This is a genomic window from Algoriphagus halophilus, assembly GCF_041729275.1.
GTDB classification, from domain to species: Bacteria; Bacteroidota; Bacteroidia; order Cytophagales; family Cyclobacteriaceae; genus Algoriphagus; species Algoriphagus halophilus_A.
Window position 1 is genome coordinate 3,388,162 of sequence record NZ_CP146486.1, and the last position, 57,671, is coordinate 3,445,832.

The 57,671-nt window shown below is 38.4% G+C and carries 51 protein-coding genes and 16 pseudogenes (2 of these 67 only partly in view); 29 read left to right on the forward strand and 38 right to left on the reverse strand.

The genetic code is table 11. The annotated features are described in order from the left end of the window. The 5 genes from V8V91_RS18115 to V8V91_RS18135 all read left to right on the forward strand — a co-directional run. Positions 1 to 123: the end of a hypothetical protein gene (locus V8V91_RS18115; RefSeq protein WP_373396662.1), read on the forward strand. 609 nt of this gene lie to the left of the window's left edge; 123 of the gene's 732 nt are visible here — the last part of the coding sequence; its start codon lies beyond the left edge, outside the window; its stop codon occupies positions 121 to 123. Further along, a complete protein-coding gene (locus V8V91_RS18120; protein ID WP_373396663.1) occupies positions 120 to 518 on the forward strand; it encodes a hypothetical protein in 399 nt (132 codons plus the stop codon). Before V8V91_RS18115 ends, V8V91_RS18120 begins: the two co-directional genes overlap by 4 nt. 149 nt (positions 519 to 667) lie before the next feature. Beyond that, positions 668 to 1,039: a hypothetical protein gene (locus V8V91_RS18125; protein WP_373396664.1), complete on the forward strand. Its 372-nt coding sequence runs from the start codon at positions 668 to 670 to the stop codon at positions 1,037 to 1,039. Positions 1,040 to 1,249: 210 nt separating this feature from the next. Further along, on the forward strand, positions 1,250 to 1,543 hold the full coding sequence (locus V8V91_RS18130) for an HD domain-containing protein (protein ID WP_373396665.1): 294 nt from the start codon (positions 1,250 to 1,252) through the stop codon (positions 1,541 to 1,543). 11 nt (positions 1,544 to 1,554) lie between these two features. Further along, a complete protein-coding gene (locus tag V8V91_RS18135) occupies positions 1,555 to 1,824 on the forward strand; it encodes a hypothetical protein (RefSeq protein ID WP_373396666.1) in 270 nt (89 codons plus the stop codon). Here V8V91_RS18135 and rodA read toward each other — a convergent pair. The 5 genes and pseudogenes from rodA to V8V91_RS18160 all read right to left on the reverse strand — a co-directional run bounded on the left by rodA (position 1,821) and on the right by V8V91_RS18160 (position 7,269). After that, positions 1,821 to 3,094, reverse strand: a pseudogene (rodA, locus tag V8V91_RS18140) (rod shape-determining protein RodA). The gene V8V91_RS18135 and the pseudogene rodA sit on opposite strands and share 4 nt — an antisense overlap. After that, positions 3,095 to 4,895: pseudogene (gene mrdA / locus V8V91_RS18145) on the reverse strand (penicillin-binding protein 2). A gap of 12 nt (positions 4,896 to 4,907) precedes the next feature. After that, on the reverse strand, positions 4,908 to 5,414 hold the full coding sequence (locus tag V8V91_RS18150; protein ID WP_373396667.1) for a rod shape-determining protein MreD: 507 nt from the start codon (positions 5,412 to 5,414) through the stop codon (positions 4,908 to 4,910). Further along, the gene (gene mreC / locus V8V91_RS18155; protein WP_373396668.1) at positions 5,404 to 6,240 is read right to left on the reverse strand and encodes a rod shape-determining protein MreC; all 837 of its coding nucleotides are present in this window, start codon (positions 6,238 to 6,240) and stop codon (positions 5,404 to 5,406) included. The genes V8V91_RS18150 and mreC overlap by 11 nt, the downstream gene beginning before the upstream one ends. A 7-nt stretch (positions 6,241 to 6,247) precedes the next feature. Further along, positions 6,248 to 7,269 (reverse strand): annotated as a pseudogene (locus tag V8V91_RS18160) (rod shape-determining protein). Positions 7,270 to 7,608: 339 nt separating this feature from the next. Here V8V91_RS18160 and rimP point away from each other — a divergent pair. The 5 genes and pseudogenes from rimP (at position 7,609) to V8V91_RS18185 (ending at position 14,427) form a co-directional block, all read left to right on the forward strand. Beyond that, positions 7,609 to 8,028, forward strand: a complete 420-nt coding sequence (gene rimP / locus V8V91_RS18165; protein ID WP_373396669.1) for a ribosome maturation factor RimP — start codon at positions 7,609 to 7,611, stop codon at positions 8,026 to 8,028. Between the two features lie 58 nt (positions 8,029 to 8,086). After that, entirely contained in the window at positions 8,087 to 9,331 is a 1,245-nt protein-coding gene (gene nusA / locus V8V91_RS18170; protein ID WP_373396670.1) for a transcription termination factor NusA, read from the forward strand. A 63-nt stretch (positions 9,332 to 9,394) separates the two neighbouring features. Beyond that, a pseudogene (gene infB / locus V8V91_RS18175) lies at positions 9,395 to 12,308 on the forward strand (translation initiation factor IF-2). A 343-nt stretch (positions 12,309 to 12,651) separates the two neighbouring features. Next, positions 12,652 to 13,197, forward strand: a complete 546-nt coding sequence (locus V8V91_RS18180; RefSeq protein WP_373396671.1) for a hypothetical protein — start codon at positions 12,652 to 12,654, stop codon at positions 13,195 to 13,197. Between the two features lie 117 nt (positions 13,198 to 13,314). Next, positions 13,315 to 14,427, forward strand: a complete 1,113-nt coding sequence (locus tag V8V91_RS18185; protein ID WP_373396672.1) for a hypothetical protein — start codon at positions 13,315 to 13,317, stop codon at positions 14,425 to 14,427. A 3-nt stretch (positions 14,428 to 14,430) separates the two neighbouring features. Here V8V91_RS18185 and V8V91_RS18190 read toward each other — a convergent pair. Then, positions 14,431 to 16,070: pseudogene (locus V8V91_RS18190) on the reverse strand (carbon starvation protein A). A gap of 229 nt (positions 16,071 to 16,299) precedes the next feature. Here V8V91_RS18190 and accD point away from each other — a divergent pair. From accD to V8V91_RS18230, 8 genes and pseudogenes are all read left to right on the forward strand, one after another. Beyond that, the gene (gene accD / locus V8V91_RS18195) at positions 16,300 to 17,142 is read left to right on the forward strand and encodes an acetyl-CoA carboxylase, carboxyltransferase subunit beta (RefSeq protein ID WP_074226664.1); all 843 of its coding nucleotides are present in this window, start codon (positions 16,300 to 16,302) and stop codon (positions 17,140 to 17,142) included. Positions 17,143 to 17,276: 134 nt separating this feature from the next. Further along, positions 17,277 to 18,580 (forward strand): annotated as a pseudogene (nqrF, locus tag V8V91_RS18200) (NADH:ubiquinone reductase (Na(+)-transporting) subunit F). Between the two features lie 200 nt (positions 18,581 to 18,780). After that, positions 18,781 to 19,932, forward strand: a complete 1,152-nt coding sequence (locus tag V8V91_RS18205; RefSeq protein ID WP_373396673.1) for a formimidoylglutamase — start codon at positions 18,781 to 18,783, stop codon at positions 19,930 to 19,932. Beyond that, positions 19,932 to 20,159, forward strand: coding sequence for a cytochrome b5 domain-containing protein (locus V8V91_RS18210; RefSeq protein WP_373400750.1), 228 nt, complete (start codon positions 19,932 to 19,934; stop codon positions 20,157 to 20,159). Before V8V91_RS18205 ends, V8V91_RS18210 begins: the two co-directional genes overlap by 1 nt. Continuing rightward, complete coding sequence (locus tag V8V91_RS18215) at positions 20,156 to 20,998, forward strand: N-acetylglucosamine kinase (protein ID WP_373396674.1); 843 nt, start codon at positions 20,156 to 20,158, stop codon at positions 20,996 to 20,998. Before V8V91_RS18210 ends, V8V91_RS18215 begins: the two co-directional genes overlap by 4 nt. Further along, positions 20,995 to 21,810: an N-acetylmuramic acid 6-phosphate etherase gene (gene murQ, locus V8V91_RS18220; protein WP_373396675.1), complete on the forward strand. Its 816-nt coding sequence runs from the start codon at positions 20,995 to 20,997 to the stop codon at positions 21,808 to 21,810. Before V8V91_RS18215 ends, murQ begins: the two co-directional genes overlap by 4 nt. A gap of 133 nt (positions 21,811 to 21,943) precedes the next feature. Then, a complete protein-coding gene (locus V8V91_RS18225) occupies positions 21,944 to 22,432 on the forward strand; it encodes a hypothetical protein (protein WP_373396676.1) in 489 nt (162 codons plus the stop codon). Between the two features lie 203 nt (positions 22,433 to 22,635). Next, positions 22,636 to 23,331 (forward strand): pseudouridine synthase, encoded by a 696-nt coding sequence (locus V8V91_RS18230; protein WP_373396677.1) that lies wholly within the window; start codon positions 22,636 to 22,638, stop codon positions 23,329 to 23,331. Between the two features lie 29 nt (positions 23,332 to 23,360). Here V8V91_RS18230 and trxA read toward each other — a convergent pair whose 3' ends face one another. The 10 genes and pseudogenes from trxA to V8V91_RS18280 form a co-directional block, all read right to left on the reverse strand. After that, complete coding sequence (trxA, locus tag V8V91_RS18235; RefSeq protein WP_373396678.1) at positions 23,361 to 23,666, reverse strand: thioredoxin; 306 nt, start codon at positions 23,664 to 23,666, stop codon at positions 23,361 to 23,363. A 69-nt stretch (positions 23,667 to 23,735) separates the two neighbouring features. After that, the gene (locus V8V91_RS18240; protein WP_373396679.1) at positions 23,736 to 24,281 is read right to left on the reverse strand and encodes an OmpH family outer membrane protein; all 546 of its coding nucleotides are present in this window, start codon (positions 24,279 to 24,281) and stop codon (positions 23,736 to 23,738) included. A gap of 13 nt (positions 24,282 to 24,294) precedes the next feature. After that, positions 24,295 to 24,825: an OmpH family outer membrane protein gene (locus tag V8V91_RS18245; protein WP_205646374.1), complete on the reverse strand. Its 531-nt coding sequence runs from the start codon at positions 24,823 to 24,825 to the stop codon at positions 24,295 to 24,297. Between the two features lie 91 nt (positions 24,826 to 24,916). Continuing rightward, on the reverse strand, positions 24,917 to 27,613 hold the full coding sequence (locus V8V91_RS18250; protein WP_074226673.1) for an outer membrane protein assembly factor: 2,697 nt from the start codon (positions 27,611 to 27,613) through the stop codon (positions 24,917 to 24,919). Between the two features lie 7 nt (positions 27,614 to 27,620). Continuing rightward, a complete protein-coding gene (locus V8V91_RS18255; protein WP_074226674.1) occupies positions 27,621 to 28,397 on the reverse strand; it encodes an isoprenyl transferase in 777 nt (258 codons plus the stop codon). Positions 28,398 to 28,441: 44 nt separating this feature from the next. Continuing rightward, a pseudogene (locus V8V91_RS18260) lies at positions 28,442 to 29,190 on the reverse strand (DUF6089 family protein). A 109-nt stretch (positions 29,191 to 29,299) separates the two neighbouring features. After that, positions 29,300 to 30,175: an NAD kinase gene (locus V8V91_RS18265; protein WP_373396680.1), complete on the reverse strand. Its 876-nt coding sequence runs from the start codon at positions 30,173 to 30,175 to the stop codon at positions 29,300 to 29,302. 3 nt (positions 30,176 to 30,178) lie between these two features. Then, complete coding sequence (locus V8V91_RS18270) at positions 30,179 to 30,844, reverse strand: CBS domain-containing protein (RefSeq protein ID WP_373396681.1); 666 nt, start codon at positions 30,842 to 30,844, stop codon at positions 30,179 to 30,181. A 91-nt stretch (positions 30,845 to 30,935) separates the two neighbouring features. Continuing rightward, on the reverse strand, positions 30,936 to 32,135 hold the full coding sequence (gene chrA, locus V8V91_RS18275) for a chromate efflux transporter (protein WP_373396682.1): 1,200 nt from the start codon (positions 32,133 to 32,135) through the stop codon (positions 30,936 to 30,938). Between the two features lies 1 nt (position 32,136). Next, a complete protein-coding gene (locus tag V8V91_RS18280) occupies positions 32,137 to 33,117 on the reverse strand; it encodes an isopenicillin N synthase family dioxygenase (protein WP_373400751.1) in 981 nt (326 codons plus the stop codon). Positions 33,118 to 33,189: 72 nt separating this feature from the next. Here V8V91_RS18280 and V8V91_RS18285 point away from each other — a divergent pair, with 72 nt between their 5' ends. The 6 genes and pseudogenes from V8V91_RS18285 to V8V91_RS18310 all read left to right on the forward strand — a co-directional run bounded on the left by V8V91_RS18285 (position 33,190) and on the right by V8V91_RS18310 (position 37,180). Beyond that, positions 33,190 to 33,960, forward strand: a complete 771-nt coding sequence (locus V8V91_RS18285) for a hypothetical protein (protein ID WP_373396683.1) — start codon at positions 33,190 to 33,192, stop codon at positions 33,958 to 33,960. Positions 33,961 to 33,998: 38 nt separating this feature from the next. Continuing rightward, positions 33,999 to 35,270 (forward strand): serine--tRNA ligase, encoded by a 1,272-nt coding sequence (gene serS / locus V8V91_RS18290; protein ID WP_373396684.1) that lies wholly within the window; start codon positions 33,999 to 34,001, stop codon positions 35,268 to 35,270. Positions 35,271 to 35,561: 291 nt separating this feature from the next. Continuing rightward, positions 35,562 to 36,193: pseudogene (locus V8V91_RS18295) on the forward strand (peroxiredoxin). Between the two features lie 2 nt (positions 36,194 to 36,195). Next, a complete protein-coding gene (locus tag V8V91_RS18300) occupies positions 36,196 to 36,507 on the forward strand; it encodes a thioredoxin family protein (protein WP_373396685.1) in 312 nt (103 codons plus the stop codon). Continuing rightward, positions 36,488 to 36,736: a hypothetical protein gene (locus tag V8V91_RS18305; protein WP_373396686.1), complete on the forward strand. Its 249-nt coding sequence runs from the start codon at positions 36,488 to 36,490 to the stop codon at positions 36,734 to 36,736. Before V8V91_RS18300 ends, V8V91_RS18305 begins: the two co-directional genes overlap by 20 nt. A 192-nt stretch (positions 36,737 to 36,928) precedes the next feature. Then, positions 36,929 to 37,180, forward strand: coding sequence for a hypothetical protein (locus V8V91_RS18310; protein ID WP_373396687.1), 252 nt, complete (start codon positions 36,929 to 36,931; stop codon positions 37,178 to 37,180). A 29-nt stretch (positions 37,181 to 37,209) separates the two neighbouring features. On the opposite strand, the gene V8V91_RS18315 is transcribed toward V8V91_RS18310, so the two are convergent. After that, positions 37,210 to 37,932, reverse strand: coding sequence for an alpha/beta hydrolase (locus V8V91_RS18315; RefSeq protein ID WP_373396688.1), 723 nt, complete (start codon positions 37,930 to 37,932; stop codon positions 37,210 to 37,212). 374 nt (positions 37,933 to 38,306) lie between these two features. Here V8V91_RS18315 and V8V91_RS18320 point away from each other — a divergent pair, with 374 nt between their 5' ends. Both V8V91_RS18320 and V8V91_RS18325 read left to right on the forward strand, forming a co-directional pair. Then, positions 38,307 to 39,503, forward strand: a complete 1,197-nt coding sequence (locus V8V91_RS18320) for a polysaccharide lyase family 8 super-sandwich domain-containing protein (protein WP_373396689.1) — start codon at positions 38,307 to 38,309, stop codon at positions 39,501 to 39,503. Between the two features lie 32 nt (positions 39,504 to 39,535). After that, positions 39,536 to 40,342: a polysaccharide lyase family 8 super-sandwich domain-containing protein gene (locus V8V91_RS18325; RefSeq protein ID WP_373396690.1), complete on the forward strand. Its 807-nt coding sequence runs from the start codon at positions 39,536 to 39,538 to the stop codon at positions 40,340 to 40,342. 10 nt (positions 40,343 to 40,352) lie between these two features. Here the strand turns inward: V8V91_RS18325 and V8V91_RS18330 are convergent, their stop codons facing one another. Together V8V91_RS18330 and V8V91_RS18335 are read right to left on the reverse strand one after the other, a co-directional pair. Continuing rightward, positions 40,353 to 40,736, reverse strand: coding sequence for a DUF3037 domain-containing protein (locus V8V91_RS18330; protein ID WP_074226688.1), 384 nt, complete (start codon positions 40,734 to 40,736; stop codon positions 40,353 to 40,355). Continuing rightward, positions 40,714 to 41,506, reverse strand: a pseudogene (locus tag V8V91_RS18335) (HipA family kinase). Before V8V91_RS18335 ends, V8V91_RS18330 begins: the two are co-directional and overlap by 23 nt. 175 nt (positions 41,507 to 41,681) lie before the next feature. On the opposite strand from V8V91_RS18335, the gene V8V91_RS18340 reads away from it, so the two are divergent. Continuing rightward, the gene (locus V8V91_RS18340) at positions 41,682 to 42,068 is read left to right on the forward strand and encodes a nuclear transport factor 2 family protein (RefSeq protein WP_373396691.1); all 387 of its coding nucleotides are present in this window, start codon (positions 41,682 to 41,684) and stop codon (positions 42,066 to 42,068) included. Here V8V91_RS18340 and V8V91_RS18345 read toward each other — a convergent pair whose 3' ends face one another. From V8V91_RS18345 to V8V91_RS18390, 10 genes and pseudogenes are all read right to left on the reverse strand, one after another. Further along, positions 42,069 to 42,950 carry a bestrophin family protein gene (locus tag V8V91_RS18345; RefSeq protein WP_373396692.1) on the reverse strand — a complete coding sequence of 294 codons (882 nt, stop codon included), beginning with the start codon at positions 42,948 to 42,950 and terminating at the stop codon, positions 42,069 to 42,071. Between the two features lie 58 nt (positions 42,951 to 43,008). Beyond that, positions 43,009 to 43,613, reverse strand: a pseudogene (coaE, locus tag V8V91_RS18350) (dephospho-CoA kinase). Next, positions 43,603 to 43,815 (reverse strand): hypothetical protein, encoded by a 213-nt coding sequence (locus tag V8V91_RS18355; RefSeq protein WP_373396693.1) that lies wholly within the window; start codon positions 43,813 to 43,815, stop codon positions 43,603 to 43,605. Before V8V91_RS18355 ends, coaE begins: the two are co-directional and overlap by 11 nt. A 2-nt stretch (positions 43,816 to 43,817) precedes the next feature. Further along, positions 43,818 to 44,570 (reverse strand): YbbR-like domain-containing protein, encoded by a 753-nt coding sequence (locus tag V8V91_RS18360; protein WP_373396694.1) that lies wholly within the window; start codon positions 44,568 to 44,570, stop codon positions 43,818 to 43,820. A gap of 8 nt (positions 44,571 to 44,578) precedes the next feature. Next, positions 44,579 to 44,896, reverse strand: a complete 318-nt coding sequence (gene yajC, locus V8V91_RS18365) for a preprotein translocase subunit YajC (protein WP_074226694.1) — start codon at positions 44,894 to 44,896, stop codon at positions 44,579 to 44,581. 2 nt (positions 44,897 to 44,898) lie between these two features. Further along, positions 44,899 to 45,441 (reverse strand): DUF1573 domain-containing protein, encoded by a 543-nt coding sequence (locus tag V8V91_RS18370; RefSeq protein WP_373396695.1) that lies wholly within the window; start codon positions 45,439 to 45,441, stop codon positions 44,899 to 44,901. A 1-nt stretch (position 45,442) separates the two neighbouring features. Then, positions 45,443 to 45,747, reverse strand: a pseudogene (locus V8V91_RS18375) (YtxH domain-containing protein). A 6-nt stretch (positions 45,748 to 45,753) separates the two neighbouring features. Then, on the reverse strand, positions 45,754 to 45,951 hold the full coding sequence (locus V8V91_RS18380) for a transcription antitermination protein NusB (protein ID WP_373396696.1): 198 nt from the start codon (positions 45,949 to 45,951) through the stop codon (positions 45,754 to 45,756). Positions 45,952 to 45,985: 34 nt separating this feature from the next. Next, positions 45,986 to 46,960 (reverse strand): transcription antitermination factor NusB, encoded by a 975-nt coding sequence (locus tag V8V91_RS18385; protein ID WP_373396697.1) that lies wholly within the window; start codon positions 46,958 to 46,960, stop codon positions 45,986 to 45,988. Between the two features lie 96 nt (positions 46,961 to 47,056). Further along, a pseudogene (locus V8V91_RS18390) lies at positions 47,057 to 48,155 on the reverse strand (Glu/Leu/Phe/Val dehydrogenase dimerization domain-containing protein). A 147-nt stretch (positions 48,156 to 48,302) separates the two neighbouring features. Here V8V91_RS18390 and V8V91_RS18395 point away from each other — a divergent pair. Both V8V91_RS18395 and V8V91_RS18400 read left to right on the forward strand, forming a co-directional pair. Continuing rightward, positions 48,303 to 50,092 (forward strand): annotated as a pseudogene (locus tag V8V91_RS18395) (ABC transporter ATP-binding protein). 108 nt (positions 50,093 to 50,200) lie between these two features. Further along, positions 50,201 to 50,494, forward strand: a complete 294-nt coding sequence (locus V8V91_RS18400; protein WP_373396698.1) for a hypothetical protein — start codon at positions 50,201 to 50,203, stop codon at positions 50,492 to 50,494. A 58-nt stretch (positions 50,495 to 50,552) separates the two neighbouring features. Here V8V91_RS18400 and V8V91_RS18405 read toward each other — a convergent pair. From V8V91_RS18405 to V8V91_RS18445, 9 genes and pseudogenes are all read right to left on the reverse strand, one after another. After that, positions 50,553 to 51,880: pseudogene (locus V8V91_RS18405) on the reverse strand (peptidylprolyl isomerase). Positions 51,881 to 51,975: 95 nt separating this feature from the next. Beyond that, a complete protein-coding gene (locus tag V8V91_RS18410; RefSeq protein WP_373400752.1) occupies positions 51,976 to 53,289 on the reverse strand; it encodes a peptidylprolyl isomerase in 1,314 nt (437 codons plus the stop codon). After that, positions 53,275 to 53,385: pseudogene (locus tag V8V91_RS18415) on the reverse strand (peptidylprolyl isomerase); the annotation flags it as partial. The gene V8V91_RS18410 and the pseudogene V8V91_RS18415, both read right to left, overlap by 15 nt. 63 nt (positions 53,386 to 53,448) lie before the next feature. Beyond that, the gene (locus tag V8V91_RS18420; RefSeq protein ID WP_373396699.1) at positions 53,449 to 53,979 is read right to left on the reverse strand and encodes a hypothetical protein; all 531 of its coding nucleotides are present in this window, start codon (positions 53,977 to 53,979) and stop codon (positions 53,449 to 53,451) included. 92 nt (positions 53,980 to 54,071) lie between these two features. Then, positions 54,072 to 54,479, reverse strand: coding sequence for an ATP-binding protein (locus tag V8V91_RS18425; RefSeq protein ID WP_373396700.1), 408 nt, complete (start codon positions 54,477 to 54,479; stop codon positions 54,072 to 54,074). A 1-nt stretch (position 54,480) separates the two neighbouring features. Beyond that, positions 54,481 to 54,810, reverse strand: coding sequence for an STAS domain-containing protein (locus V8V91_RS18430; protein WP_373396701.1), 330 nt, complete (start codon positions 54,808 to 54,810; stop codon positions 54,481 to 54,483). Positions 54,811 to 54,827: 17 nt separating this feature from the next. Then, positions 54,828 to 56,893: pseudogene (locus tag V8V91_RS18435) on the reverse strand (GAF domain-containing SpoIIE family protein phosphatase). A gap of 227 nt (positions 56,894 to 57,120) precedes the next feature. Then, positions 57,121 to 57,318, reverse strand: a complete 198-nt coding sequence (locus V8V91_RS18440) for a DciA family protein (protein ID WP_373396702.1) — start codon at positions 57,316 to 57,318, stop codon at positions 57,121 to 57,123. A 242-nt stretch (positions 57,319 to 57,560) separates the two neighbouring features. Next, on the reverse strand, positions 57,561 to 57,671 hold the 3' end of the coding sequence (locus tag V8V91_RS18445; RefSeq protein ID WP_373396703.1) for a hypothetical protein. Its footprint extends 279 nt past the window's final position; the window shows 111 of its 390 coding nt (coding positions 280-390); its start codon lies off the right edge, out of view; its stop codon occupies positions 57,561 to 57,563.

Consider the following 57,671-nt stretch of genomic DNA (forward strand, 5'->3'; position numbering starts at 1 on the left):
TACAGAGAACCTGCGGCAGGAGAGGAGCCAAGCAAAAGCACAGCTTCTCATGAAGATGATTCCTCTACTTCCTTTTTGATCAAATGGATTCTACGGAAGTTAAACCTTCAAAAAATGAGGTGAAGGAAGAAATTAAAGAAGAAACTCCTAAATTGGAAAAAGAGGAACCGGTATTTTCTTCTCCTAAAACAAAGACTCCGGGAAACGGTCCTTCACTAAACATTGCTGCACTTAAAAGTAGGTTTGCTTCGGAGTCTTATAATGGTATGAAAGGCGTGATAGGTGATTTGTCTGAAAGTCTAGCTATCAATCAACGGTTTATGTTTACCAAAGAGCTTTTCGATGGCAACTCAGATTTATTGACCCACGCATTAAAATCTATTGATGAATGTCGAAATTTTAATGATGCAATTAACCTTGTGAACTCACGCTATGTAAACGAATTGAACTGGGAAACTGAGTCAGAACCAGTTCAGGAGTTTCTTTTATTGATATATAGAAAGTTCGATGATGTATAATCATCAGTGTTTGATTGTGAAAAGGGCATTTTTTAAATGCCCTTTTTTATTTTACCCTTTGAATCAATAAATCAAAACGAAAGGATTTGTTTAAATCATCAAATATCTTGAATTTAAAGGATTAAATTTTTAAAAATTAAGATTAGGTAATGGTCAAAAAAGGAGAAGGGATGGAGGATATCCCTGAATTTGATTCTGGTATAGATATTATCGATAACTACTGGTATCTGATTAATTACCTAAGGGATTTGATAAAAGCCTCAGAAATCAAGGCCGGTTTAGTGCTTTCCTTTTATGGTCTTTTGATTAATGTGTTTTTCCAATTTTCTGACCATTTAATAGAAGTAGCCGCTGAAGACCCTGTTATTTATATTTTCCTTTCGATGTGGTTTTTGTTTAGTGTCACCTCAATTTTTTATAGTTTTCGATGCTTTATGCCCCAAATAGAAAGTAAGTTTGATAATAGTGTGTTCTTTTTGGAGACATCATCAATTCTTATGGAACTATTAAAGAATACGTAAAAGTACTGGAACAAGTAAGTGTGAAACGAAAGCCTTTACTTGATCAATTAGGAGAACAAGTATATATTAATGCCAAAATCACCGCTGCAAAATTCCGTAATGTGAATCTTTCAATTAGATTTCTTTCGTTCAATATTGGCTTATTGTTTGTTTTTATTTTGTATTATGCCTTAAGAACTGCGTTACAAGGCTGAACTCTTTTTTAATGAAATGAAGGGATATTTAAAACTTAGGAGAATTGTACTGAACAAACTTGAAGCCGATTTGCCTTCATATCTTTCCTATCATGGAATGGATCATACCTTGGACGTATTGAATGTTTGTGAGCAATATATCAGACGTTTAAATCTTCCGGAAGAACAACGATATCTTTTAAGAATAGGAGCAATTGTTCATGATATGGGATTCTTAAAAGGACCAGCAAATCATGAGGAGGTAGGATCTGAAATGGCTGCAGGGATTATGCAGGATTTAGGGATGGGGAAAGCCACATCAACGAAGTAAGAGGTTTAGTGATGGCGACTAAGATCCCACAAACTCCTTTAAATCCATTGCAAATGATCATTTGTGATGCGGATTTGGATTACCTTGGAAGAGAAGATTACCCTGAAATTAGCCAAAAACTTTTTGAAGAGCTCAAATACATGAAGGTGATTGAGACAGATGAACAATGGAAAAATTTGCAAATCAATTTTTTAAAAGCCCATCATTTTCATACTCCTTTTGCCATTAAAAACCGACAGCCTCAAAAGCAAGCTTGGCTTAATAAGCTGCTAAATTCTTAACCCAATCTTCCTAACTGCATCGCTCTAGATGCATCTATATTCACAAAGATGAACAGAAGAATAGTAAAGGACCAGAGTGAGGATCCTCCATAGCTAAAAAATGGCAATGGGATGCCCACTACTGGGAATAAACCAATGGTCATTGCAATATTGATCATGAAGTGAAAAAGCAGGATGGATATAACTCCATACCCATAAATTCTAGCAAATCTGGTTTTCTGACGCTCTGCCATGATTACCAAACGAACCAAAAGCGTTACAAATAGTCCGATTACTACCAGACTACCTACCCAGCCAAATTCCTCTCCAAGTGTACAGAAAATAAAATCGGTATGCTGTTCTGGTACAAAATCAAATTTGGTTTGAGTCCCTTCTAAGTAGCCTTTTCCTAATAGTCCCCCAGAGCCAATAGCAATTTTGGATTGTGTGACATTCCATCCCACGCCCAAAGGGTCTAAATTCGGATTAAATAGAACCATGATTCTATTTTGCTGATGATCGGGAAGCTTTGAAACTACAAAATCAATACTGTAGCTATAGGCCACCATACCTAAACCAATCAATGAAAAAACAATGGTTCTCTGCCAACTCTTTTTCCAATGATAATTAAAACCAAAACAATTAACCCAATCCCAGCTACCAGGTACAGGTTGTTTTCAATTCCCAATGATAAAAGTGTCAAGGCTATAAATCCAAAACCTAAAATGTAATAACGCTGAGGAAGACCTTCGCGATAAAACATCACAAGCAAAGAAAAATAAACCATGGCAGTACCGGTATCTGGCTGCAATAAGATCAGGGCCACCGGAAGTAATAAAACGCCAAAAGCAATCAATTGATTTTTGGTCTTACTTAAATCAAAGGTAGGACGTTCCATTACCTTGGCCAGTGCTAAGGCAGTAGCCAGTTTTGCAAATTCTCCAGGCTGTATTCTAAAAGAGCCAATTCCAACCGTAAGAACCTGTCCATTTACCTCTTTACCTATAAAAGGAGTTACGACCAGTAGAGCAATAAAAAAGATATATATAAAGAGGGAAAGATTTTCGAAAAACCGATAATCTGCTACCATGATCAAGATGATCAAGATTACAGAGATGCCGATTCTGACAAGTTGTTGTCCAGAGTTGATAGACATATCAAACATGCTTTGGGGGGCTTGGCTATCATAGACCGCTGCATAAATATTAAACCAGCCGAAAATGACTAAGGCAAAATAGATGGCTACTACTAACCAATCCACACGACTGATATGAATATCGGATTCTCTCATTTAATAGATAAAATTCCCTGCCAGCACATACTGCTCTAACTCAGGTCTGGTGATTTCCTTACGGATGTATTTTTCGATCATGAGAGAGGCTGTACTTGCAGCGGCTCTACCGCCCCAACCAGCATTTTCTACGTATACCGCAATGGCTATTTTGGGATCGTCCTTAGGAGCAAATGCCACAAATACAGAATGGTCTTCACCATGGGGGTTTTGAGCAGTCCCAGTTTTTCCCGCGATGACCAAATCTTTCATAATCGCACGAGTCGCTGTGCCATAAAGTGCTTCCGCCATAGCATCTTGAATCATGTCAAAATGATGGGCATCAACCCCGACCTCGTTTTTCGTTCTATATTTCTCTGGAATTTTAGTAGGATCGTTGTCTATTGCTTTTACTAAATGTGGGGAATAATAGTATCCCTTATTCGCAAAGATTGCAGCTAAATTGGCCATTTGAAGGGGAGTTACTAGCATTTCGCCTTGGCCAATAGAAAGGGAGTAAATGGTACTGTATTTCCATCGACCCTCTCCATAAAAACGATCATAGTATTTACTGGAGGGAACGCTGCCTCCTTTTTCATTTGGCATATCTACTCCCAATCGGCCACCTAAGCCGAATTTCAACACTTTTTCCCGCCAAGCATTTAGACCAATTTCAGTGTCCTTATAAGTATTGGAAGAAACTTCTCGATTGATGATTTGACGGAATGCTTGATGATAATAGGGATTACAAGAATTCCTGATCGCACCGAAAAGATTTACTGGTGAAGGGTGATTATGGCATGCCACCAATGACTTGTTACAGGCAAAGGTGGTATTTGGAGTCAAAATTCCTTCTTGCAAACCAATTAAACTCTGCACCACTTTGAAAATGGAACCAGGAGGATAAGTGGCCATGATAGGCCTGTTGAATAGAGGTTTACTTTCATCAGAGTTTAAGCTCCTATATGTTTTACTGAAATCAGCTCCGGTCAAATCATTAGGATTATAATAGGGAGCAGAAATCATAGCCAAAATCTCACCAGTTTTTGGTTCAATAGCCACTACCGATCCTTTTTTCCACCCATTAGGAACTCACCATATTTCTGCAAGTCCATATCTATCGTGGAGGTAATGTTTTTTCCAGCTACAGAGGCAGTATCATATTCCCCATCTTTAAATGGGCCTTTGTCCACGCCTCTTACGTTGACCATTTTATATTTCACTCCTTTCTCCCCTCTTAAATCATCTTCATAAAATCGTTCCATTCCACTCAGACCCACGTAGTCTCCCTGTACGTAATAATTAGAAGAGTCTCTTTCCAACTGTCTTGCATTGATTTCTCCAATATAACCCAAGGCATGCGCAGCAATAGGCAATGGATAAGATCTGACAGAGCGGGTCATGATGAATAATCCTGGGTAATCAATAAGGTAATCTTGCATCCTGGCAAACTCAGTAGTAGAAACTTGCTTAATGAGTGGTGAAGGTTTCACCCAAGAATATTTTCTGGCAGCCTGATAGGATTCTATTAACTCCTCTTTGGAGATTTTAAAAAGTTCCAGGAATCGGGTAGTGTCTCCTACTTCAAATTCCTTTGGTACAATCATCAGATCAAAAATGGGATTGTTATACACCAATAGTTTCCCGTTCCGATCATACACGAGCCCCCTGTAAGGATGGTCTACTACGCGTTGAATAGCATTTCTTTCAGCTTTTTTCATAAGCTGTCGTCCATTACTTGGATCATAAATAGTTTGGTCAATAGTACCAAACCGATCAAGAAAATGAAGATGATTATTGCTACGGGTCTTTGGTCGTTCATCAGATTCCTCTCCTACGTTTGAAGAACAGTAGTTGTACAATTATAGCCAAAACGACTGTAAAAATCGAGGAGAATAAGCTTTTGTTTAAGATCCCTAAAAACTCCTGATCCCCATTGATCAGCAGTAAAGAATAGAAGACAAAATGCAAAAGACAAAGGAAAGGAATAGCTAATAAACCAACCCAGTCCCATTTCTTGTAAAGTAGGTTGAGTAGAGTCATCATATCCTCCATTTGGTCGGATGATTTTTAACCATAAAGGTCTTAAAAAAGCGAGTAGGGTAGCAGCAGAGGCATGCAATCCAATAGTATCATAAAATACATCAATTGTAAGGCCTACTACAAAACTGATTAATAAGAGTTGGATTTCTCTAATTTGAAAAGGTAAACTGAGAATCCCTACTAAGTATAAAAAGCAAAATGCAACACCGAATAGGGCAAGATTTTTTAAAAAAAGAATCTGAACGAGCCCTAATATCAATAGAAGAAAAATAAAAGAAATCAGATTTCTAAAATTCATTAGTTAATTCAGATTGTTGATATAAGGAATCCAATTCATCGATCTGCGTATTTTCTACCAAATACACATATGAAATTTTACTAAAATCCGCAGTGAGGGTTACCTCAATATCCAAGTAATTTGGATCCGAGGATTGGACAACATTTGAAATGACACCTATTTTCAAATTTCTAGGAAATACTGCACTGTAACCTGAAGTGACTACCGTATCCCCAACTTGTGCTTGGACGTGTCTAGGTACATATAGCATTTTGGCTTTCTGGGAATCTTCACCATTCCAATTGATGGATCCAAAATCTCCAGTGGATTTGATGATCGATGAAATCAACAAATCATTGTTCAATAACGAAATACCAACTGCATAATTGTCTGAAACGGTTTTTACTCTCCCTACTACTCCGCTCTCATTGAAAATCCCCATTCCTGGTTTCACACCTTGTTTCCTGCCCTTATTCAGGGTCATATGATTTTGAGTATATCGTAAGGAATTACTGATCACTCTTGCTCCCATAAATTCAAATTGGGAAGACAAGGCTGAATCCAAAGAGACTTCTACACTATCCGGTTCCAGTTTTAAAATACTCAATTGCTCCATAAGCCTAGAATTTTCTACTACTAAAGCATCATTTGCTTCAGCAAGAGAGAAAAAATCACTCACATTGGATTGGGTCTCCAAAATAGAGCCTACTAATGCATTGGAGCTATTAAAGAACGCAGCACCCTGAGGGGAATTATTTGCTACTAGTAACCAGATGGCTATTACTTCTAGTAATATGAATAAAAGAAATGACCTTAAATTATAAAGGAATTGTAGGATGCGTAGCATTCAGGGTTTATGTCATCAATACTGTTCTGAAATTCTGTACATTTTTCAAGGCAGTTCCGGTACCTCTTACCACTGCCCTTAATGGATCTTCCGCGATGTGAATAGGAAGTTTGGTTTTCTGATGCAATCTTTTGTCCAATCCTTTCAATAAAGCTCCCCCGCCAGTTAAGTGGATTCCATTGTCATAGATATCCGCTGACAATTCAGGAGGTGCGATTTCCAAAGCTTTAAGAACAGCTTCTTCGATTTTGGAAACAGATTTGTCCAAAGCAAATGCAATCTCTGAGTAGGATACCTTAATTACTTTTGGAATCCCCGTCATCAAGTCACGTCCGCGGATCTCATGATCTTCTGGCGGCTCATCAAGTTCAGTCAATGCAGAACCAATGGCAATTTTTACTTTCTCGGCAGATCTTTCCCCGATCAACAAATTGTGTTGTCTTCTCATGTAATCCAATATGTCTTTGGTGAACGTATCACCTGCCACTCGGATGGACTGATCAGCAACAATACCTGACAAAGCAATCAAAGCAATCTCGGTGGTACCCCTCCGATATCAACAATCATAGAACCCATTGGCTTTTCTATGTCGATCCCAATACCTATTGCAGCAGCAATCGGTTCGAAAATCATATAGACTTCCTTGGCACCTGCATGTTCCGCAGAATCACGAACCGCTCTTTTTTCAACTTCTGTAATACCTGATGGGATACAGATCACCATGCGGTGAGATTGAGGGAACATTCCTTTCTTTTGTCCAGGGATCATTTTTATCAACCCACGAATCATTTGTTCTGCTGCATAGAAATCAGCAATTACACCATCCTTTAATGGTCTAATTGTTTTGATGTTTTCATGAGTTTTCTCATGCATGTTCATCGCTTCTCTTCCAACGGCCAATACACGGTTGTTGGTTTTATCAATCGCAATGATTGAGGGTTCATCCACCACTATTTTATCCTTATGGATAATCAGCGTGTTGGCTGTACCCAAATCGATGGCTATATCACTTGAGAAAAATCGAATAATCCCATTTTTGACTTGTTGATTGGCTTAAAATTGCTGTTAATAGTTCAATATAGTACGATGTGCACTCAATATTAAACGGGGGTCGGCAAAATTATTACCTTAATGGGAGAAATCTGAAAGAAACCCGATATTTTTTGGTGTTATTATTAAAATGGTGGTCAGTTACTTTGGCTGGTAAAATCAAAATGTAAGAAATCCCCCAATTTGGGTGTTTCTTTACTTCTCTTCTTGTAGATTTTTTACTCAAATTGTTTTTGCATCAAATTTATTTTACCTTTGCGTCGTATTCGAAAGTTTCTGGAGGGGACACCATATGTCCCCTCTTTCATTATGCATACTATGTCCGAACTGAAGCAGTCTATCGAAGAAATTGTTGAAAAGCATCTTCCGGATGAAAAACACTTCATTGTGGAAGTTTCAATGGTTAATAAAGGAGGGAAAACAACCTTGAGCATCTTAATTGATGCGGATGAAGGGTTGAATATCCAGACTTGTGCCGATGTGAGTAGAGCGGTTTCCGAGGAATTGGAAGTTCAGGACTTGTTGCCCGGAGCATATGTATTGGAAGTGTCTTCGCCAGGATTGGATTATCCATTGAGCAGTAGAAGACAATTCCAAAAAAATATAGGAAGGGAATTGAAAGTTTTGTTGACTACAGGGAAAGAACTTGTAGGTAAATTAGTAGATGTAGAGGAGACTGGCGTGAAAATGCTGGTCAAGAAAAAGAAAAAGGCAAAAAAGCCACGGAAGAGGAAGTAGCCCTTCCTTTTGAAGAGATGAATAAAACAATCGTACAAGTATCTTTTAAATAACTCAAATGGATGCCAAAATCTTAATAGAATCCTTCGCAGATTTTGCGAGATCTAAAAATGTGGATCGACCAACCATGATCCGTATCCTGGAAGATGTGTTCAGAGCAATGATTAGAAAGAAGTTTGAATCTGATGAAAACTTCGATGTAACGATCAATGCTGATAAAGGTGACCTCGAGATTTTCAGAATTAGAGAGATTGTTGACGATAATTCTGAGGATATTTGGGATTTTGATAAAATCAGTTTCAGCGAAGCTAGAAAAATTGAACCTGATTTTGAGATTGGTGAGGAAGTATACGAAAAAATTGAGTTGGAGGAGTTTGGCAGACGAGCAGTTCAGATGGCTCGTCAGACCTTGATTCAAAGAATTAAGGATCTTGAAAAAGATATCCTTTATAATAAGTATGAAGAGCAGGTAGGAGAAATCGTTTCAGCTGAAGTGTATCAGATTCTCGGAAGAGAGATTCTTTTGATGGATGCGGAAGGTAACGAATTGATTCTTCCTAAAGGAGAGCAAATTCCAAAGGACAGATTTAGAAAAGGGGATTCCGTTAAAGCGATTGTTCACAGAGTGGACATGATGAATGGAAATCCGAAGATCATTCTTTCCAGAACTTCTCCAGTGTTTTTGGAACGATTATTTGAAAATGAGGTTCCTGAGGTGTATGATGGATTGATCACAATAGTGAAGATTGTCCGTGAGCCAGGAGAAAGAGCTAAAGTTGCTGTAGAATCTTATGACGACAGAATAGATCCGGTAGGAGCCTGTGTCGGTATGAAAGGTTCTAGAATTCATGCAGTAGTTCGAGAACTTCAAAATGAAAATATTGATGTGATTAATTTCACAGATAATTTGGAACTTTACGTGACCAGAGCCTTGAGCCCTGCCAAAGTTTCATCCATTACAGTAAATAAAGAGACCAAGAGAATCTCTGTATTCTTGAAGCCAGATCAAGTATCACTTGCTATTGGTAAAGGAGGATTCAATATCAAACTGGCCAGTAAATTGGTAGATTACGAAATTGATGTTTTCCGCGAATTGAATGAATACGAAGAGGAGGATGTTGATCTAATTGAATTCAGTGATGAAATCGAAGGATGGATCATTGATGAATTGAAAAAAACAGGTCTAGATACTGCAAAAAGTGTCTTGACTTTAGGTAAGGAGGATTTACTCCGAAGAACAGAACTTGAGGAAGAGACGATCGATGAGATATTCCGTATCCTCAGACAAGAATTTGAACAATAATACAAGGGAATTACAAATTAAAATACCCTATTTTACTTAAGATTTCGAAAGAGGTTTTTGCTTATGTCAGAAGAAAAAATGATGCGATTAGGCCAGATAGCCAGAAAACTCAACGTGGGAACGGCGACCATCGTTGAGTCAATGGCTAAAAAGGGCTTTGAGGTGGAGAATAATCCGAATTCCAAGATCAGTATGGAACAAGTAGAGATGCTGAGAAAGGAATTCAAGTCTTCTGCCCTCGATAAAGAAGAGGCCTCCCACCTCTCTATAGGGAAGCGCCATGAGCCTATTTCGATGGAGTCTGAAACTCCTAAGCAAGAAAAGGCTCCCGAGCCAGAACCAAAACCGGTTCAAAAAGAGGCTCCTAAACCTGAGCCTAAAGTTGAGGTAACTCCAACACCGGCTCCTGAGCCAACGCCGAAAGTAGAAGCAAAAACTCCTGAAGCGAAAGCCGAAGAATCAGCTCCTGCACCAACCCCTAAGTCTGAATCTACACCATCTGCTTCAGCTCCAAAACAAGCTGAACCTGAAAAGTGGAGCCTGAGGCTCCAAAATTGGAAGGGATCAAAGTCTTGGGAAAAATTGATTTGAGCAAAAAACCTGCTTCTAATCAAAGACCTGGGCAAGGGAATAGAGGTCAAAGACATGGTGGGGATCATAAGAAGCCTCATCAACAGCAAAAGCCTGGTCAAGACCAGAAAAAGCAAAATGCTCCTCAAGGCGGTCAACAAGCCAAGCCTGCACCTAAGCCGGAAGTAAAACCTGCTGCTCAATCCACTCCAACAGCTCCTGCTGCTGAAGTAAAAAAGCCAGAGGACGAAGTGATTTCCGCAAAAGCAGATTCTTTAAAAGGATTGACTGTATTAGGGAAAATAGAACTTCCTGCAGACAAGCCTAAAAAGAAAGGTGGTCCAGTTGCTTCCTCTGACGAAAGAGGTAGAGATAAAAAGAGACCTCGTAAAAGAATTGACAAGGGAGGTTCCAACACCGGTGGAAATAGAAACCAAGGCGGCGGAAATAGAAACCAAGGTCAACGAGGTAATAATCAAAATAGAGGAGGACAAGGCAGAGTACAAAAAGCTGAGCCAACTCAAAAAGAAATTCAAGATCAAATCAAGCAAACGCTTGCTAGACTTCAAGGAAATAAACCGGGAGGTGGAAAATCCAAGTCTAGAAGAGATAAAAAGGCAGAGCGAGAGAGAGAAGTTGATCATGAAAATGAAGAAACAAAATTGTTGAAAGTCACAGAATTTATTTCTGCAAATGACTTAGCAGCATTGTTGGATGTTTCTGTCAATCAAATTATTTCTACTTGTATGTCTCTGGGTATGTTCGTTTCGATCAACCAGAGATTGGATGCAGAAGCCATTACCATCATTGCAGATGAATTCGGATATGACGTAGAGTTTACGAAGTCTATTGAAGATGAAATCGTAGAAGAGGTGGAGGACGATCCAGAAGACTTGATCGAAAGAGCGCCTATTGTGACCATCATGGGTCACGTTGATCATGGTAAAACATCCTTGTTGGATTACATTAGAACTTCCAAGGTTACTGCCGATGAAGCTGGGGGTATTACCCAACACATTGGAGCTTATGATGTAATGACCAAAACAGGTCATAAAATTGCATTCCTTGATACTCCTGGTCACGAGGCATTTACTGCCATGCGTGCTCGGGGTGCAAAAATTACTGACGTCGCAATTATCGTAATTGCAGCGGACGATAGCATCATGCCACAGACCAAAGAAGCGATCAATCACGCTCAGGTAGCTGGGGTACCTATGATCTTTGCGATCAACAAGATTGATAAGCCTAATGCTAATCCGAACAAGATCAAAGAGGAATTGGCCAACATGAACTTGTTGATTGAGGAATGGGGAGGAAAATACCAATCTCAGGAATTATCAGCTAAAACAGGTGAAGGTGTAGACGACTTGCTTGAAAAAGTACTTTTGGAAGCAGAAGTATTGGAATTGAAAGCAAACCCAGATAAAAATGCAGTGGGTACTGTAATCGAAGCTTCCTTGGATAAAGGACGAGGTTATGTGACTACCATTATGGTTCAAAGCGGTACCTTGAAAATTGGAGATATCACCTTGGCTGGTAAGCACTATGGCCGTGTGAAAGCCATGTTTGACCATAAAGGTAAAAAGCTGAAAACAGCTGGACCTTCTACTCCTGTTCAGTTATTGGGACTTAGTGGTGCTCCTCAAGCAGGGGATATCATCAAAGTGTATGATACCGAAAGAGAAGCTAGAGAAATTGCTAACTCAAGAGAACAGATTCAAAGAGAGCAAAGCCTTAGAACTAAGAAGCATATTACCTTGGATGAAATTGGTCGTCGTTTGGCAATCGGTTCATTTAAGGAATTGAATATCATCATTAAAGGTGATGTGGATGGTTCAGTGGAAGCACTTTCCGATTCATTGCTGAAGCTTTCTAAGGATGAAGTAAAAGTTAACATCATCCATAAAGGAGTGGGTCAGATTTCTGAATCTGACGTATTGTTAGCTTCTGCTTCTGATGCAATTATCCTAGGTTTCCAAGTAAGACCATCTTCTAATGCGAAGAAACTAGCCGAACAAGAAGAAATTGAAATCAGACATTACTCGATCATCTACGATGCAATTAATCAAATCAAAGATGCTATCGAAGGAATGCTCGAGCCAGAATTTGAAGAAGTAATCACTGGTAATATTCAAGTTCGTGAAGTATTTAAGATTTCTAAGATCGGTACTGTTGCAGGTTCCTACGTAATGGATGGTTACATCACACGTAGAATAAGATCAGAGTAATCCGTGATGGAATTGTGATTCATGAAGGTGAAATCGATCAGTTGAAGCGATTCAAAGACGATGTAGCTGAAGTGAAAGCTGGTTACGAATGTGGTATTTCAATCAAGAACTTCAACAATATCGAGATCGATGATACAATTGAAGGATACGAGATGAAAGAAATTAAGCGTAAAAAATAAATTCGCTTAGAATTATAAATAGAAAGGAACGGCTTGCCGTTCCTTTTTTATTTTTGACCTATGATTGAATCAATTCTAATACTGTTAAAAATAGCTATCGCAATCTCCCTACTAAATCTGGTTATTGGAATGATAAAACCAGTATATGTATTATGGTTTTTAGACAGATCAAATAGATTGAAAGTTTTGAAAATATTTGGTTGGACTTCAATGTTATTATGGCTAATCCATTTTTTGCTAAAATATTATTTTGCTTAATCTGAATATTTCAGTGTATATTTTATTGTTCCGATTGGGGATTCACTGATATTATTCATACTTTTCAAGGCATTTTATCCTTGAATTGAAACAATTTTCTTCCATACTACTCCTAGCGTGTTTCGCCATCTATCAGTTTGGTTACTACGCGTTCTATTTTTCATATGAGAATCATCTTGAGGCTCAATGGGAGGAAGAGGTTTTTGAAATGGATATGAATCTGGACGAACAGAAAATGCTGGAAGTTCCTTTGACAGTTCCATATATGTCCTTTCAGGAAGACTTTCAAGTCACTAATACTCGATTTGAATTGGATGGGAATTACTACAGAGCAATCAAACAGCGATATACTCAGGAAACCTTACAGATCATTTATGTCCCGGATACTTCCAGAACAGTATTGGACAATACATTTAAGCAGTGGGTTTCTTCCTTGATAGGGGATGATTTGCCTCAAGACCAACAGAGTAAGTCGGTGCTTAAGAACTTTGTAAAAGATTATATTCAAAGCTGCGACTTTAGTTTTACTGCATTCAAACAATCGATAATTAACAAAGCGGTAATCGCTATTTTTTCTGCCTATAAGAGTCCTTTCTATTCTTTGGATTCACCTCCTCCACAATTGGGTTAATTGTTTCCGGATTTTTAATTATTCATCATGAAAGAGAAATACTCTTTCGGAAAGACTGTGTCTTCTATAAACTCAATTGAGTTTTACTAGGATACATTTTTCAATAACCCAAAAACTATGAAAAAATTTACTCTAATGCTGTTGTCATTAACAGCTCTATATATTGGATCAATTAACGTCTATGCCCAAGGATGCGTCGCAATCCGTCAATTTTCAGGATTAGGAAATGCAGTGGGACAAGGAAATATGCTCGAAAAAGGAGAATTGAATATTTCCGCCAATTATCGATACTTTAAATCCTTTAGACACTTCAGGGGGTCTCATGAAGAGCCCAATCGAATCGAGGATGGGACTCAAGTAATCAACCACCAACATGGACTGGATTTGAATATCAGTTATGCATTTTCTGAAAGAATTTATGGTATAGTTTCATTACCCTACCAGTACAATGAACGAAGTTCTTTATATGAACATGGTAGAACAGAGAGACATACAACCTATTCTCAAGGATTAGGAGACATTCGAATTGGTGCAGGCTATTGGTTGCTTTCCGGAGAAAAAGCGAAAAAAGGAAATACCGCAATTGGATTTGGTATCAAATTCCCTACGGGCGATTATGCTGCCACCAGCACATTTTATAACCAAGGTGAAAATGGGGAGGAACAAATCAAAACAGTGGACCAATCCATCCAATTGGGTGATGGCGGTACAGGTTTTATAATAGATTTTCAAGGATTATGGAATTTGAAAGGAACCTATTTCTGGTATTATGATGGGTTTTACCTATTTAATCCAAGAGAAACGAATGGTACTCCTACCAATAGAAGACGCGAAAATGAAGCGATCATGAGTGTTCCTGATCAGTTTGCATTGCGAACAGGAGTATTCAAATCTTTTGAAAAGATTCATGGTTTGGGATTATCTCTTGGTGGCCGTGTAGAAGGTATTCCAGTTCGGGATGTTTTCGGAGGAAGTAATGGATTTAGAAGACCAGGCTACATTGTATCTGTGGAACCAGGGATTAGCTATATGAAAGGGAATGTTACTGGAACCTTAAATGTTCCAATAGCCCTATTGAGAAATAGAACTCAAAGTGTGACAGATATTGAAAATTCTACCCCAGATGACAAGGTCCATGGTGATGCAGCTTTCGCAGATTACTTGATCAATTTTACATTGGCTTGGAGAATACCTAAAAAAGTGAAATCTCCTTTTGGAACACTTCAATAGTAGTTAGAGGTTAAAGGGCTTTAGCATGCTCTTTAACCTCACTTTTAAACTTTTTGTGGCCAACACCATTAAAGAAATTGCCAAAATAAATAGGGCAGCAGCAATAGCTGAAAGTACATATACTTGTTCTTGGAAATTTTTCCAGGCAAATAGACCCAAGGAAGCTAGGGTGACCGTAAACATGAAAAACATGGGAATTGTCACAAACCAAGCATTTACTTTTTCTCGGATCATCCAAACGGCAATGGTCAATAGAGCCAAAGCAGCTAACAATTGATTGGCAGAACCGAAAATAGGCCAAAGTGTGGTAAATTCTCCAGAGACCAATAATAGGATGGATAGTGCCACTACGATGCCGGTAGATAGATAGCGATTCGTAGCTATTTTCTTTGCTACAGGTTGAGGAATGTCCTCAAAATACTCCTGTAAAGTAAATCTTGCCAATCTTGTACAGGTGTCTAAAGTGGTTAAGGCAAATGCTGAAACGGTTAATGCAACAAATGCAATTGCAAATTCTTCAGGAATTCCCAAACTTGAAATCATTCCACCCAGGCCTGTGGAAAATAGTGCCACAGGGCCTTCTCCAGATAACTTGGTGAAATAGTCTCCGCGTTCCAACACAATAACAGCACAAACGGAGATAATGGCCAAAAATGACTCGATCAACATTCCTCCGAATCCTACCAACTTGGCATCGCTGGCTTTATCCAATTGTTTGGAAGTGGTCCCGGATGCCACCAAGGAATGAAATCCACTAATTGCACCACATGCAATGGTGATAAATAGCACTGGAAATATGTAGCCTAGACTTTCTGAAGAAGTGACTATTTCATTGGTCATTTTCACCTCTGGGTTAGCAATGAAAATTCCTAAAACTGCCGCGATGATCATTCCATATAACAAAAAGCTATTTAAATAATCTCGAGGTTGTAAAAGCAAACTTACTGGAGTGACTGAAGCAATGAAAGCATAACCCAATAAGGCTAAAATCCAGATCTTGTAATCTAAAACGAATGGAAATTGGATTCCCACAAACACAAAGAAATACATCAAAATGACCCCAATAGCACTTAAAACGGCAAAAGCAATTTTCCTGCTTCCAATCATTTTACTTACGTGGCCAAATGCCATCGCAAGGAATATAAAAGAGATAGAGGCTGAAGCGACTCCTGGATTGCTTACAAACGTTTTTGCAATGATATCTGCGAAAACACCGATTACAAGTATGAGTGTGGAAAATGAAAACAACACAAATAACTGTTTCCCTTTTGGCCCTATTTGATTTCTAATGATGACACCAATGGATTTGCCTTCTGTTTTTAAAGAAGCTGCCATGCTTCCTAAGTCATGCACCGCTCCAAAAAAATTCCTCCTACCAAAATCCAAATAACCGCGGGAATCCAGCCAAATGTCACCGCGATGATGGGTCCTACAATAGGTCCTGCTCCCGCAATAGAGGCAAAATGGTGTCCAAGTACCACAATAGGTTTACTAGGTTCATAATCTACCCCATCATTAAACTCATGGGATGGGGCTGGTTTATCATCTGAAAGCCCAAACTTTTTATATACAAAACCTCCATATAGCTTATAGGCTAAAAAAAGAATGATACCAGATGCTAGTAATAATAGGGGAAGGCTCATATTTGGGTTATTTGGCAATACCTCAAAACGCAGTATATTCGTACTGAGTCTATTTTATTATTCAAAATAAAGCAAATATATAGGGAGTTAAAAAGAAATTTTTTCGGATGGTAAAAAGAAATTATTGATTAAATAAAACAACGCGGGAGAATTACCGGTTTTATTTAATGGAGATATGGACTAAATTTGTAACCTTTGACTTGTCAAAACAACGACCTAAAATCACAATATGGCTTGGTTTAAAAGAACTGACAAAGGCATCAAAACTTCCACAGCGGAGAAAAAGGATACTCCTGATGGCCTTTGGTTTAAAACCCCGAATGGGAATATCATTCATACGCGTGAATTGAAAAATAACGCTTATGTGTGTCCTGATGATGATTTCCACGTAAAAATCGGATCTAAAGAATATTTCGAAATACTGTTTGATGGTAATAAATTCACGGAGCTGGATAAGGATATGAAATCCGGGGATCCCTTGAAATTTACTGATACCAAACCGTATACTTCGAGAATCGAAGCGACGATAAAAAAGACGGAACTCAATGATGCTGTAAGATCTGCAGTTGGGAAAATGAACGGCTTGGACCTTGTAGTATCCTGTATGGACTTCAATTTTATTGGAGGTTCTATGGGATCTGTGGTGGGAGAGAAGATCGCTAGGGCGATTGATTATTCCCTAAAACATAAGGTTCCATTTCTAATGATCTCTAAATCCGGTGGAGCAAGAATGATGGAAGCTGGTTTTTCATTGATGCAAATGGCTAAAACTTCTGCAAAGCTGGCGCTATTGGATCAAGCAGGAATTCCATTTATTTCTTTATTGACTGATCCCACTACAGGTGGTGTTACAGCCTCTTATGCAATGTTGGGAGATTTTAACATTGCAGAGCCAGAAGCATTAATCGGATTTGCAGGTCCAAGAGTTATTAGAGAAACTATCGGGAAAGATCTGCCTAAAGGATTCCAAAGTTCTGAGTTTGTATTGGAGCATGGTTTCCTGGATTTTATCATCGATCGACGTCAATTAAAGAGTCGTTTGACCACTTTGCTAAACCTCTTGCATAATTAATCAGTTATCCTATCAAATGAATTACAGTTTCTGGCCAAATTTGGATTTGGTTATGACCTGTTTATAGGATTTATAAATATATTTGTGTTCGAAAATCGGAATCAATCCATACGAAAAAGTAAAACCAATAGTTCATGGGTTCAGTAATTATCACATCCATAGTAGCTTTTACAGTAATTATATTGCTACTGGTATTTATCCTCCTTTTTGCCCAATCAAAGTTGGTCAATTCTGGGGATGTCAACATCATTATAAATGGTGACGAAAGTTCTCCAATTGTGACCGCAGCAGGTACTACTTTGCTGTCTACATTGGGAGGACAAAAAATCTTTCTTCCTTCCGCTTGCGGTGGAGGTGGAACCTGCGCTATGTGTAAATGCGTGGTTGAAGAAGGAGGGGTGAAGTCCTTCCAACAGAAGTAGGTCACCTTAGTAGAGCAGAGCAGCAAGGAAATGTTCGCTTGGCATGTCAGGTGAAAGTGAAGAATGACATGAAGATTCGAGTGCCAGAAGAAATTTTTGGTATCAAGAAGTGGGATTGTGAAGTGATCTCCAATTATAACGTTTCTACCTTTATTAAAGAGTTTAAAGTGAAGCTTCCTGAAGGGGAAACTTTGGACTTCGAAGCAGGTGGATATATTCAGATTGACGTTCCTGTAGTGACAGTTAACTTCAAGGATATGGATATTACTCCCCATCCTGAATTAGGTCACCCAAATGATGTATATCAAAGCGATTGGGATAAATTTGGTCTTTGGGATCTCGTTATGAAAAATGACGAAGAGCTATTTAGAGCGTATTCTATGGCCAATCACCCTGCAGAAGGTAACATCGTGATGTTGACTATCCGTATCGCTACTCCGCCATGGGATAGAGCTAACAATAAGTGGATGGATGTAAATCCAGGTGTATGTTCTTCTTATGTGTTCTCTAGAAAACCAGGAGATAAAGTAACTATTTCTGGGCCTTATGGTGAATTCCATATCAATCCAACTCAAAGAGAAATGGTTTATATCGGTGGTGGAGCTGGAATGGCACCATTGAGAGCTCAAATTTTCCACTTGTTCCATACTGAGAAAACAAGTAGAAAAGTTTCTTATTGGTATGGAGGTAGATCGAAGAAGGAATTATTCTATGTTCCTCACTTCAGAGCTATTGAAGAAGACTTCCCTAATTTCCAATTCCACATTGGACTTTCAGAGCCTTTACCAGAAGACAATTGGAAGATTAAGAAATCCTTGGATGATAAAGAAGGTGATGGATACGTTGGATTCATCCACCAAGTATTATATGACAATTATTTGAAAGACCATCCAGAGCCAGATGAGGTAGAGTATTACCTATGTGGTCCTCCATTGATGAATGCTGCAGTATTGAAACTGTTGGATGATCTAGGAATTCCTCAAGAAAATATCCGATTCGATGATTTCGGAGGATAAAAAATTAAATCCCGCTTCGGCGGGATTTTTTTGCCCTTATCCCAATGAATTTGAAGCAGTTGCTTCTGAGTTCTATAGTTCATGAATAGAAAGGCAGGAATTTTGATACTTTCGAAAGGGTAATAATGTGAACATTGGAGGATGCTTCTCCTCTAATACATGTCATATTTTGTTTATTTTTACCCAACACCACACCTTTTATGAATATACAATCGTTTTTCGATCCTGTAGAAGAGTTTCTCTGGCAGAAAAAATATGCTGAAAACACCTTTTTTCATCAGATCCATTATTATGGTGAAAGTTTTCCGCAACTGAAAGGTATCCACATCGCAATTGTAGGATTGAAAGAAACCAGGGGGATCAAAAAATATGAAAGCTTAGATCGCTCCAGTTCCGAAATTCGCGAAAAGCTTTATGAATTAAAGCGTGGCTTTGGAGCGATACGAGTGGCTGATTTAGGAGATCTAATTTCTGGAGAAACCTTAGAGGATACCTACCATGCCATTCAAAAGGTGGGTGAATACCTTATGAAACAGCAAATTCTTCCTGTTTATATTGGAGGAACCCATGATTTGGATTTTGGACAATATTTGTCCTACCAAAACATGAAGAAATTAGTAAGCTTATTGACTGTTGATTCCAAAGTGGATATGGAGGAAAAAGGCCCCATGGCAGATCAACATACCCAAGAGATTATTTTACATCAACCTAATTTCTTGTTTTCCTACGCTCATCTAGCCTATCAAAGTTTTTTGGTGGATCCTACCCTGATCAATGTAATGGAAAAACTTTATTTCGATCATGTTAGGTTAGGACAGGTGAGATCAGAGTTTAAAGAAATTGAACCCATTATACGGAATGCAGATTTCTTAAGCTTTGATCTAGCGGCCATCCAATCTACCGATGCACCAGGTGCAGTAGATGCCCAACCATTCGGCCTGACGGCAGAAGAAGCTTGTCAAATCTGTTGGTTTGCTGGGACCAATGAAAAACTGAGTTCAATAGGAATTTATGGATACGAGCCCTATTATGATGACCCTCACAATAAAACAGCGAAGGTCGTAGCTGTGATGATTTGGTACTTTATTGAAGGATTTTACTCCCGAAAAGATAGTCTTTCTTTTAAGAGTAATGATTATATTAAATATACTGTATCTCTGGACTCCAAACCCAATACCATTGTGTTCTATAAGAGTAAGAAAAGCGGAAAATGGTGGATGGAAATTCCTCAAAATGAAACGGAGAAGTTTGATAGGGGTACTACAGTTCCTTGTAGCTATTCAGACTATCAAATGGCCCAAAAAGGTGAAATTCCAGAGCGTTGGGTCAATGCCCAGATTAAACTTCTATGATGAAAGTCTATTCAAAACAACAGCTTGCCCTGAGAAATGGACAAGATAAACCTGATATTTGGGTTGCTTTTCAAGGAGTGATTTATGATGTTACCCAGTCCAGAATGTGGAGAAATGGAAAGCATTATGAGCATTGGGCTGGACAGGATTTAACAGAAGAGTTTGCGGATGCTCCACATAACACTAGGGTATTTGAGAAATTTAAAGCAATCGGACAATTAGGATGATTTTAATAGCAGATAGCGGATCGTCAAAGACAGATTGGAGGGTAATTGGTAAGGATGGGAAGATTAGCCAATATCGAGGTGTTGGATTTAATCCTTATTATCAAACCTCCGAAGAAATGGCCACTCACATGCGCCATGAGTTTTTGATGAATCTGGAAAATGAGATAAAGGAAATTTATTACTATGGTGCAGGTTGCTCTGTGGATTCCAGAAAGGAAGAAGTTGCCCAGGCCTTGAGAACCATTTTCCCTAAAGCTAAAATTGCAGTTGATCATGATCTTGCTGCGGCTGCAAAAGCCACCTGCGGACATCAGGAGGGAATTGCCTGTATTTTAGGTACAGGATCGAATAGCTGTGATTATGACGGTGAAAAGATAATTGATACGAGGCCAGCCCCAGGCTACATATTAGGAGATCAAGGTGGGGGAGGTTATGTAGGTCGTAAATTTCTTATGGATTTCATTAATGATGAAATGCCTATTGCCATAAAGGAAGAATTGGAGGATAAGCTAAAGTTAAACGCGACTACTATTCAGGAGCATGTGTATAGGCAGCCTTTCCCAAATAGGTACATGGCAAGCTTTTGTCGTTTTATAACCGAGCATAAATCAGATCCATATTGCTATATGCTTTATTATAATTCCTTCATAGATTTTTTTAGAGTCCATGTAATGAAATACCAGAATTACAGAGACAAGCAAGTGAATTTTGTGGGCTCAATTGCCTATTACAATAGCGATATATTAAGGAAAGCAGCGAGCGATTCCCAAATCACTACTAATATTATTATTGAAAGCCCTATTTCTGGCTTGACACTTTACCATCAAGAGCAATTATGAAAGTAACCGAGAGTTCTTCCCACTACGATAATCTCGAAAAAATGAGTGTTATGGAGCTCCTTCATAACATCAACAAAGAAGACCATTTAGTCCCTGTTGCAGTGAAATCTGTATTGCCGGAAATCAGTAGGCTGGTGGAACAGATTGTCCCAAGGATGGAAGCCGGTGGGAGATTAATTTACATCGGAGCAGGTACCAGTGGAAGGTTGGGGATTTTGGATGCCTCAGAATGCCCTCCTACCTATGGTGTACCTCATGAATGGGTCATTGGGATTATTGCTGGAGGAGATACGGCCATCAGAATGGCAGTAGAAAATGCGGAGGATGATCCCAACCAAGCTTGGGAGGATATTCTCAAATATGGATTTAACTCTGATGATACGGTTATAGGTATTGCGGCATCTGGAACTACTCCTTATGTTATTGGAGGTGTCAAAATTGCAAAAGCAAAAGGCTTATTGACAGGATGCATCACCTGTAATTTAGATACGCCTCTGTCCCAAGAAGTGGATTATCCCATTGAAGTGGTTGTGGGACCTGAATTTGTTACTGGTAGTACGCGAATGAAGTCTGGAACAGCACAGAAACTTGTGTTGAATATGATCTCTACTACGGTCATGATTAAGCTAGGCAAAGTGAAAGGAAATAAAATGGTGGATATGCAGCTTTCTAATGCCAAGTTGGTTCAACGAGGTACAAACATGATCATGGAAGCTACAGGTACTGATGAGGCTACAGCCAAAGAATTGCTTTTGACTCAAGGTTCAGTAAGGTTGGCAACAGAATACTTCTATAAACAAAAGGGTTCTTAAGCCCTTTCATTTTTTATTTTTGAAGTTAATGGTTATTAATTTCAGGAATGGGCGTATCTTTGCACCCCAATTAAGCAATTGATTGTCAATAGCTTATTTTAAACAAAAAATCCAGCAGTGATGCTGCATACTTATGAAAGGTAACAATCCAAAAAAACAGTTCTTTAAAGGCGATCATTCCGAAGAACCTACTCAGAGAAATTCTAATAGAGGAGAAGCTAGAGGAAGAGGTAGTAAAACAGGTTCAGGTGAGCATGAGTTTGATCTTGGAAAGAGATCATTTGACAGCAAGAACAAAAGAAGTGGAAAATCTTCTTTTGATAAAAAGAAAAACTTTAATTCGGATGCTCCAAAAACCCTAGGAGAGAAGAAATTTGGAAGCAAATTCAAAAAATCCGAGGAGGGTTCTTTTGGAAACAAATCCTTCGGTGCTAAGAAGGGTGGATTTTCAGGGAATAAATTCGAAAAGCGAGAGGAATCTGGGTTTTCTAAAAAGCCAGGATATAAAAGCAAGGGAGACAAATTCCACAAAGAGGAGTTTGGTGCCAGTAAATTCGATAAGCCTTTCAAAAAGAAGGTAAGACTTCAGGATTTGGAAAGAAAGACAGTAAAGAAGGCCTAGTATATAAAGGGAGAGGTAAGGATCAACAACCTGTTTTTGCTCCTGGCAAAGCCAAGAAATTCCAAGGGAAAGCGGATTCTGCTGGATTTGGAAGAAAGAGATTTAAAATTGACTCAGAGGCTCAAAACTCAAGGCCTGATTACAATTTTGACCAATTACCTTCCAAAAAATCCAAAACTAAGTCCGAGGATGGCTTGCTGAGATTGAATAAATACATTGCCAACGCGGGTATTTGTGGTAGAAGAGAAGCCGATCAATTGATTGCTCAAGGACTTATTTCTGTCAATGGACAAGTGGTTACAGAGCTTGGATTCAAGGTTAGCAGGACGGATAGAGTGGTGTATCAGGGAAGAAAGATCAACCCTGAGAAACCGGTGTATGTACTGCTGAATAAGCCTAAGGATTTCATCACTACCACAGAGGATCCTTTAGAGAGAAAAACGGTTATGGCTTTGGTAGGAAATGCTTGCGAAGAGCGAATTTTTCCTGTGGGAAGATTAGATCGAAACACTACTGGCTTATTACTATTCACCAATGATGGGGAACTAGCGGCCAAGCTTTCACATCCTTCTAATCAAATCAAGAAAATCTATCAGGTAACCTTGGATAAGCCTTTGACTCATAATGATGAAAAAGCGATTTTAGAAGGTTTGACATTAGAGGATGGTGAGGTAGAGGTAGATGATATGCAAGTGTTATCCAAGGATAGATCCATTTTAGGATTGGAAATACATGTAGGAAGAAATCGAATTGTCAGAAGGATATTTGCGCATCTAGGTTACGAAGTAACAGCCTTGGATCGTGTCATGTATGCTGGTTTGGATAAAAAAGACCTAAAAAGAGGACATTATCGATTCCTTTCAGAACAGGAAGTGATTCGCTTAAAGTTCTTTGTCTAATATTAAAAGCTCCCAATTGGGAGCTTTTTTTATATAAAACCTTTTAAGGCCTTTTCCAACTCTCTTTTGGGAAGAATACCGCCCTTTCTCCAGAGGATTTTTCCTTTTTTAAATAAGATATAATGGGGGATAGAGCGGACAGCAAATTGTTGGGCCATCTGAGGATGCTTATCGATATCCAGCTTGAGTAACTTTATTTTGCCTCCCAACTCATCCAATACTTCCTCTATGATAGGATCCATTGTTTGGCAAGGCCCACACCAGTTGGCTCTAAAGTCTACCAGCACGGCATCCATGCTTTTACCGATGATATCCTTTGGTTTCTTTTTTGGCATAGGTAAAAATAAAAAAACCGGTTTCTCGAATCAACGAAAGACCGGTTTATTTGATTGAAGATAGGGGGATTAGTTTCCTGCTGGAGGGGTAGGCATTTCTAAACCTAATTTAGCCAATACCAATTCAGTGAATTTGTCTTCTTCTTTGGTATAAAGCAAAATCGGAGCTTGACCTGCTGTCTCAGCAAAAACATGTGTGTAATTGTTTTCTGCCGCTACTGCATTGATCGCATTGATCACTTTAGTTTGAACTGGCTCCAATAACTCACCTAATTTTCTCTGATAAGAAACCTGCGCATCTTGCTCATATTTCTGAAGATCAGAATTTAACTTTTGCAATTCACTCTCTTTAGCAACTCTTGCCTCTTCTGTCATCGTTTGTGCAGCTTGTTGGTAGGTTTGAACCTGACGCTGAAAGTCTGCAGCTTTTGTTTGAATATTAGTTTGTAGCTGAGTTTGGTAATCCTGGATATCAGCTCCAATTTGTTCCATTTCTGGCATCAGATCCATGATAAATTCCACATTGGTATACCCAATTTTGATTTCCTGAGCCTGAGCCGCGAATCCTACGCAAAGCAATGCAATTGCAGAAAGGATAACTTTTACTTTCATCATTCTGTGTTTGTATTTAATTGTTCTCTTCAATTCCTAATTCTTCCAAGATAAACTCTGAATAGTCATGCCTTGGATCTGTATAAATGATGGCTGAGGGTCCTGCTGCTTTATCAAACAACACCGCCAGTCCATTTTTTCTGGAAACTCTTTCAATGGCGTCATAGATTTTGGACTGAAGGGGCTGAAGCAGTTCGGCCTGCTTCTGGTAATATTGTCCATCAATCCCAAATATCCGACTATTGAAAGCCTGTGATTCCTGTTGTTTTTGCTTTATGTCTTCCAGCCTTTGCTGATACATCTCTTCTGTTAGCAGTACTTCTTCAGCTTTCAATTGAACCAAGAGTTCTTTAATCTCTTTATCCAAATTTTGTGCCTCTTTCTTCCACTCATTACTGAGGTTCTGAAGCTCCTGCTGTATCACTTTGTAATCCGGATGCTTGTTCAGAATGTATTCTGAATCTATGTAACCGAACTTTTGAGCGCTTGCAGGCAGTACTTGCAATGCAAAGAGCAGCAAAAATAGTATTTTCAATGATTTTTCCATGGCTATGGGCAAGTTTTAGAGGCTAGATTAAAGTCCTTAATTAGAAATTTAATTTTGCATAAATTAACTATTCCGCAACCTTTTTCCATGCCTATCTGAATTGTTGTCCGATTGTAAAGTGGAATTGTGCTCCACTTCTTTCGGTGGTACCTGGAATAGCATCAAATCCATATCCCCAATCGACCCCTAACAATCCAAACGCCGGCATAAAGATTCTAGCACCCACCCCTGCTGATTTTTTCAAATCATAAGGGTTGAAGTCTGCATAAGATCCCCAGTTATTTCCAGCTTCAGCAAATCCTAATAAGAAAATGGTGGCAGATGGATTAGGAGAAACCAAGAATCTTAATTCCATTACGTATTTATTGTAAACAATACCTCCATATGGATCGGCATCTTCCTGTCCCCTTGTATCACGTCCTGGAGTGATAGATTGGTTTTCATATCCTCTCAATCCGATGATCTCTTGTCCCAAAGCAAAGTTGTTGAAGGTCATCCCATCTCCACCCATTACGAATCTTTCCAAAGGAATAATTCCGATTTTGTTGCCATAGGATCCAAGGAATCCCATATGCGCTCTTGCACTTGCTACGAATTTAGATGATCCGAATAGTGGGGTGTAGATGGAAGCATCAAACATCCATTTGTGATATTCTAGCCACTTGTACTTCTCCTGGTCAGTAGATTCACCGTCTATGTTTTTATTCAGAGAGGCGTACGGAGGAGTTAAGGAAGTGGAAAGAATGATATTGGAACCGAATCTTGGGAACGTAGGGTTATCTACGTTATTTCTAGCTATCGTATTGTTAAACGTCAAACTGTTGGATGTACCAGTTGGGTAACTCAATCCAAAAGAGGTTCCAAATTGATCAAATTCATAAATCTGGAATTGGATGGAGTTACTGATACTAAAGTAATCATCTGGCCAAGTCACACGCTTTGCCAACCCAAGGGTCACCCCTGTGATTTTGAAGAATCCAAGTTCGTTACCAAAGTTTTGTTGATTATAGAAGTCCACCTGTCTTTGAACCGAATGGTTAAAGCTGAAGCTCAATGCTTGTGGCTTTTTACCACCAAACCAAGGTTCGGTCAAGGATACGGAGTAGTTCTGGAAACTTCTACCATTAGCCTGAACTCTTAAGGAAAGTTTTTGTCCGTCTCCCACAGGAAGTGGATCCCATTTGGAGAAGTCTCCAATATTTCTGATCGAGAAGTTATTGAACACCAATCCTACGGTACCTACGAAGCCATAGAAACCACCCCAACCACCAGAAAGCTCAATCTGGTCATTAGGTCTTTCCTCCAGTTCAAAAGTAATATCTACTGTAGCAGCCTCGAAGTTTGGTCTTAAATCCGGATTGATCTTTTCAGGATCAAAATATCCGAGGGTAGAAAGTTCACGGATAGTTCTTACCAACAAACTTCTATTGAATTTTTGACCAGGAAGAATTCTGATTTCACGCATGACCACGTGATCAGAGGTACGTTCATTACCCTTGATGTTCACACTGTTTACCGTCACTTGTGGTCCTTCAAAGATTCTCATCTCCAGGTCAATGGAGTCACCAGCAACATTCACTTCCACTGGATCGATGCTAAAGAAAAGGTATCCGTCATCTTGGTACAAGGAACTCACATCATCACCCTTTTGAGGATCGTAATTAAGTCGCTTGTCAAGTAACTCTTTGTTGTAAACATCACCCTTTTGAATACCAAGTTTGGCTAAGAGTACAGGATCTGGGTGAATATAATTTCCAGTAAAAGAAATATTTCTATAATAGTATTTCCTACCTTCTTCTATTTCAATATCGATGTTGATTTTATCCTCGTTGTAGTCATATACTGAATCTTCAAGGATTTCTGCATCTCTAAAACCTTTACTGTTGTAAAAGTTAATAACACTGTTTTTGTCGTTGGCATATTCCTTAGGAATGTACTTGGACCCATTGAAGAAATTCAGTTTGAAATTCTTGTTGATATAGGATTGTACATCCTCATTGGAGGCAGAATCTGTATGGAAAATAGTATTGGCATAATCAGAAGCATCTGCATCCAATGCTCGGGAATACAGGTCTTTGAAAATGCTAACTCTCGCATGTTCCTTCGTTTTCTTTAATTTCTTTTTGACTTTGGTATCCGCAATCTCTTCATTGCCATAAATGTTGATGGCATTGATTCTTACCTTGGAGTTCATGTCAACGTCAAAACGTAATTTCACACTGTTAGGAAGTGTGGTATCTCTTTCTTGGAGTATTTTGACGTCGGTATTTAAGTATCCTTTATCCAGGTAATATTTCTCGATGGTCCTTTTGGCAGAGTTGAGCACGTCATCTCTTACTACTCGGCCACGGATGTTTACCTTATCGCGTAATTCACTTTCCTGGGTTTTATTCATCCCAGTAAACTCTACTCTTGAGAATCTTGGGCGCTCGGTTAAATCCAACAACAAATAGATGTCATCGCCCTCTACTTTTGTCACAAGGATCTTTACATCTCCAATGATTCCTTGGCCCCAAAGTTTTTTCAACGCATTGGAAATAGATTCACCAGGAACTTCAATGGTGTCGTCAACTTTCAAACCAGACAGCGATATGATCGCAATTTCATCCAGTGTGGTCAAGCCGACCGCTTTAATCTCGGCGATTCTATAAGACTGGGGTTTTTGATAATTCAACTCCAGGATATTGACAGGTTTTGAAGACGCATAGCGGCTTTGGCCCAATCGAATTTGCGCCATAGCTGAACTTGTCCAAACCAGACAAAACAGAATCAGTAAACTTCTTTTCATCAATTAATTAAGATTTAACTTGCTCACCTGTTTTACCAAATCGTCTTTCCCTTTTTTGGTAATCGAGGATCGCAGCGATCAGATGCTTTTCTCTAAAATCTGGCCATAACACTGGAGTAAAATGTAACTCTGTGTATGCCAGTTGCCACAACAGAAAATTGCTTAATCTAAACTCTCCCGAAGTTCTGATCATTAATTCAGGATCAGGTATTCCAGCAGTTTCCAGATTGTCGGCAAACACTTCCTGAGAAATGTCCTCGACTTTTAATTTCCCGTCAGAGACTTTTTGAGCAATGCGTTTGGCTGCTTGGGTGAGTTCCCATTGTCCGCTGTAGCTAAGTGCTAAAACGAGCTTGAGACCGGTATTCTGAGAGGTTTTTTCTTTCGCCTCGATTAGTTGATTATATGCTGATTTAGGAAGACTATTAATGTCTCCAATACTTTCCATAACGATATTATTTTTCATCATCATTGGAACTTCATTGGCTATCGTTTTAACCAATAATGCCATTAGTCCCTCCACTTCATCTTTGGGACGAGACCAGTTTTCTGTGGAAAATGAAAATAGAGTTAAGTACTTTACTCCCAAATTATTGGCTCCTTCTATTGCATCTCTTACAGCTTTGATAGCATGGTGGTGCCCGAAGATTCTCATGGCCCCCTTTTTCTTAGCCCAACGGCCATTGCCATCCATGATTATTGCAATATGTCGGGGGATTCTGTTTCGGTCTAATTCTTCCTTCATTCCAGTTTTTTCCGAATACCTTAATTTTTGGAGGTACAAAAATGCTATTTCTTTTCCAATAATTTACCCTAAGGGTCAATTAATTAATAAGCATAGCACTTGGTACTGGCGAAAGTATAGCTGATTGTAAGCCCTAAGAAATAGTACCAATCTTTATTATAGGGGTTTCCAAAATTAATCCCGAATGGAACATCAGGATTTGTTGGGTCAGGAAATCTGGCGATTTCCGGGTCTGAACTATCTATTTTATCCAAGTAGTCTGTAAAAGTAGGTCTAAAGCCTAATTCCCCAGCCAAGGTCCATCTGTCGTTAATTCTATATTTCACACCACCTCCAAATGGGATTACGATGGTTCCAACATTATACCGCTCGGAAACATTACCAGCAAAAGTATTTCCTTTTGCAAAGGCATGGGCATATCCTATCCCAAAGAAAGCATAGGGAGAGAACCGAACTCTGAATTATTTCTAAGAAAATCCAGAAAGTTGAATTCCATTACTGCAGAGGCCTCGACAATTCCTGCTCGGAATCTGCTATCCCTAAAAAGCGCCATCTGGTCAATGGGCTTTATACTGTCTGCTGCATTGATTCGGGCCAAATTGAGTCCCACTCTAAGCGTCCAAACATTGTCAAAATTTCTCTTGCCAAACAACGTTCCTTGAAGGCCAATTTGGCCAGGATCAATTTTCCGAATAATATCACCGGAGTAGGCTGCTACCCCTAATCCACCACCAATTTCATATTTCTGTGCGTAGGAATTCAGGCTTAAGCCAGTAAAAACCAACAAGAAAATTAGTAAGCGACTGAAAATCTGAAAATTGACCTTTTTCAAGACGATGCAAGTTATGAACTAGCTAACGTATAAAAAACGCCTGCTAGTATTTAACGGGTTAATAATTGTTAAGCTTATTTTCTTCGAATTTACCAATCTTTTGGGAATTCTAATTTCTCATGTCAAATCCCCAGTTTAGTTTTTGTCTTAAGGTATCGAAGAAATGATAATGAGGTAATTTTATCAATTTCGCTTGAAAGCTTTCTTTTTTGACACTCAATTTGACTTCTGAAGAGATAGAAGTGGACCTAGAGTCCAAAGATATCAGAAACTTTTCGGCTCTACCTTCAATTTCCAAGCTAATTTCACTGTCATCTGAAACGATGATCGGCCTCACATTTAAGTTATGAGGACTTACTGGGGTGATTACTAAATTTTTTGCTTCAGGAGAAATCAAAGGTCCACCGCAACTTAATGAATATCCTGTAGATCCGGTAGGAGTGGAAACGATCAAACCGTCCGCCCAGTAACTATTCAAGTATTTTCCATCAATATAGGTATGGACCGTAATCATGGAAGAAGTATCACGCTTATGAATGGTGAATTCATTCAAGGCAAAATTAAGCCCATTGAATAGCCTTCTATGGGATTGAAGAGAGATTAAACTTCTGTTTTCAATTTGAAAATTGTCATTGGCAAGCTGGTCTATGGCAATAGAGATATCTTTGGTAGCCACAGTAGCCAGGAATCCTAGCCTGCCTGTATTTAGACCAAGAATAGGGATTTCCAGCTCTCCGACCTGACAAACCGCATCCAATAAGGTGCCATCTCCCCCAATTGAAATCATAAAGTCCATCTTGGACATGTCCTGTTTTCCTTCGATTACCCAATAGGAAAGAGTTTTATTGCCGTGCATCCGCAATTGTCTGTCAAATTGCTCTGTGACAAAAATCTCGAATTTGAATTTACTTAGCTCTTCAAAAAGGATTTGAACATGCTGAAAATATTCAGATTTCAGAGCTAAGCCGTGTAAGGCTACCTTCATGGATCAAATATCTAAAAATCTTAGCAAGTTACCGATTCGGTCTTCCTCACTCCTAATTCCGCTTTCCTCCTGATAATGGTCTAAAATTTTATAGCCAAAGCGTTCTAAGGTTGCTTTGATATGTCTCAGTTCAGGCTTGTCCAATTTGAGCGTCAATTTAATTTTGGCATCATCTAATGGATCACTGGTGATAAAGGAACTGAGAACTTTGGTGTTTTCTGTTTCTATGATTCTTGATATCTCAGCCAAGCTATAATCCGTCATATAAAGGGACAAAATCAATACACTTCCCTGAGACTGTATAGAAAGACTATCTGCAAATGCGGCAATGGAATCTTCCATGGTTACCACTCCCAAATAAACTTTTTCTCTACTTAAAACACCAACAACATTACTGTTTTGCTCTGCACCCACCCTGAGCACATCATAAATATGTTTATCAGAAAAAACCCAGCAATTTAGATTGTCTAAAGGAATTTCTTCAATGAGGGTTTCTGGATCGTTTTGATCGAAAATCATCTCCTCACGAATTAATCCCAAAAAGTTTCCTTGATCTACTACAGGCAAAATATCAGTCCGGATTTCTTCCATCCACGACAATGCTTTCCCAGATTTATCGCTGAGTTTCAGTGGTGGAATTAAATTATTTATGAATTCGTAGGCCTGCATTAGTGAAATATAGGGAATCAATTTAGATTTTAAAACGAGAGGCAGTCTAAACTTGTTCAATAATGACTGGGAAACCCACAATTTTTAGCCTTTAAGCCATGATCAAATTATAAACGATACCTAGGCAAACACCCCCTGCTATAATAGCTGGTGAAGAAATTTTGGTGAACTGAAGCATGGAATAGGTTGCCAAAATAAAAAATATGTTCATTCCGTTCGCTTCCAGTGGTTCAAATAGTAAATAGGCAGCCGCGATAAGCATCCCACAGGAAACAGCATTTATTCCTTCTAGCGCAGCCCTCACAGGCCTATACACTTTTAGCCTATCCCAAAAACGAATCACAAAGAAAATCAAGAAAATACCGGGTAAGAAAATGCCTCCTGCACCAACCAAACCGCCTATGATAAAACCTAAAGTTCCTCCCTCTCTCATGGAAAGAGCCCCTACATAGGAGGCAATACTAAAAGTAGGGCCAGGGACTCCTTGTGAGATTGCATATCCAGTCAAAAACTCCTCTGAACTCAAAAAGTGTTTAAAATCTACAAATTCCGTGTATAAATAGGGTACTAAAACTTGGCCTCCTCCGAATATCAAAGAGCCGTTTCGATAAAAGTTCTCGAATAGAACAATTGCATTTGATTTGGTAATCCCCCCAAGTACTGCTGCCAGGATCAATACGCCTGCCCATAAATAGAAATTAGACCACTCAATTTTTAAGGGTGCATCTTTTTCTAGTTTGGGTTGTTTCTTGTATTTGATAGAGGTGCTAACTCCCCCAATTACTAATAGTACCGGAAAAATATAAGGAGAACTATAGAAGAAGGAAATAAATGCGGACATCAGCATTAACACCATGGCTTCTGTACTTTGAACCATTTTTCCGATCGTTTTCTGGGCGGCAAAAATGATAAATCCAATAGCCATAGGTTGAATAAACCGAGCAAAATTTAGGGCTCCAGGGGTGTTTTCCTGTAAGAATGAGATAAGGATAGCAGCACTTGTCATCAGAATGGTAGCAGGCGTGATCCAAACGATAAGAGCAAGATAGGCTAAGTTGGGACCTCCTACACGAAATCCTATTGCGGAAATTAATTGAGTAGAAGAAGGGCCTGGGAGCATATTACACAAGGCATTCAGCTCCCAGAGCTCTTCTTCCGTTATATATCCTCTTACTTTGACCATTCGCTCTAGAAGCATCGCTAAAAAAGCTTGCGGACCTCCAAAAGCAGTCAATGAAAGCGTGAGAATGTCTTTCAGGAAAAGGTAATATCGTACCTTTTTTACAGACATATCACTTTCTCAATCCTAGTTCTCTCAATCTTTCCTCCAAAAATTCCCCGGCCGTAGCATCTGGGAATAACTTGGGATTTTCTTCAGAAACGCAGGATTCCAAACAAGTTAAATCCATATCTGATCTGGGGTGCATAAAGAAAGGAATGGAATACCTGCTGGTGTTCATCTTTTCTTTTGGTGGGTTTACTACGCGATGGATAGTAGACTTTAATTTTTTATTAGTCAGCCTTTCCAGCATGTCTCCGACGTTTACCACTAATTGATCTGGTAAGGCAGTGATCGGTATCCATTTCCCGTCTTTTCTCAATACTTGTAATCCATCAGCACTTGCGCCCATTAGTAACGTAATGAGGTTGATATCTCCGTGTTCTGCGGCACGTACTGCATCTTCAGGCACTTCATCAGGATTTTCAATTGGGAAATAATGAATTTGACGAAGGATGGAATTGCCGTAGGCTACTTTGTCCTCAAAATAGTCTTCTGGTAAATCCAAATTAAGGGCAATTGCCCGGAGCATGGATTTTCCCGCATTTTCTAAAATTCTAAATGCCTCATTGGCATCTTTTTCAAATTCAGGAATTTCTGCAGGCCAAATGTTTGCAGGGTATTCTGATTTTAAAGGATCTGAATCTGGGATTTTCGATAATTCTTGACCCACATGGTAAAACTCCTTTAAGTCTCCTGTATTGCGACCTTTTGCATGTTCTTTCCCTTTTCCTGTATAACCTCTTTGGAAGCCAATTTCAGGTTTTTCATAGTTGACTTTTACTTCATCGGGTAAAGCAAAAAATGATTGGATAGATTGATACAGACGATCTTGAAGCTCTTGGGAAAGTCCATGATTTTTGATGGCGACAAAACCAATGTTTTGGTAGGCATCTCCTAATTTCTTAACAAATTCAGCTTTTTGCTTTTCTGTTCCGGAAGTGAAATCTGCTAAATCCAAGCTGGGAATTTCATCAAAAAGGATTTCCATAATATGCGGGGTTACTAAGTTAGTTCTCTAAATGTCTCTAAAATTAAATATCTTTAATATCAAATTCGCCCTGATATGAATAAAATCCTGGTTTCATTTGTCCTAATTGCATTTTTATGTGTCAGTTGCTCTGAGGAAAAGAAGAAAATCAACGAAACTGTAGTAGAATCTGGAATCTCCCAAGAAGAAGGTGGTGAAAACTTGCCGAAAGTTACCTTTTTCCAATATGCAGATTCTTCAAGTTACCCTGATGCAATTTTAGAATTGTACACACCACTTGGAAATCAGGTTTTTAAACCTGGGAAAGTGCCTTTTGAGTTTAATATTAAAAATTATGAATTTGAACAGGAGGGGAATCGGGACTTTAAACTTTTTAATATTCTGAATGGTGGAGACCCTGTTGGATTTTATTCTCCGATTTTTCAAAGGGAACTTACAGAGGGAAGCTACAGGATAGTCGCCTATTTAGTAGATGATGAAGGATTAGCTTTAAAAAATTTCGGAAATTATGTCGATAGGGATTTTCAAGTGGGAGAGTCTAGACCATTTCCCTATTCGGCTGAACCCTATCTAGCATTGAATTATCCAAGAGGGGAGCAGATATATTCAGAAGGAGAGGAATTGATTATTGATTTTTTGGTATTAGGTGGAGATATGGAGCTTGATGGACTGAAAGTTGAAATCGATATCAATGATTATCATTATGAAATTGATGAAATGATTCCTGTCCGAGTAGCCAATTTGCCAAAGGGAACTTACCAAGTTCAGGTAAATTTGGTGAGATCTGATGGAAAAGAGCTAGAAGGTCCTTTCTCATCAGTAAGTAAAACAGTGATAGTTCGATAACATGCTTATCTTTGGGGCTTCAATTTCCAAGATTTCAAATGCTGTTAGTTAATCAAATTCGAGACAACTACGCCGGTGTATTGGCCGGACTTAAAAAGAGAAATTTTCAAAATGCGGAAGCTGCTTTAGCTGTGGCGATCCGTTTGGATGATTTGAGAAAATCAACCCAAGCAGTGCGTGATCAGCTGCAGTCTGAATCAAATTCTATTTCCAAGAAAATAGGGATGTTGATGAAGGAAGGCAAAGCTGCTGAAGCCCAGGAGATTAAAGAAAGAACCTCCCAGATTAAATCTGAGATCAAGGAATTGGATGAACAAAATTCCAAAGCGGAGGAGGAATTGAAATCTCTATTGTATACCATTCCGAATGTTCCTCATGATTCTGTCCCAGCTGGAAAATCAGCAGAAGACAATGAAGTAGTGTTGGAACAAGGAGACATTCCTGTTTTACACGATGAAAAGCAACCGCATTGGGAGCTGATCAAAAAGTATGATATCATTGATTTTGACCTTGGAGTTAAAATTACCGGAGCTGGTTTTCCCGTTTATAAAGGAAAGGGAGCAAGACTCCAAAGAGCGCTCATAAATTTCTTCTTGGATGAGGCGATGGCCCAAGGATATATGGAAGTTCAACCTCCTATTTTGGTCAATGAAGACTCTGGGTATGGCACGGGTCAACTGCCGGATAAGGAAGGGCAGATGTATTTTGCGACAGCAGATAATTTGTATTTGATTCCTACCGCAGAGGTGCCGTTGACTAACCTATACCGTGACGTAATCCTTTCAGAAGAAGATTTACCTGTTAAAAATGTGGGATTCACTCCATGTTTTAGAAGAGAAGCAGGAAGTTGGGGAGCACATGTTCGAGGCTTAAATAGATTGCATCAGTTTGATAAAGTAGAAATCGTCCAGATTACACATCCAGAGAAATCTTATGAGGCTTTGGAAAGCATGAGTTTGTACGTACAGGGATTATTACAAAAACTAGAGCTTCCTTATAGAGTATTGAGATTATGTGGGGGAGATATGGGCTTTACTTCTGCTTTGACTTATGATATGGAAGTTTATTCTGCTGCACAGGAAAGATGGTTGGAGGTAAGTTCAGTTTCCAATTTCGAGACTTATCAATCCAATAGATTGAAGCTTAGGTTTAAAGGAGATGATAAAAAGACGCAATTGGCCCATTCTTTAAATGGAAGTGCGTTGGCATTACCGAGGATCGTTGCTTCTATTTTGGAAAACAATCAAACGCCTGATGGCATTAGAATGCCAAAGGTTTTACACCCTTACCTAGGATTCGACAAAATCTAATAAATAGTGAAAGCCCTGGTATCCAGGGCTTTTTTTTGTGATAGGAAAAAGCTATTACTAATAGGATAATTCAATCAGAATTTTTCGATTTTGTTCGCAATCGGTAGCGAGTATTTTTTTATTGATAATTGAGCGTAATAATTGATTCTTTATTCTTCTTATACCTTGAATGGCAAAATAAAAATTGGGATAGCTAAGATTTTTGACATTTCAATAAAAATGTGATTTTTTTAAAATTTTAATTCATGAGCTAGCTTTGTGTTATCAAATTTTCAACAAAACAATAATTACATGGCATTAGTAGGAAAAAAGGCTCCAGCGTTTTCAGTAGGAGCAGTTATTAACGGAGAAGAGATTGTAGAAAACTTTAGCTTAGACCAGTACCTAGGTAAGAAGAACGTAATCTTATTCTTCTATCCTAAAGATTTCACTTTTGTGTGCCCAACTGAGCTTCATGCTTTCCAGTCTAAACTAGCCGAATTTGAAAAAGAGATACCGTAGTTATCGGTTGCTCTACTGACACTGAAGAAACTCACCTTGCATGGTTAATGACAGCAAAAGCTGAAGGTGGTATCGAGGGTGTTTCTTACCCAATTTTGGCAGATGCTGCTAAAACCATCTCTTTGAACTATGGTGTTTTGGCAGGTGAATATTCTTTTGATGCTGAAACTCGTCTTTGGTCATTCGCAGGTGCTCCTGTTGCTTACAGAGGTACATTCTTGATTGACAAAGAAGGTGTGGTTCGTCATGAGTCAATCAATGACCTTCCGCTTGGAAGAAACATCGATGAATATTTGAGATTATTGGACGCTCAGATTCACGTTGAGAAATTTGGTGAGGTTTGTCCTGCTAACTGGGAAGAAGGAAAAGAAGCAATGCAGGCAACCAACGAAGGTGTTGCTAACTACTTATCAAATAATTAATCATGATTGAACTAACTGAAGATTCTTTGCAGGAGCTGGTTGACAGCAATGATCAAGTGATTGTACAATATTCTGCTGGCTGGTGCGGTAACTGCCGCATTATGAAGCCAAAGTTTAGAAGACTAGCTGGAGAAAATGCAGACAAAGTTTTTGTAATTGTGGATGCTGAGAAATTCCCTAACTCTAGGAAATTGGCTCAAGTAAACAATTTGCCAACTTTTGCTTCATTCAAAGGAGGTCAGTTGGTAAAACAAATTCAAACAAATAAAGAGGACCAATTAAAAGTATTGATCAATGAAGTTGCCAGTAATTAAGACCATTCAAAGGACTTGTACTCCTGAGCAAATTGAAACGGCTTTGCAAGTTTTGGAAAACATGACAGAAGCCCCTTCATTGAAAGATCCAGAAATCGATGTGATTGGAGAATTGATCTCGAATCTATGTGGTGCTTTGGAAGTTCATGAAATGGTTGCTGATGGGATGTCTGAAAAAGATGCTGGAAATGCGTTCATGAAAAAAGTACTTGGTTCTATTGATAGATAAAAAAATTATTTTGGGTTTATTGTTAACGGAAAAGGGACTCCCCATAGGAGTTCCTTTTTTATACTTGGTTTGCTGGGTCCTTCAGAAAATTCATTCTTACTTTGCTTACCCAAAAGCTTTGGAAGCGATGAAATCTTTCAATAGATATCAAATAACCCTGAGCTCAATTAAATTTTAGATAACCACATTCCAATGTTTGAAGGAGCAAGCTTTCCCAAACCCTTAGATGAACAAACTTTTGAAAACTGGCTGCAGGCTGGTCGAAATAGTATCGTCCCCTCCAATTTTCTTTTAATCCTTTGGGATGATATTGATGGGGAATATCAACCGGTTTATACATCAGAAAGGGATGAAATCTACCGATACGATCGCTATACCAATACTCCAGGTAGGCAATTATTGGTAGCGGCCTATGATCTGTATTCTGAGTCTAGGGTGGTTTAATTATTTAAAACTCTTTATAAGAAGATTACTTAATCACCGCGTTGGAAGAAGTTGTGAAAATATAACAATTGGTATTGCACAGACTCTTTCCAATAATCCCAGTTATGTGCCCCGGGATTGGAAGTAAAGGTATGAGGGATATTTAAATAGGTGAGTTCTTCATGTAATTTGAGGTTTACTTGATAAAAGAAGTCCCCGATTCCGCAATGAATCACTAAAGGCAAATTATCTCTGCTTAATAAATGCAATTGTCCCATCACAGAGTATTCTCTCCATCTCTCTGGAAATGCTGATTTTTCGCCTAAATATTTTTTCATGTTCCAGTTTTCCGGAAAAGAACCAATGTCTACTCCGCCGCTCTGACTTCCGGCCGTACCAAAAATATCCTGATGGCGAATGCCTAAATAAAGGGCTCCATGTCCACCCATGCTTAAACCTGAGATGGCCCTACCTTCTTTAGAAGCGATAGTCCTATAATTAGTATCCACATAAGGGATTAATTCTTGGGTGATATACGTTTCGTACTTGGAGGTAGGGTCCTCAGGACTATCCCAGTACCAACTATCAAAATTGCCATCAGGAGTCACTATGATTAATTGGTATTGCTCAGCCAGTTCTTCAATTTGGGGTGCCCCATCTAGCCAAGACTTATAGTTTCCTGAATATCCATGTAAAAGATAAACTACAGGATAGGATTTGTCCGAAGAGTAGGAATTGGGAGTGATTACCAAGGCTTTTATCTCCTTGTTCATCGACTTACTAAAGGTGGTTACCGTGTCAACGGAAGCAAGTAAAGTATTAGTGAAAAGGAAGAGTAAGAAAGGGGTGAGAAGTAATTTTTTTATTGGGGGCATTCCAAAAAGGGGTTGAAGGTTTAATTTGGATGAATATAACGAGGAAGCCTCCTCATCCATAGAAAATTGCATGGATATGATTTGTGTTTAAATATTATTAATTAGTTTAATACTTAGACAATTATTCATTTTATGTTCAAATTCAGTAATAAATAGGAGGGGTTTCAATTATGATATTAAAGGGTCGGTTTATAGTATTATTTTTTTTGTTCTGTAATATTAACTCAAGTTTTGGTTTTCAAAAATCTGATTTTGAAATCATTCAAGAAAGAGTGTTTGAAAACTATCAGAGCAGTCCTGCTACTGATGAAATGGATAAAGACATTTCGATTTTATTCACATTGATTCAGCCCAATGGTAGCTTCAAAGATTTGAATTATGCTGATAAATCCATGACCAAATGGGAGCCTGATAAACATATTAAGCGCCTTGGAAAAATGACAAAAGCCTATACGAGGCCTTCTAGTGACTTTTACCAAGACGAGGAACTGCATGATGGAATTATAAGAGGAATGAACTATTGGACAGGCTTAAAGCAGGAACCTATTTCAGACAATTGGTGGTGGTTAAGTATTAGCGTTCCTAAGGAAATTGGAAGCATGCTAATCACCATGAAATATGGAGAAAAGCAAGTTCCAAAAGATCTGGAGAACAAAATGATTGAATGGATGAATAAGACAGTTTCCATCACTAAATCTCCAGGCAAGGATGGCTCGAATCTGACGGATATTGCCCAACATATGATTATGCAGGCGGTTTTGACTGAAAATTCTGACCTTTTAAATAGAGCTGTTTCAGTAGTTTCTGAATCCATTCAAATAACCAAAGGAGATGGAATCCAAAGAGATTTATCATTTCATGCGCATGGTCCCGAATTATATATGCATGGTTATGGAAGGGAATATTTATTAGGAATTAGGAATGTTGCAGTTTATATCGTGGGTACCAGTTTTTCTTTTAAACCAGCGCAAATAGCCTTGATTTCTGATTTTGTTCGAAATGGATATTTAAGATCTATGAGGGGTAAATACATAGATTATAGTGTCATTGGAAGAGGCATCGCCAGAGTGAATGCTACTAGGACTAACTCTGGATTGGTAAAGCAATTAAAAGCCATAGATATTGAGGATCATCAACAAGAATATCAAGATGCGATAGATAGAATTGATGGTAAAAAGCCTGTTTCCTACAAGATTGAGCCTAGAAATATCCATTATTGGCGTTCAGATTATACCATTCATCAGAGGCCTGAATTCTTAGTTTCTTTGAATAGTGCTTCAACAAGAACGGTAAAAACGGAATCTGGGAATGGAGAAAACTTGACTGGGCAATTTCTGACAGAAGGGGCGATGTATATTGCGGTGAAGGGAGATGAGTATTTTAATATTTTTCCAAATTGGGAATGGAATAAAATACCGGGTAGTACTACTCCTGAAATTAATCCCCTCAAAAAAGGACAAACTGGGTAGCTGAAAGAGGAAATGTAGATTTTGTTGGTGGGGTGAGTGATGGGTTGAATGGAGTTTCTGTATATCAAATGAATGCATATAATACCAGAGCCAATAAGGCATGGTTTTTCTTTGGAGATAAAGTGATTTGTTTAGGTGCCGGCATTACAGCAGATCGGGTGGAAACCATCAATACCACTGTCAATCAGTCAAGACTAAGGGGTGATGTTTCGATAGGAAATGAAAATGAAATGCAGGTGATGAATTCAAATTCAACCAAGATTGATAAAGGTCCGATTTGGATTTATCATGATCAAATTGGCTACTTTTTCCCCAATTCGCAGGATATTGAACTTTCTGCTCAAAACCAACCTGGGGCTTGGGCTGACATAAATGGCAATTCCTCCAAAAAGACCATTAATGAAGAAGTATTCAAACTTTATATCAATCATGGTATAAATCCTAAAAATGAAAAATACAGCTATGTTCTAATGCCTGGAATTGAGTCTACTTCTGCATTAAAAGAGGTTGATTTATCTGGAATCAAGGTGGAAAGAAATGATGAAAAAATACAGGCTGTTAGTGATACGGGGTTAAACTTGATTGGAGTGGTATTCTATGAAGAAGGAACTTTCGAGTGGGGTGAAAATAAATTGACAGTCGATAAGCCTTGTTTGGTAATGCTTCAAGAATATAGCGAGGGCAAATGGAATGTTAATTTATCGGATCCAACACAATTGCTGAAAGGGACAGTTAAATTGAATTTGAAAGTCGATGGCAAATCTAAAAACTTTAACTTTTCTCTTCCTGATGATGATTATGCAGGATCTACAGTTAGTAAGCCAATTGATTTGAACTAATTTAATTGACTTAACCTACTTGCTCTTCGAAAAGACTCTCTAACGTTTTAGGAAGATTTGTGCTAAATCCAGTATGCGGTCTGGATGTTTGAATCACTGAACTTCTAACTGCTGTCAACCATCTAAATCTGGATGCCAAATCCATTTCTGCAATAGGGCCTCCTTTTGAGCTGCCTTGACAAATTTTGTCAAAGGAGGACAAGTTGTTCTCAATCATTTCTAGATCCGCATTTGGGTCTAATGCTAAGAGTTTTTCCTTATTCAAGAATACCTTTGATCCGATAAAACCACTTTTCCAGTCGCAAAGAATCACGCCCACATTAATGAACTCTTCACGCTCCACCCGAGGAACCACCCGGATGATGGCATACTCATATAAGTGTTGTCCTTGCATCTTGGGCTTCTTTTGTAAATTGGTCAGCATAGGTAAGTCTTAGACTTAAAAATTCTGAATATACTTTTCGAATTTCTGTTACATCTTCAGAATCACCACCAGCCAGTAACCATTCATCCGGAAGGGCCGAAACTAATTCTTCAAATAATTTCTTGTTCAGTATTGGTTTTAGAACCTCGTTCGCTTCTTCCAATAAGCTAGCTTGAGGTAATAACACATGGTTTTTTATGATAGGAAATGGGCCTTTCGCATTTTTTCCAATTGGTCCAGGAGTGTTGGAACAAAAAAGCAGCTCCATGGTCGATCAACCAAAGTTCTCGGTTCCACATGAGCATGTTGGTATTTCTAAAGGTTCGGTCCACATTGGTGATCAATAGATCTAACCAAACGATTTTTGAAGCTAATAAGGTATCAATTTGCATGGCCAAGGGGTCATAATTGATTGCTCCTGACAAAAAATGCAAAGCCAAGTTTAGACCTTGACTACCTTTGAGCAAATCTTGAATTTCCTCATCCCCTTCAGATCTTCCAAATGCCGGATCCAAGTTGGCAAAAACCAATTCAGGAACTTTTAAACCAAGTAATCTTGCGATTTCTCCTCCCAGAAATTCAGAAATTAAAGCTTTTTCCCGTTGACCTGATCCTCTAAATTTAAGGACATATTTAAATCCATCGTCTGCATCTGCCAAAGCCGGCAAGGAGCCACCTTCCCTCAAAGGGAGGATATAGCGGGTGACATTGACTGTACGAAGTTTAAAGTTTTGTGGCATGGAATAGTAGGTAAAAAACTTACCTGATTAACTTCTAGGGAATCTTTCAAAAGTTCATTTATCAAATTTATAAGCATCGGAATGATTTATGTAGTGAAAATAGAAAAATATCCAGTTCCTTCAATTTTCTATGCCTTATGAAAGTATTTGTATGCACCTTACTTCTTTTTACTTTTTGAAATTTGAGGCAGCTTGCCAGAAATCCAATGATCGAGACCTAATCGTCAATACAGTTCAATTGTATTTTGAAGGAATGATGGAAAGAGATAAATCCAAATTAGAAGCAGCATTTATTCCGGAAGCAAGATTGATTGGATATAGAGGAGAACATTTCACAATTACCTCATTTGAGAGTTGGGCGGAGGGTACCTCTAAGGGTGAGCCTAGAAATTCAATCGACTATAAGAATGAAATTGTATCTATTAGAGTACAAGGGAATGCTGCATCCGTAGAAACAGAACTGTATTGGCCTGGGATTTATTACTATGATTTTTTGACCTTGATGAAAATCGATGGGAATTGGAAAATTGTAAATAAAAGCTGGTCAGAAAAGGAGATTTAATTAAATGATTTCTTCCACATGCTTTTGGATATTTTCAGATAGCTTTCCCATAGGGAGATCATTGGTATCTGTACCAAAAGGTTCTTCTATTTCCTCAGCGACCATTTCCAGGCTTGCCATCACGTAAAAAACGAAAGTGACGATGGGAGCTGCGTAATACCCCAAATCAAAAACCAAGGCAAATGGCAAGGTCAGGACGAAAAATAGAATGAATTTCTTGATAAAAGAGCTATAAGAATAAGGAATAGGTGTGTTTTTAATTCGTTCACAAGCCCCACAAATATCCGTAAATGCGGTGATTTCGTTGTTCAGAACAATTAACTGATCTCCGGTAATTGCTCCGTCCTTATATAATTCATTAACTCTAGAAAACATGAATTTTGCAATCTGATTGGGGACATGCTTTTCTAAATCAATGATTGGCTTCAATTCTTCAGGTTCCTCGTCGTCCAACATATATAAAGTAATATGGGATTGCAGGTGTTCCCTTAATGAATATGCATAAATGGGAATACATTTTCTAAAAAACCTTCTTGAATCTGTATCATTTGTGTCAAGAATAGCGGCCAATTTCAAAGCAAAATTCCTACTACAATTGACCAAAGCTCCCCAAAGTTTCCTTCCTTCCCACCAGCGGTCATAGGCAGTGTTTGTTCTAAAAACCATAAGGATGGAAAGCACAAAGCTCAACAGGCTATGCATGGTTGTCAAATGCGCGAGCCAGCTATCTTCCTCAATTCCCAGGTAACTTATTTCAAGCCAAGCGACAAATAAAGAATAGCCTAAAATGATCAACATCAAAGGAGCGAGCCTTGCTAGGGTATCGTACTTTTGTATTAAAAATAATAAACGAAACCAATCTTTCGGATTATAGCCTTTCATGTTTAATCAACTGTTGGGGACTTAAGTAATAAATATGTATACCATTTAAGAAATACTGCTAAGAATTAGACCTTAGTAATTCATGGATCTTTAAGACTTGAGGAATCAAAAGTTTATTGTCTACATTTTTGATGATGAAATCAGCCATTTCATTTTTGGTTTCATCAGGCATTTGTTGATCAATGATCTGGTTAACCTGTTCTTCCGATCGATGTGTATCTCGCATCAAAACACGGGCTACTCGCACTTTTAAAGGAGAACTTACATTGATTACATAGTCCAAATCTTTGAAGCTTCCTGTTTCAAAAATCAAAGCAGCTTCTTTTAAAACATAGGGACTTGTCTGTTTAGAGGCCCAGAATGAAAAATCTTTGGCAACTGCTGGATGAACTAAGGCATTTATTTTTTTACCTTTTCTGGATCAGAGAAAACTTCTTTAGCTAAAAATACTCTATTGACCGATCCATCTTTTAAGTAGGATTCTTTTCCAAATGTAGATTGAATTCCTTGGATTAAATCGGGTTCATTGGCCATGAGCCATTTAGCGCGATCGTCTGCAAAGTAGGTGGGGATTCCCAAGATTTGAAAAATTCTTGCAACAGTGGACTTTCCTGAGCCTATTCCACCTGTCAAGCCAATGAGAAGTGGAGGTTTATTGCTCATATTTGAGTTTAATGGTAGCAGGTTCAACTCGTACTTCTTCTAGATAAGAAGGCATTGGCTCTACTTTCACCGTAATGGTACTATCTTCTTTATTTCTCTGCGAATAGTTAAGAATCGCGTCAAACTCAATTTCATTCAATTCACTCGCTTTCCGCTCATCAACCTTGTAATAGATCATGATTTTGACTTCCTCATCTTCCATTGTTACGGTCCTTGGGAAGTTGATTTTTTGACTTTTAACCTTTTGTTTCCTTCTAAAATGGAAACTACGTCAAATTGAACTTGGATACTTTCGGTGATCAAGCTAACCTGATTTTCTAAATTTTTTGGGATCCTTAATTCTACCTCTTTATTGATGTTTTGAGCGATCCTATTTTGATTCATCTGTACAGGAAATGTCCCTTCAAAGCTTTTTAAGATTGAGCTGGGTCCCTGTATGCTGATGGATTCCGGCGTAAATTTGACTTCGCCAGTATTTCTGTAATTATTGGCTAGAGAAAAGCTGGCCGAATCCAAAACAGGTTTGAGTTTGACTGTCTGGATTTGATCAATTTGGTATTTAATAGAATCTTCCAGCACAGAAATAAGTTGTGTAGGGCTAATAAATTCCCCAAGTGATCTCTTAAGATCGGAAGTCAAAATGTAATTTTTGGAGGCTGGATTTTCTAGATCTATTTGAAAAGGACTTTCATTGATATTAAAATATTTTCTCAATAAGTCCCAGCCATTTCCATTGATTTCAATTTGGATACTAGCAGGTAATTTTTTGACAGGCATATAGGCCTCGTCATTGTAAACAATCTCAATTGGAAAATCTACAATAGTATTATAATCGTCCTTATTCAGGGCGTTTAAAATCCAAAAAGTGGTAGCTGCTGCAATGCAGAGGACTACCACTTTCAGATCAGAGAGTTTTTTAGGAGAAATCCCTTTAGAGGATTTTTTAGTTTCCGGCAAAATTCAATTTATTTACTTGTTGTCGGTTTCTTAGAGAAGTCTAAAGAAATAGCTGATTTTTCAACTGTTACTTTCAAACCTCTGTCTAATTCAAGGACCACAGTTTCAGACTCCACAGCACTTACTTTACCGTGAAGACCTCCAATGGTAACCACTGTATCTCCTTTTTTAATTTCTTCAATAAACTTTTTGCTTTCCTTTTGTTTTTTCTGTTGGGGTCTGATCATGAAGAAATACATGATCAAGATAATACCTCCAAATAGGAAAACTTGTCCCATAATGCCGCCACCACCTGCGGCAGCCTGTGCTAATACTGTAGTAATCATGCTTATCGTTTAACTGGTCCTACTGGGGTTGTTGCACCAGCAGCTTTAGGGGTAACTGTACCTTTCATTCTCAATCGAGTAACAGTTGGGTTAGTGTTTGCTTGAATACTAACTGTAGGAGCTTGTGCTCCACGCTTTGAAGTGGAATTGAATACTACTTTTACATAGCCTTCTTCTCCTGGTTTAATTGGAGTTTTGGTCCAATCAGGAGTAGTACATCCGCAAGATGCTGTGATGTTAGAAATTACTAATGGAGCTTCTCCAGTATTCGTGAAATTGAATTGATGCTCAATGATTTGACCTTCATTGATATCTCCAAATTCATATTCCATTTCAGCAAATTGGAATTGGCCCAAAGTGCTTGGATCAGCAGCCTGTGAAGCCTGAGCATTAACAGGTGTTACTGACGTATTGCTCGTCTCAAGAGCAGCTATTTTATCTTCAAGAGCCTTGATTTTTGCATCTTGGTCACTTTTTTGGCTGCAAGCGGTCCCCAATGCTAGGCAAAGGGATAGAGCAGCAGCGCTCAACATGTTGATTTTCATATTAGTTGTCTCCTTGGTTTATTTGATCGATTAGTTTATTCACATCGTTTAGCAAGTTTTCAGCTTTGTCCTTAGCTTCAGAAATCACACGCTTGCCTTCCGTCTTTGCTTCATTGAAGTGTGTTTCTTTTCCTTCCACTAATTCGCTGATCAGATCTTCTAATTCTTTCTTGTATTTTGAAAGTTTAAAAGTCAGGCGATCCCGAGTGTTTTCTCCCGCATCAGGAGCAAAAGTATTCCCAATGCCGCACCAACGCCGGCGCCTACAAGAAATGCTAGAAATGAGTTGTTACTGTTGTTGCTCATAATTTTTTATTTATTGTCCAAAAGCCCTCTTCCACTCTTACGGATTTCACCACTTTCGGTTAGTTTTTTTGACATCACATCTAGTAATCCATTGACAAATTGCTTGCTTTTTGGAGTACTGTAAGTTTTTGAAATGTCAATATATTCGTTGATACTCACTTTTACCGGAATACTTGGGAAATTTTTCATTTCTGCCAAGGCCATTGAGATGATAATTTTATCTGTAAAAGCCAGTCTTTCAATATCCCAGTTCTTTAGTCTTCTGAGAAATCAATGCTTTACTTTCAGCATCATTCTCGATAGTGAAGTTAAAGATATTTTGAAAAAACTCCTTATCCTCTTCCCAGTTCATGGCAATCTCAGGAAGTTGATTGCTTTCCGTTTCATTCAAAAGGGAAGAATTCTTTAACACTTTAGAAGCCAGACTCCTTACAACAGATTTGTTTTCGGTCCAGTTCAAATCCTTTTCTGAGAAATAATTAAGCATTACTTCGTTTTTGAAGATGATTTTCTTCAAGAGTTCATCTGCAATTTCAAAATCTTGCTCTAAGGTAGGGTTTGAAATCTTAAGATACGCTTGATATTCCTCAGACGGTTTAACGTAATCTCTAAACCATTCGCTGATTTCCAGTTCCAAATCATCCAAATTTGCATTGTTTCTAGCCACCGCAGCATTGTACGCATCAGATTCTCTGATATGTTTCAGCACCTGGTTATTGGCAAGATTTAGTTCATTGGCAAACCCTGCAGGATCATCTCCATTAAATCTTCTCTTTTTATCAAATTCTTTGGCCACATGTGCTGCAAATGCCTGGAGAATTTCAATAGCTAGTAGATATAGCTGAGGAATCCGCTCCGCAGAGACCACCATGTTTTTTAAAAGGAACTCTCTGTCTTTTTGATTAGCAACTTTAAATTGTTTTAAAGCATCTAGCACTACTTGTTTGACCTTTTGACTGGCATCACTAGACTTTAGAGATTCCGTACTTTCTAAGTTCTCATCAAATAGTTTGATGGCAAGTTCAGCTTCTTTATTCAAAGCGGCCTTATCCTGCACTTCCATGCTATTGAGATCCGGTAAAAAAGACTCTTTTATGAAATCTTTAGCCAGGTTAAGGTTGGAGCCTTTACACTGCTCGTAAGCATATAAGTTTTGGAATGCTTTGACTCTTAGTATTCTTCTGTTTAGCATATCTTCGAAATGGAGTTGCAAATATAGGGAATTTGCATGGGGTATACCCATGGGGATGTAGACAAAAAAACCACCGAAAATCCCTTTTCGGTGGTTTCAAATAATTGAGTTTTATCTTTAGAAAGGCAACTTCACATTACCCATTGCAGTAATTCTGGCTTTTGCAGTTTCAATTGCTGCTTGTTGTGCTGGAATATTTTCTTTGGAAGACTTCTCCAAAATACTAAAACAGGTATCGTAGATTTTTTCAGTTTGTTGATAAACTATCTCTTTGATATAACCTCCAAGGTATTCTGCACCCACATTGATGACTCCTCCTGCGTTAATCAAGAAATCCGGAGCATAAACAATTCCTTTTTCCAATAGGATCTTTCCATGTTTTGCTTCGTCTTTTAACTGATTATTCGCAGCCCCTGCAATCACTCCGCATTTCAATCGGTCAATTGTGTCGTCATTGATTGTGGCTCCTAAAGCACATGGAGCATAAATATCCATATCTAAATCATAGATCACATTAGGATCTACCACAGAAGCACCAGTGTTTTTGGAGACTTGTTTTAGCTTTTCTTCAAAGATGTCGGTAATCATTACTTCGGCACCTTCTTTTACCAAATACTCAATAAGGTATTTGCCTACTTGACCTACGCCTTGTACTACGATCTTCTTTCCTTTTAAAGAGTCAGATCCGAAAGCTTTTTTGCAGCTGCTTTCATTCCCATGTAGGTGCCATAAGCAGTAACGGGAGAAGGATCTCCAGATCCTCCTTTGATTTCAGGTAATCCGGCAACATGTCTTGTTTCCATTCTGATATATTCCATATCAGAAGTATTCATATTGACATCCTCTGCAGTAACATATCTGCCACCTAGGCTTTCAATAAATCTTCCAAATCTCCTTAAGAAGGCTTCACTCTTCAAACGCGGATCTCCTAAAATCACTGCTTTGCCACCCCTAGGTTCAATCCAGCCAATGAATTTTTAAAGGTCATTCCTCGAGACAATCTCAAAACATCTGTGATTGCTTCCTCCTCAGAAACATATGGCCACATTCTTGTTCCTCCTAGCGCAGGTCCCAAAACTGTATTGTGGATACCGATAATCGCTTTTAAACCGGTAGGTTGGTCTTGACAAATCACGACTTGCTCGTGATCCATGGTGCTGATTTGTCCAAAGATGGATCCTTCTCGCACAGTTTCGGTAGCTTTAATCTCTAACATGTGAACTTAGCTTTTTAGAATGTGTTATATTTGGGACTGAACCTGGTTAAAAAGGCCGATACAAAATTAAATACTTTTATTGGCCTTCAAAGCATTAATATATCTAGTTTCTGCAAACATATTTCTCGATTTTAAAATTTTTATTTGGTGAAACCACTTTGGAGACTTAATAAGTACTTATACAAGTACAAGGGGCTATTGCTTTTGGGGATAGTATTTACGGTAATATCGAATGTTTTCGTAATTATTCCTGCTCAATTGGTGAGACTTGCCATAGATTATGTGGTTGAGAGTTTTTCCATTTTAAAGCCTTTGGAGCTCGGTGGAATGGGGGAAGAAGCACAAAATATTTTTCTTCAATTCGTCTTTATTTTTGGTGTTTTGATTTTGGTAATGGCTTTATTAAGAGGTTTTTCCTCTTTTTGATACGTCAAACTATCATCATCATGTCAAGAAGAATTGAGTATGACATGAAGAATGAAATATTTGAGCATTATCAGGCACTCCCATTAAGTTTTTATAGAAAAAATAGTACTGGGGATTTGATGGCTAGAATTACAGAAGATGTAAGTCGCGTGAGAATGTATTTGGGTCCAGCCATTATGTATGGACTGAATCTTCTGATTTTGTTTCCTTTGGTCATATCGTACATGATATCGGTTAACCCCGAATTGACTTTTTACTCCTTACTGCCATTACCTGTATTATCCCTTAGTATCTACTTCGTAAATAATTTGATCAACGAACGATCTGAAAAAATCCAAAGGAGTCTTTCGGGGCTGAGTACGTTTGTACAGGAGGCATTTTCTGGTATTCGTGTAATTAAGGCTTTTGTTAGGGAAGAAGATACCGCAAGGGACTTCGCAAAAGCTAGCGAAGATTATAAAGTGAAATCCATACGTTTGACTAAAGTCAATGCATTGTTCTTTCCTATCATCATGGCTTTGGTGGGAATTTCGACAATTATTACGGTCTATGTTGGAGGAATGCAGGTAATTGGAGGGCAAATCGGTTATGGAGTCATTGCTGAATTCATCCTATATGTCAACATGCTTACCTGGCCTGTGACATCATTGGGATGGGTTACTAGTATTGTCCAAAGAGCAGCTGCCTCTCAAACAAGAATCAATGAGTTTTTGGATCAGAAGAATGATATACTAAGTACCGATAATTTAGAAAGGGAAATTTCCGGTGAAATTCATGTGGAGAATTTGAGCTTTGTTTACCCTGATTCTGGAATTAGAGCTTTAGATCAAGTAAGTTTTGAAATTAAGGCAGGACAAACTTTAGGAATCATAGGCACCACCGGATCTGGCAAATCCACCATTGCTAATTTGCTTATGAGGATGTATGACCCAAGTTCTGGTACCATCAAAATTGATGGGGAGACCATAGAGCGATACAATCTATCAAGTTTGAGAAAGCAAATAGGGTACGTTCCGCAGGATGTATTCTTATTTTCTGATTCCATAGGAAACAATATTGCGTTTGGGTTAGACCATCCAGATCAAGAAAAAATAGAAAAAGCAGCAATGGATGCAGATGTTTATCAAAACATCATAGACTTTCCAAAAGGCTTTGAAACAATGCTTGGAGAGCGGGGTATTACCCTCTCAGGTGGTCAAAAACAAAGGGTGTCTATTGCAAGGGCCATTGCGAAAGAACCTAAAATATTGATTTTGGATGACTGCTTGTCTGCTGTGGATACGAAGACAGAAAATGTGATTTTAAATGCTTTGAAAAAGATCATGAAAGATCGGACCTCGGTGATTATTTCTCATAGAGTATCTTCCGCCAAGCTCGCCAATCATATTATTGTTTTGGATGATGGAAAAATCGTGGAACAAGGAAACCACGATACATTGATGGCTGAAAAAGGAGTATATGCAGAGCTGTATGAAAAGCAAACTCAAGCTGGAGAGTCCGTGGAGGAGTAATTAAAAGAGGCTGTTTGCCTTTGGCTATGACTTTTGAAATTCCACTTTCCAGATTCTTTAAGAAAATTGTTTAACTTGATAAGCATCAATTGTTTAAACCAGCCTATTATGGAAAATAAGAAATCAAGTACTCAGGATATAGAGAAAGTTCTTCAAGAAATTGGAGAAAAGATAGAAGAGCTCGTAAAAAAAGGGGCTGATGCCGGTGCCGAAGTCAAAGAAGAAATAGAACAGAAAATAAAGGACCTTAAAGAAAATAAAACAAGCCTTGAAGCTGAACTCAAAAAAGGAAAAGATCTGATTGAGAAAGAATTTAAAGAGCAAAAGGAGGCCTTTGAGCCAAAGTTTAAAGAGTCAAAAGGATTTTTAGAGAAGGGTTCAAACAATTTGGGTTGGCCTTGAAAGCCCTATTTGGAAAGAAATAAAAAATCCCGGAAGAATTAACTTCCGGGATTTTAATTTATCGCTCTTCAAGAGCTTTACATCGATCGTAGGTGGGGTCAATATCTATAAATACATCCTCTTTTGCTGTAACAAACCACTTCGACAAAAGATCGTCTTCTTTCTTTCTCAAAGTGGCAGCCTTCATTTTTTCATAGTCATCTTCCAAATTTGCTCTGTGCGCAGGGTATTTTGACTCATAAAATAGAATTCGCACTTTAGTTCCCTCTCTTGGATCTTCAAATCGAATAGGTTGGGTAACGGTACCTACCTCCATGCTGTCCAATGTGAAGTAAAGCACGGGATCTTCTAATGTTCTAAGGGTTAGTCTTTTTGAATTATTTGCCGGATCTACAAAGTATCCACCATTATCAGAAGTACTTCTGTCATCGGAATATTCCTTTGCAGCTTTCGCAAACTCAATTTTACCTTCTTGAATCTCAGTTTTCAAGCTGTCCAAATATTTTTCTGCTTTCAACAAATCTTCTTCTGAAGCTTTGGGAATCATCAAAATATGTCTGGTATTATAAGAGTCAGTTCTTTTTTCAAGTAATTGGATAAGGTGAATTCCAAAATCAGTTTCTACTGGATCGGAAATTTCACCAAGCTTTAATGACATGGCTGTAGCCTCAAATTCAGGTGCAAGCTCACCACTTCTGAAAAATCCTAAATCTCCACCTTGTGCTGCAGAACCAGGATCCTCAGAATATGCTCTAGCCAAATCAGCAAAATCAGACTTACCATCCAAAATATCTTGTTTGAATTGGCGAAGCTTAGTAAATATATCTTCTTTGATTTGAGGATTCACATCAGGTTTTTTGACGATTTGACCTACTGTTACTTCGGCGGAAAAGAAAGGAAGGGGTCTGTAGGAATGCTTTTGAAAAACTCTCGTACCTCTGCTGGAGACACACTGATACCTTCTGTGATTTTACCTCTCATCCTCTGAACGATCAGTTGCTCTTTAATAACTTCTTCAATTTCAGATTTTAATTGATCAGCAGTTTTTCCATACACTTCTGCCAAGGTTTCTTCATTGCCACCAAACTGCTGCATGACCATGTTGAATCTCTGATCTGTTTGCAGCATCACTTCCGCATCCGTTACCATTACCGAGTCAATTTCAGCTTTAGCAACCATTAATTTATTAACCATTAATGTTTCAAAGACTTCGCATCTAGTAGGAGGGGTTACTCCTTGTTGTCCTTGGGCCAATGCCTCTAAATAGGTTTTTTGAATATCTGACTCAAGCAGGATATAATTATCAACTTTAGCTACAATTTTATCCAATACCTGTCCAGTAGTGGCCGTGTTGGCAGCTTCTTGTGCAGACAAATTGGATAGCATGGAAAATGCTAATAAAGTAAGCGTTATTCGGTTTAATATTTTCATTAGTATTCGATCAATCCGTTTTTAAATTCGGCTGAGTAGTTATGCTTCAATTATTGATTTAGAGAGATAAAAGCTTCTTCTTTCACTTTTGGGTTTATCTCTACTGGATATTTACTTCTTAATTGCTCTAACAAGTCTTTTTCCAACGCCTCCTGATAGTCTTTAATTACCAGTCCTCTGGTTTCATTGAATTTTTTTGGACCTGCAGGAATTTGATCCCCTAACAGAACCAAGTGTAAGTGACCATTGGTTTCTATCTCTTGGTAATTTTCTGAGAGGTTAATTTTGGAAAGCACAGGATGTTGCTTGTATTCTATCAATCCCTTTTCAGTTTGAAATGCAAGAGGATTATTCTGTTTGTTGTTAGTCTCAAAAGCGTCTATGACTTCTTGAGAATAAGACTGTCCTTTTAATCTGGTTCTGGCTCCTTCAAGTTGATTGATATCCAAAACTTTCACGATGAAAGCATTTACTCGATCATCCCATTGATAATTTTGAATATTCTCCTGGAAAAAGACTTTTTGTCCTACGCTGTCTTCAATTCCCTTTTGCCATACTTCTTGGTTCATTAATGAGAATAAAAGAATTCCATCGTGGTATTCATTTAATAGCATTTGGTATTCTTTGTTATTAGCAAGAATATCTGCTTCCTCTGTTTGATTAAGAATAGAAGCGGTGAATCGGTCATACCAAGCATCGAAAGCCGTGGTCTTCGTTTTTATACTTAATTCCTGTTCCTGTATAAATGAAACCAAATCATTCATAGTATAGGTAGTACCTTGAAGTGTAAATAGCTCCTCATCGTCCAATCCCTTTGCAGCTACCGCCCCAGGAATTTGAACTTTCGTAAAGGTCTTTAATTCATTTTCCAAGTTCGCAACAGAAGATTCATTCTCATCGAAATTGTATCGTGCCTTCTGAATAGCCATTACCTGGGATTGGATCATGGTGGACCTAGAATCCCTCATAATCTTAGATCGAATATTGTCTTCTAGGTTTTCGAAGGAATCGATGGGTTTCTTTTCTTCCAATCGCAAAATATGGTATCCATACTTGGTTCTCACTGGTGGAGATACTTCCCCAATTTCAGTTAATGAAAATGCGGCCATTTCAAATTCAGGGATCATTGAACCAACTGAAAACCAAGGAAGCATGCCTCCGTTTTGACTAGAGGAAGGGTCTTCTGAATAATTCTTTACAATATTTTCCCAAATAGTACTTTCTTTTTGGATCTCGGCATAGATATCAGCTACTTTTCTTCTGGCTAAATCTTCGCTATTTGGATCATCCTCATCAATCCTTACTAAAATATGAGAAACTCTTACTTGTCCAGGATTAGGCCTTTTATCATTTACTTTAATGATATGGTAACCAAAATTAGTCATCACAGGATCAGAAACCTGTCCAGGTTGTAAAGAAAAAGAAGCATCTTCGAACGGTTGTACCATTTGTAATGCTGTGAAGTAACCTAATCTCCTTTATTGACTTTTGCCGAAGGATCATCTGAGTGTTCAACTGCCAATTCATTGATGTCTGCTCCGGCATTGATTTTCATCCCGGATTTTTAATGCCATTCTCAATACAATCAAACTATCCTCCTTACTTGCATTGGGAGGAAATTGAAATAGGATATGGCTTGCTCTTACCACTTCCTGCATTCTGGAATAGGCTTTACGAAGCTCTCCTTCTTCCAAGGAGTTTTTGATGAGGTAAGGAGCTTTTAAGTTTTCTTTGAAAGAGGCAAATTCTCTATTGAATTCTTCTGTTTTATCCAGCCCTAGTTCCTCTGCCTCTATCACTTTCAACTTGTAGTTGATAAATAAGTCCAGATTATCTTCAAACTCTTCCCTAGACATCCCTGCAGAGGTTGGAGTGGAGCCTTGACCTTTGGATAGCAGGTAGATTAATTCCTCTTTCTCTATCGCTTTGCCACCAATGGTCAATAGATTATCATCTTGGCTACCACCACCTTGCATGTATGCAAAAGCGGAGGCTACACTTGCCAATACGATAAAAAGAGAGAAAATAGATGCCGAAATTGATCGGTGATTCATGTAAGGGTACCTTAAATTCAGTGCAATTTTACAAATTTATCAGATAATAAAGGGAAATGACTGCTATGTAAGTGATTTAACAAGAATTAGCATCAAAACCACTTGATTAATCGGCAGGTGTTTTTCCCTTTATTGGACTCAAACTCGATTTCGTCCATTATGGTCTTTACCAAAATGATGCCTAATCCGCCTTTTCTTTTTTCGCTAATCACCTTTTTCAGATCAGGTACTTCATAATCCAATAGGTTAAAAGCTTTTCCTTTATCCGTGATTTCAAAAATTAATTTATCGGGCGATTCTTTTACTTCTAACTTAATTTGGTCGGAACCATTGCATTGATGAGAGTGGATAATCAGGTTAGCACATACCTCTTCCACTGCTAAAGTTAGCTGATGCCGATCTTTGTCAGATAAATTCAGTTCACTCAAGGTCGTTTGAAGGAAGCTCCTGAGATCTGCTAATGCAGTGGTTTTACAATATATTTTTAACTGATATTTCATTTTAAGCCTCTAGTGCAGCTTCCTTGGATTCGTAAATGTCAATCAATTGATCTAACCCCAAAATTTTGAAAACTTCAAATACTCTCGGTGATAGAGCAAATATTTTGAGGGTAATTCCTTCCTCTTGAAAATCTTCCAAATAGGACATAAACACGCCCAACCCCGCAGAGGAAATGTATTCTAGTCCACTTCCATCTACTAAAATGGATTTTGAACCTGATTCCGTCTCTTGCATTTTTTGATCTAAAATCACAGAGTTGCTGGCATCAATTTCACCTTGAATTACCAATAAATCGTGGTTATCTTCTTTATGTGTTTCTATGGTTAGCATATTGAACGCTGATTTCTTTATTCATCTGAAAATTTGACCACCATGATCGAATAATCATCATCTATTAACCCATCTCCTCCTACATATGCATGAAGAGAATCTATAATTTTTGTTTGGATTTCTTTGGGACTTAATTCATGGTACACTTCCAAGAGAGTTCTGATTCTTTCAAAACCGAACTGCTGGGATTTCTCATTTTTAGCCTCAACGATTCCATCTGTAAACATGACCAAAACATCACCAGAAGAGTAGTTAAATGTTTTTTCCTCAACGTGATTTTCATATTGCTTGTTTCTCAAAATCCCCAAACCTAGGCCATCTATTCCCAAGTATTCAGATTTACCCATATCATTTTGGTGCATTAAAGTAGGTACATGCCCAGCTCTTGAATGGCATATACTTTTTCCTTGGTATTGATTAGAAATATGGAGGCGGTGATAAAGTGATTCCTTTCCAAGCATCGACTTAAAGCCGCATTAGCTTTAATCATAAATTGGGCAGGACCAAGGTTTAACTGGATTAGACTTTGGAAAATTCCTTTCATCTGAGACATATTAAATGCTGCAGATGTGCCTTTTCCAGAGACATCTCCGATGATCATAACGTATCGGTCCTCATCAAGTTTAAAAGTATCGTAATAATCTCCTCCAACTTCATCTGCCGCATTGGAATAGGCAGATATGTCAAAAGTCTCATTATGATCTAACTTGGTAGGAAGGAGTGATTTTTGAACCCGCTGAGCAATTTTTAATTCCTCTTGGTAGCGCTCGTTTTGAATGGCCTGATTTAGTAATCGATGGTTTTCAACTGCAATACAAGCTTGGCGTACAAAAGTACTGATGATGTTGATCATCTCTTTGTTGAAACCATCTCTCACTTCTTTGCAAAGTACCATTCGGCCAATCGCCGATTTATTAATCACGAGTGGAACCAAAAGAATAGATTCAAATCGATCATGGTTTAGCCGAAGGGAAAGTGGGTTTAAATTTTCAGGTTTATTTTCCACAGCCCATTCTTGAGCTAATTTTTGATTTTGAATGATTTCACTAAGCTCTTCACGCATTCCTTTCTCCATGAATCGTTCTTGAAGGAAACCTTTTGCGCTTCCCTGATCCCCCAGTTCCAGCCAGGCAGCATCTGCATAAGCAGCACTCATGCAGGAATCTACCAGGATATCCAGGACCTGCTCTTCACTTTCTTCAGGTTGAATAGACTGACTTAATCTTTGGAAGTTAATCGCTTCGGTCAGCTTTTGTTCAAAAACTGAGGAAGTAGGAAGGTTAAATAAGGTAACTAGAAAGCAGAAAAGAGCATAGATAAAGATGAAGCTGAATAAGGAAACCAGAAATAAGTTGTCCGTCAAATTCACGACAAACAATCCCCTGTCACTATATAGTAAGATTTGGTAAAAAAGGTACCCACAGCAATTGATGATGATGAAGAGAAAAAGCAGGGATTTCCATTTTTCCCGAAATGTCAAATAAGGAATCCATTTGAGGTTAGCTGAAAGAATAACCGCCAAACCTACCAATAGAACAAACCCAAATAAAAAGCTGTAGTCAAATGAGTTTTTGTTGAAAAAAATAAAAAACATGGCTCCAAGCATGGCAAGTTCGTAAGCTTGCCATTGTTTTACCACTCGTTTTGTTTTTTGGTATAGGATCAAATGCTTCCATAGCAATGCACTGGATATCAGGAATACTGATATTAATGCAAAATTGACATGGTAGAAGAAATTTTTAAGGAATGGATCATTGAACAAATGGCTATCCCCAAGCAGGGAATAGAAAAGATTGATCATAATGGAAACAAAAACTGCTACTATTCCTGTCGAAGCAGCCCTCCATATCAGGTTCAGAAAGTCGTTTTGACTATTCTTATTAATGGAGTAATTGTAAAAGAGATAGACTGTTAAAAAGAAAAGAATCTCGAGTACCCAAGTGAATTCTGCCGCTATTCCAGATTCTAATTCATTTAATAAGCCAAAAAGTCTTACCAAATCCACAAAAAGCAATGACAACCAGACCAAAATGGCCAGGAGCATGCTAAGCTTTCCAATATGGATTGATGGTAATTTAATCATGGATTTTGCCCCACAATAATACTCAATGTGAAATAAATTAAGATCGGGACTAAAAGATTCTTGCTAGATAGAATGTTAAAAAAAGTAAACTTTAGACAGAAGTACTAATTTCTATTAGAAACATACTAAGTCTACGATAACTCCTTGACCAAATTTCGTTTCTATTAAAGAAATAACCTTTGCCTTATTCATCTGAAGTTCCTTCTTGATAGGACCAGAAGTCAATTTTACAAAAGCTTTTTGTCTTTGATGAAGACAGATGAAGTTCTGTCCGCTATAGTTTTCCCAACGATTTCTGGCCATGACTGAACCACACTTTTCTCCTGAAATTTATCTTCTAATCGGTAGGCTTTTAACAAATCCTTAAATGCTGATTCCAAGGGAGCCACTTCTTTCTTTCTGCCAAAAGGATTTTTGTTATTCATGGGTTGCTAAGTTTTAAATGAAAAGGGCGGAAGCGATGCTGTCAGCAAGTAGTTTTCCTTTTCTGCTCAAAGATAGGGTATTGCCCTTCCATATTAGCCAGCCTTCCAGATTCATTTTTTCTAAAATTTCTCTTTTCTCATACACTAGGTCTATTTGAAACTCCTGTTGGATTTTTCAAAATTAATACCCCATATGGTTCGGAGGCCAGTCAATAGGTATTCGTTAAGTACATCTTCCTTGCTCAATAATTCAGACTCAAAGGGGATATGTCTTGATCCAATGTATTAATGTACTTCGCATTATTTCTAGGGTTTGCTCCTCTATGGGTACCATCAAATGAATGTGCACTAGG

Excerpts from the sequence above, each read along its gene's own strand:
- V8V91_RS18125 (WP_373396664.1), top strand. The coding sequence starts at position 668 with ATGGTCAAAAAAGGAGAAGGGATGGAGGATATCCCTGAATTTGATTCT.
- V8V91_RS18130 (WP_373396665.1), top strand. The coding sequence starts at position 1,250 with ATGAAGGGATATTTAAAACTTAGGAGAATTGTACTGAACAAACTTGAA.
- V8V91_RS18135 (WP_373396666.1), top strand. The coding sequence starts at position 1,555 with ATGGCGACTAAGATCCCACAAACTCCTTTAAATCCATTGCAAATGATC.
- V8V91_RS18150 (WP_373396667.1), bottom strand. The coding sequence starts at position 5,414 with ATGAATTTTAGAAATCTGATTTCTTTTATTTTTCTTCTATTGATATTA.
- mreC (WP_373396668.1), bottom strand. The coding sequence starts at position 6,240 with ATGCTACGCATCCTACAATTCCTTTATAATTTAAGGTCATTTCTTTTA.
- rimP (WP_373396669.1), top strand. The coding sequence starts at position 7,609 with ATGTCCGAACTGAAGCAGTCTATCGAAGAAATTGTTGAAAAGCATCTT.
- nusA (WP_373396670.1), top strand. The coding sequence starts at position 8,087 with ATGGATGCCAAAATCTTAATAGAATCCTTCGCAGATTTTGCGAGATCT.
- V8V91_RS18185 (WP_373396672.1), top strand. The coding sequence starts at position 13,315 with ATGAAAAAATTTACTCTAATGCTGTTGTCATTAACAGCTCTATATATT.
- accD (WP_074226664.1), top strand. The coding sequence starts at position 16,300 with ATGGCTTGGTTTAAAAGAACTGACAAAGGCATCAAAACTTCCACAGCG.
- V8V91_RS18205 (WP_373396673.1), top strand. The coding sequence starts at position 18,781 with ATGAATATACAATCGTTTTTCGATCCTGTAGAAGAGTTTCTCTGGCAG.
- V8V91_RS18210 (WP_373400750.1), top strand. The coding sequence starts at position 19,932 with ATGAAAGTCTATTCAAAACAACAGCTTGCCCTGAGAAATGGACAAGAT.
- V8V91_RS18215 (WP_373396674.1), top strand. The coding sequence starts at position 20,156 with ATGATTTTAATAGCAGATAGCGGATCGTCAAAGACAGATTGGAGGGTA.
- murQ (WP_373396675.1), top strand. The coding sequence starts at position 20,995 with ATGAAAGTAACCGAGAGTTCTTCCCACTACGATAATCTCGAAAAAATG.
- V8V91_RS18225 (WP_373396676.1), top strand. The coding sequence starts at position 21,944 with ATGAAAGGTAACAATCCAAAAAAACAGTTCTTTAAAGGCGATCATTCC.
- trxA (WP_373396678.1), bottom strand. The coding sequence starts at position 23,666 with ATGCCAAAAAAGAAACCAAAGGATATCATCGGTAAAAGCATGGATGCC.
- V8V91_RS18240 (WP_373396679.1), bottom strand. The coding sequence starts at position 24,281 with ATGATGAAAGTAAAAGTTATCCTTTCTGCAATTGCATTGCTTTGCGTA.
- V8V91_RS18245 (WP_205646374.1), bottom strand. The coding sequence starts at position 24,825 with ATGGAAAAATCATTGAAAATACTATTTTTGCTGCTCTTTGCATTGCAA.
- V8V91_RS18250 (WP_074226673.1), bottom strand. The coding sequence starts at position 27,613 with ATGAAAAGAAGTTTACTGATTCTGTTTTGTCTGGTTTGGACAAGTTCA.
- V8V91_RS18265 (WP_373396680.1), bottom strand. The coding sequence starts at position 30,175 with ATGAAGGTAGCCTTACACGGCTTAGCTCTGAAATCTGAATATTTTCAG.
- V8V91_RS18270 (WP_373396681.1), bottom strand. The coding sequence starts at position 30,844 with ATGCAGGCCTACGAATTCATAAATAATTTAATTCCACCACTGAAACTC.
- chrA (WP_373396682.1), bottom strand. The coding sequence starts at position 32,135 with ATGTCTGTAAAAAAGGTACGATATTACCTTTTCCTGAAAGACATTCTC.
- V8V91_RS18285 (WP_373396683.1), top strand. The coding sequence starts at position 33,190 with ATGAATAAAATCCTGGTTTCATTTGTCCTAATTGCATTTTTATGTGTC.
- serS (WP_373396684.1), top strand. The coding sequence starts at position 33,999 with ATGCTGTTAGTTAATCAAATTCGAGACAACTACGCCGGTGTATTGGCC.
- V8V91_RS18300 (WP_373396685.1), top strand. The coding sequence starts at position 36,196 with ATGATTGAACTAACTGAAGATTCTTTGCAGGAGCTGGTTGACAGCAAT.
- V8V91_RS18305 (WP_373396686.1), top strand. The coding sequence starts at position 36,488 with ATGAAGTTGCCAGTAATTAAGACCATTCAAAGGACTTGTACTCCTGAG.
- V8V91_RS18310 (WP_373396687.1), top strand. The coding sequence starts at position 36,929 with ATGTTTGAAGGAGCAAGCTTTCCCAAACCCTTAGATGAACAAACTTTT.
- V8V91_RS18315 (WP_373396688.1), bottom strand. The coding sequence starts at position 37,932 with ATGAACAAGGAGATAAAAGCCTTGGTAATCACTCCCAATTCCTACTCT.
- V8V91_RS18330 (WP_074226688.1), bottom strand. The coding sequence starts at position 40,736 with ATGCAAGGACAACACTTATATGAGTATGCCATCATCCGGGTGGTTCCT.
- V8V91_RS18345 (WP_373396692.1), bottom strand. The coding sequence starts at position 42,950 with ATGAAAGGCTATAATCCGAAAGATTGGTTTCGTTTATTATTTTTAATA.
- V8V91_RS18355 (WP_373396693.1), bottom strand. The coding sequence starts at position 43,815 with ATGGAAGATGAGGAAGTCAAAATCATGATCTATTACAAGGTTGATGAG.
- yajC (WP_074226694.1), bottom strand. The coding sequence starts at position 44,896 with ATGATTACTACAGTATTAGCACAGGCTGCCGCAGGTGGTGGCGGCATT.
- V8V91_RS18370 (WP_373396695.1), bottom strand. The coding sequence starts at position 45,441 with ATGAAAATCAACATGTTGAGCGCTGCTGCTCTATCCCTTTGCCTAGCA.
- V8V91_RS18380 (WP_373396696.1), bottom strand. The coding sequence starts at position 45,951 with ATGGCCTTGGCAGAAATGAAAAATTTCCCAAGTATTCCGGTAAAAGTG.
- V8V91_RS18400 (WP_373396698.1), top strand. The coding sequence starts at position 50,201 with ATGGAAAATAAGAAATCAAGTACTCAGGATATAGAGAAAGTTCTTCAA.
- V8V91_RS18420 (WP_373396699.1), bottom strand. The coding sequence starts at position 53,979 with ATGAATCACCGATCAATTTCGGCATCTATTTTCTCTCTTTTTATCGTA.
- V8V91_RS18425 (WP_373396700.1), bottom strand. The coding sequence starts at position 54,479 with ATGAAATATCAGTTAAAAATATATTGTAAAACCACTGCATTAGCAGAT.
- V8V91_RS18430 (WP_373396701.1), bottom strand. The coding sequence starts at position 54,810 with ATGCTAACCATAGAAACACATAAAGAAGATAACCACGATTTATTGGTA.
- V8V91_RS18440 (WP_373396702.1), bottom strand. The coding sequence starts at position 57,318 with ATGAATAACAAAAATCCTTTTGGCAGAAAGAAAGAAGTGGCTCCCTTG.